The organism is Azospirillum sp. TSH20 (assembly GCF_003115935.1).
Classification (GTDB): domain Bacteria; phylum Pseudomonadota; class Alphaproteobacteria; order Azospirillales; family Azospirillaceae; genus Azospirillum.
Genome location: NZ_LGQU01000018.1, coordinates 1 through 42,292, shown reverse-complemented (window position 1 = coordinate 42,292; position 42,292 = coordinate 1). Strand labels below are relative to the sequence as shown.

Sequence of the window (42,292 nt, the reverse complement as noted above, 5' to 3'; positions counted from 1 at the left end):
CGCGGGCCGGCGACGCCGGGCGCGGCTTCGCCGTGGTGGCGCAGGAGGTGCGGCAGCTCGCCCAGCGCTCCGCCCAGGCGTCGAAGGAAATCAAGGGCCTGATCCTGGACAGCGACGCCCAGGTGAAGGACGGCGTCGATCTGGTCAGCAAGGCCGGCGACGCGCTGCAGGGCATCGTGTCCGGCGTGCAGCAGGTGGCGACCCTGATCGCCGAGATGGCGTCGGCCTCGGCCGAGCAGGCGACGGCGCTGGACGAGATCAACTCGACCGTCGCCAACATGGACGAGATGACGCAGAAGAACGCCGCCCTGGTGGAGGAGACCACCGCCGCCGCCCAGGCGATGAGCGGTCAGGCCGGCGACCTGAAGTCGCTGGTCGGCTTCTTCAAGTTCGAACAGGCGGCCGGCTTCGGTTACGCCGCGGCTCCGCGCGCGCCGGTCGCCGTCCATGCCGCTGCCCACACCGCCCAAGCGGCCGCCACCACGCGCCGCGCCGCCGCGGCCCCGTCCCGCACCGCCGCCAAGCCCACGGCGAAGCCTGCCGCCCGCGGCAACGGCACGGCCCACGCGGTCGCGACGACCAAGCCGTCCGCCCGCACCGACTCCCCCGCGCGCGGCACCGCTGCGGTCCCGGTCCTGAAGCACAGCACCAGCGACGACGACGACTGGAAGGAGTTCTGAGAGTTCACGAGGTTTGATGCTCACGTCATGAGCATCTCTCGGCCGTCATTCCCGCGAAGGCGGGAATCCAGAGGTTCCAAAGGTTTAGAAGCGAATCAGCCTGGATCCCCGCCTCCGCGGGGATGACGGCCGATAATGGTCTCTCAGCGAACCAACTCATCTCCAAACGGAAAAGGCGTCGGGCCATTGGCCCGACGCCTTTTTCAGTCCGGCGGCGTTCCGCCTATTGCATGAACCAGCCATGGCTGACGACCAGGGACTGGCCGGTCAGCGCGTTCGATCCGAAGGACGCGAAGAACAGGGCGGCCTGGGCGACGTCCTCGACCGTGGTGAACTCGCCGTCGACGGTCTCCTTCAGCATCACGGTCTTGACCACCTCCTCCTCGGAGATGCCCAGCTCCTTGGCCTGTTCGGGGATCTGCTTCTCGACCAGCGGGGTGCGGACGAAGCCGGGGCAGATCACGTTGGCGCGCACGCCATGCGCCGCCCCTTCCTTGGCGACCACCTTGGCGAGGCCGATCAGCCCGTGCTTGGCGGTGACATAGGGCGCCTTCAGCGGCGACGCCTCCTTGGAGTGGACCGACCCCATATAGATGATGCTGCCGCTTCCCTGCTTGTACATCGTCCGCAGGGCGGCGCGCGTGGTCAGGAAGGCGCCGTCCAGATGGATGGACAGAAGCTGCTTCCACTTGGCGAACTCGAACTGTTCGACCGGCGCCACCGTCTGGATGCCGGCGTTGCTGACCAGGATGTCGATGCGGCCGAAGGCGGCGACGGCGCGGTCCATGCCGGCCTCGACCTGGGCCTCGTCGGTCACGTCCATGGCGACGCCCAGCGCCCGCTTGCCGGTGGGATCGAGGCTGGCCGCCGCGGCGTCGGCACCGGCTTGGTTGAGGTCGGCGATGACGACCAGCGCGCCCTCGCCGGCGAATGTCCGGGCGATTTCCAGCCCGATTCCGCTCGCCGCCCCGGTGATGACGGCGACTTTGTCCTGCAAACGCATGGGTCCGCTCCTTCGTTCAATCTGCATCGGTTGGCATTTCGGTGAGGGCCGGGCGCCGCAAATCGTGCGTGACGGGACCGTCCAGCCGCGACGGCATCGCCAGCCATTCCGGATGGGCGAGCGTGGCGAGGGTGTCGGCAAGGCCGCTCTCCCAATGCTCGCGCATGCCGGCGTTGGAAAACTCGTAGTCCTTGCTGTCGCGCTCGTAGCTTTTGCGGCGGTAGATCAGGTGGATGATGTTGATCGCCGCCCCGCAGGCGGCGCGCCGCAGCGCCCTGGCCTCCGGCGTGTCGCGAAGATCGCCGGGCAGCCGGTCGAGCAGCGTGACCAGCTGGTTGCGCAGGGTCTGCTCGTAGGTGACCTTGTCGGTGTTGAAGCGGGTGCGGCTGGAATAGGTGATGTCCTTCTGCCGCTCCAGCACCTCCGACATGCCGCGCGGCACCTGACCGCTGGCGCTCCACAGGTCGACCTGGAAGACCAGCGTGTCGCGGCGCGGCTGGTCCTCCAGCACATGGTCGAGCGGCGTGTTGGAGACCAGCCCGCCGTCCCAATAGAACTCGCCGTCGATCTCCACGGGGGCGAAGCCGGGCGGCAGGGCGCCGCTGGCCATCACATGCTCCGGGCCGATCCGGTGGGTCTCGGTGTCGAAATAGATGGAGTTGCCGGTCCGCACATTGACGGCGCCCAGCGACAACCGGACATCGCCCCGGTTGATCCTGTCGAAGTCGATCAGGTCCTCCAGCGTGCTTTTCAGCGGCGCGGTGTCATAGACGCTGGTCGGCCCGGCGAAGGGGCCGGCCGCCGCCCATTCCACCGCCGGCCGCGGCCGGAAGAAGCCCGGCTGCCCGGACAGCGCCGTCCGCCACGCGCTCCATTGGTTGAGGATGGAAATCGACGGGCCGTCGGGATCGAGCCGCCGCCACAGCGCCTCCGCATGCTCCCAGGGCGAGGGCGGGGCGACGCGGGCCCAGAACTCCGCCAGCGCGGCGCAGCGCCGCTCCGGCGGATTGCCGGCGATCAGCACCGCGTTGACCGCGCCGATCGACACGCCGGCCACCCAGGTTGGATGGATGTCGTGCTTGAACAGCCCCTCGACGACGCCCGCCTGATAGGCCCCCAGCGCTCCGCCGCCTTGCAGGACGAGAGCCACCCGGTCGTAGGGGGCGGTGAGATCGGCAAAGGATCCGTCGCGCATCGGTGTCTTTCCCTACCAGTCGATTGCTCGCAGACGTCATTCGTCGCTCGGCAGGCCTGATATGGGGCCGGAAATGAACGCGGCCACGCAGAAACATTCCGCAAAGTCGGATGAATACTCATGGCAGCCATGCCGATTTCTTTTAAGTCCGCCCTATCTTTGCGGAAACCTATATCAAGGTATTACACCACTATTAATTACTTGTAATATTGAAGATCAGTGATCGCTTCTTCGCAGGACGGTAGATTTCACGGCTGTTGTGCCAAATGCCCGAATTAACCTTTCGGTGGGGATTGCGTGCTGCAATGCCCTCGGTTTCGTTCCAGCCCCTTGGTTTTCTGGAGGACAGCATGTCCCGCCGCCCCGCTTCCCGCCGCCGTCTCCCGCTCGCCGCCCTGTTGCTGCTGGGCGCTTCGCTGAGCGGCTGCGGTGCCGTCACCGGCGTGGCCAGCGGTGCGGCCAGCATCGCCGGCACCGCCGTGGATGTCGTCGGCACCGTGGCGGAAACCTCCGTCGACGTGGTGACGGCGCCGCTGCGGTAAGGGAGTCTTACCCCACCACCATCGCCGCCAGCGTTTCCAGCCGGTCGGCCTCGTGCGCCGGCTTGTCCCAGCGGATGCGGTGGATGCGGGGGAAGCGCATGGCGAGCCCGCTCTTGTGCCGGTTGGAGGGGTGCACGCTGTCGAAGGCGACCTCCAGCACCAGCCCGGCCTCGACCTCGCGCACTGGGCCGTAACGGCGGGTGGTGTGGTTGCGCACCCAGCGGTCCAGCTCTATCAGCTCGGCGTCGGTGAAGCCGGAATAGGCCTTGCCGACCGGCACCAGCTCCTCCCCTCGCCAGACGCCGAAGGTGTAGTCGGAATAATAGCTCGACCGCTTCCCGTGGCCGCGCTGGGCGTACATCATCACGGTGTCGAGCGTCAGCGCCCCGCGCTTCCATTTGAACCACGGCCCCTTCGGCCGCCCGGCCAGATAGGCGCTGTCGCGCCGTTTCAGCATCAGCCCCTCGATGCCGTTCTCCCGCGCGCCCTCGCGCAACGCCACCAGCTCGTCCCAGGCCGTGAAGGGCACCATCGGCGACAAATCCATCCGCCGCGGCTGCACCGCCTCGAACCAGCGCTCCAGCCGGGCGCGCCGCTCGACGAAGGACAGGCCGCGCAAATCCTCCTCGCCGTCGAACAGGATGTCGTAGAGCCGCACCCAGGCCGGCCCGTCGCGCAGCATCTGCGCCGTCACCGTCTTGCGGTTGAGGCGCTGCTGCAGATCGTTGAAGGGCGCCACCACCCCGTCGCGCGCCACCAGCAGCTCGCCGTCCAGCACGGCGTCGAAGCTCATATGGTCGACGATGTCCGGAAAGGCGCCCGACACGTCGTCGCCGGTGCGGCTGTAGAGCCGCCGCTCGCCGCCGCGCGCCACCATCTGCACGCGGATGCCGTCCCATTTCCATTCGGCGGCATAGGCGGCGGGGTCGAGCCCGGCGCGGTCCTCCTCCTCCAGCGGGTGGGACAGCATCATCGGGCGGAAGCCGGCACCGGAGCCGGTGGCCGGCTGCTCGGCCCGCCCCTCCAGCCAGGCGAACAGCTCCGCATAGGGGGCGGTCAGCCCGTGCCAGACCTCCTCCACGTCATCGACGCTGACCTCCGGCCGCGCCGCTTTTCCCCACTCCGCCAGCGCCGTCTTGGCCAGCCGCGCCGACACGCCGATGCGCAGCGCCCCGGTGATGAGCTTCAGCAACGCAAACCGCCCCGACGAGTCGAGCGTGTCGAGCCAGCCCTCCACCAGCCCGATCACCTGCCCGCGCTTGGCGGCCCGCAGCCCCTCCACCACCTCGTCCAGGCTGGGCGGCAGACTGTTCGCGCGTTCAGCACGCTCCGGCCAGATCAGCGCCACCGTCTCCGCCAGATCGCCGACATAGTCGTAGGACAGCGCCAGCAATTGCGGATCGACCCGGCTCGCCGCCAGTTCGCGGATCGCCGCCGGCTTGGCCTCGCGGAAGCTCAGAGCCCCGGTCAGCGCCGCCAGCGCCCAGCCGCGCTCGGGGTCCGGCGCGGTGGCGAAATGCTCGACCAGCAGGCGGATCTTGCCGTTGCGCGACGGCATGAAGACCAGCGCGTCGATCAGCGCGGCAAAGCGGTTCACGACGCCTCCCCTTCCCCGGCCTTCTCCGAAATCCCTTCCGAATCCTCATCCTCGAAGCCGATCAGCGCCAGCGCGCGGGCGCGGATGCCGCGGCTGGTGGCGTAATGGACCAGCGCCTCCTCGCGGCCATGGGTCACCCAGACCTCCGGCGCACCGACATCCTCCAGCGTCTGGCAAAGCTCGTCCCAATCGGCATGGTCGGAGATCACCAGCGGCAGCTCCACCCCGCGCTGGCGGGCACGCTGGCGCACCCGCATCCATCCCGACGCAACCGCCACCACCGGATCGGCCAGCCGCCGCGCCCAGCGGTCGGCCACCGCCGCCGGCGGGGCCAGCACCAGCGCGCCCTTCAGATCCTCCTTCGCCGCCACCGTCGCCGGCCGCAGATCCCCCAACTCCACCCCCAGACTGCTGTAGAGCCGGCACAGCGGCTCCAGCGCGCCATGCAGCCAGATCGGCCGGTCGTACCCCGCCGCCCGCAGCAAGGTGATCAGCCGCTGGCATTTGCCGAGCGCATAGACGCCGACGACATGGCTGCGCTCCGGGAACAGCGCCATCGAATGCAGCAGTTTCTGCACCTCCCCCAGGTCGGGCGGGTGGCGGAACACCGGCAGGCCGAAGGTCGCCTCGGTCACGAAGACGTCGCAGGGCACCGGCTCGAACGGCGCACAGGTGCGGTCGAGCCGCCGTTTGTAGTCGCCCGACACCACCACGCGCGACCCGGCATGCTCCAGCACCACCTGCGCGCTGCCCAGCACATGGCCGGCCGGAACCAGCCGCACCGCCACGTCGCCGATGCGCAAGCTCTCGCCATACTCCAGCGGCTGCAGGTTTCCCCCCACCCCCTCGCCCATCCGCTGGCGCATGATGGCGAGCGTGCCGGGAGTCGCCAGCACATGGCGGTTGCCGGGCCTTGCGTGGTCGGAATGGCCGTGGGTGACGACCGCGCGCTCCACCGGGCGCACCGGGTCGATGTAGAAGCCTCCCGGCTCGACATAGAGCCCCTCGGGCAGGACCCTGATCCATTTGTCAGGATGCGGGCGATCGGGTTTGGACCCAGCCTGATTGGATTGTTGTGCAGCGGACATGCGTCCTAATATAGGGCGCGACAACCGGAGACCCAGCGCATGCACCCAATCCTGCTGCCGACCCCCGAGATTGCCGACGCGCTTGCCACGAGCCGCCCGGTGGTGGCGCTGGAATCGACCGTGATCTCCCACGGCATGCCCTATCCGCAGAATCTGGAGACCGCCCGCGCGCTGGAGGCGGAGGTGCGGGCCGCCGGCGCCATCCCCGCCACCATCGCGGTGATGGACGGCCGCATCCGCATCGGGCTGGACGACACGGCGCTGGAACGGCTGGCCATCGCCGGCCACAAGGCGCGCAAGCTGAGCCGCCGCGATCTGCCCATCGCGCTCGCCGGCGGCGGCATCGGCGCCACCACGGTGGCGGCGACGATGATCGGGGCGCGGCTGGCCGGCATCTCCGTCTTCGCCACCGGCGGCATCGGCGGCGTCCATCGCGGGGCGGAGAGCAGCTTCGACATCTCCGCCGACCTCGACGAGCTGGCCCGCACCTCCGTCTGCGTGGTCTGCGCCGGCGCCAAGTCGATTCTCGACCTGCCCAAGACGCTGGAGGTGCTGGAAACCCGCGGAGTCCCGGTGCTGGGCTTCGGCACGGACGAATTTCCCGCCTTCTACAGCCGCCGCAGCGGCCTGCCCGTCGATCATCGCTGTGACAACGTGCGACAGGTGGCAGACATCCTGCGGGCGAAATGGCAGCTTGGCCTGGAAGGCGGCGTGCTGCTCGCCAACCCCATCCCACCGGCCGACGAGCTGGACGCCGACCTGATGGAAGCCGCGGTCACCCAGGCGCTGGCCGATGGTGAAGCCAACAATATCAAGGGGAAGGACATCACCCCCCACCTGCTGGCGGCGCTGGAGCGCATCACCGGCGGGCGCAGCCTGACCGCCAACATCGCGCTGATCCGCAACAACGCGCGGGTCGCGGCAGGGGTCGCCGCCGCCCTTGCCGCCCCCTAGAACCGAACGGATAAGCCTACTCCTGCGGGGGTAAGGCTTTAGCCCCGGTACCGGCTTAAGACCCCGTTAACCGCCTGCGCGCAAATCTGTCGTCATCGAACGAGCGGAGGCTTCAATGCGCGCACCCAGCAGCACCTCGACCCTGGTTTCCCGGATGATCGCGATGGCCGGCCAAGGCGACGAGGCGCCGGGCGTCGCAGAGATGAAGGAGCCGGCGCACGTCAAGCGCATCGTCTGGGCCTCCCAGGCGGCCAAGCTGCGCGTGTCGCTGTCGTCCCGCTCCATCCACGAGATCGAAGCCGCCGTCACCGCCGACCTGGACAGCATGGAACTGCCGGAAGTGTTCTTCACCTCCGTCGAGGTGGGCGGCCATGTGGTGACCTGCGACCTCGACGCCTCCGGCACCGCCTCCATCTTCGGGCTGATCGAGGCCCACGAATATGACGACCTGGTGGAAGAGGCCGGCGACGACGCCCTGTTCGGCGTCGATTGGGACGGCGTCTACATCACCCCGGCCCGCACGCGGCACTGAGCGCGACCTCTCCGGTCCGACAAGCCCAGCCTCCGAAAGCGCCCCGCAGTCCGCCTGCGGGGCGTTTTGCGTTTACGGCCCTTCCCCAAATCATGACACCGGCGACGGCGGCCGGGTCGCCGCGGCGCAGGGCATGCCGACCACCACATCATCGCCGTCGATCAGCGGCAAGCCGGCCCGCCGCTCCTCCCAGGCCGCCAGGAAGGCGTCGATGCGGTCGGCCGGCAGCGGCCGGCTGATGAAATAGCCCTGGATCAGGTCGCAGCCCATCTGCGCAAGCACCTCCCACTGGGCCGCCTCCTCCACCCCTTCGGCCACCACGCTGCGGCTCAGGTCGTGGGCGATGCGCGAGATGGACGACACCATGCTGCGCGCGTCGGGGCGGCGGTGGACGTCGTCGATGAAGGCCTTGTCCAGCTTCAGCGTGTTGATCGGCAGCGTCCGCAGATAGGTCAGCGACGAATAGCCGGTGCCGAAATCGTCCAGCGCGATGTGGATGCCGGCCTGCCGCAGCGCGTTCAGCTTGCCGATGGCGGCGTCGAGCGAGCCGATCATCTGCGACTCGGTGATCTCCAGCTCCAGCCGGTGCGGCGGCAATCCGGTGCGGGCCAGGATCTCCAGCACCCGCGGCACGAAATCATGCTGGGCCAGCTGGACCGCCGACATGTTGATGCTCATCGTCACGTCGCCGGCCCTGCGGCAGGCCAGCCCGACCGCCTCGACGCAGGCGGTCTCCAGCACCCACAGCCCGAGCGGTACGATCAGGCCCGAATCCTCGCACACCGGAATGAAGCGGTCCGGCGACACCGGCCCCAGTTCCGAATCGGTCCAGCGGACCAGCGCCTCGAAGCCGCGGACCCGGCCGTCGGCCGTCGCGACCTGCGGCTGGTAATGCAGGCTGAAGGACTGGCGGTCGAAGGCCAGCCGGGCGCGGCTGAGCAGCTGCATGCGCTCCACCACGTTCAGGTTCATGTCGGCGGTGAAGGTGCAGATGCTTCCGCGCCCATTGTCCTTGGCCCGGTACATGGCGGTGTCGGCATTCTGCAGCAGATCGTCGAAACAGCGGCCGTCCCAGGGATAGCGCGCGATGCCGATGCTGCAGGAAACGTAGAAATGCTGCCCTTCGACCAGGAAGGGCGCGGCCAGAGCCTGCTCCACCCGCCGCGCCACCTCCGCCGGGGCACCGGCGTCGCCGCCCTGGACGACCACCACGAACTCGTCGCCGCCCAGCCGCGCGATGAACAGCCCCTCGCCCGCTCCCTCGCTGATGCGCCGGCCCATCATCGCCAGCAGCTCGTCGCCCGCCTTGTGGCCGAACCCGTCGTTGATGAACTTGAAATTGTCCATGTCGAGGAACAGCAGCGCCAGCGACCCGGCCTTGCCGCACGCCCTGTTGTCGGCGATCAGCCGGTCGACATGCCGTTCCAGCATCAGCCGGTTGGGCAGCCCGGTCAGCGAATCATAATGGGCCAGATGGTCCAGCCGCGCCTGCTGCTGCTTCTGGGCGGTGATGTCGGTGTAGGAGCCGCCCATCATCGTCGGATGCCCCTGCTCGTCGAACAGGGCCTTGCCGGTGGCGTACAGCCACAGGTAACTGCCGTCGCGGTGACGGACGCGGTATTCCACCCGGTATTCCGGCAGTTCGCCCGACAGGTGGCGGCACAGCTCCTCTTCCGCATGCGCGCGGTCATCCGGGTGGACGCGGTCGAACCAGGCCGCCAGCGAATTGATGCTGACGGCATCCACCCCCAGCAGTTCCTCGACCCGACCGGACAGGACCCGGCGGTCCTTGACGACGTCCCAGGTCCAGATGATGTCGCGCGACGCCTCGGCCACCAGCCGCATCCACCGCTCACGCCCGCGCAACGCCTCCTTGCTGGCGGTCAGCTCCTCCACCTTGGCCTGCAGCTCCCGGCGCGAGTCGCTGAGCGCATCGTTGCTCACCCGCAGCGCCGCCTCGGCCATCCGGCGTTCGCGCAGCGCGAAGGACAGCACCAGCACCATGCCGAACAGCAGCAGCAGCACGCCGCCGACCGTCACCACCAGCCAGCGGTAGGTCTCCATGAAGGAGAAGGGCTTGTTGATCAGCCGGTCGAGCGGCCCGAACGACATGGCGTCGATGCCATACCGCTCCGCCTGCCGGTAATCCGCCGCGCGTGAAACGGAGCGGTTCGCCTCCGCCGGCAGATCGGACACCCCGTCCCCGTTCAACATCCTGGCGGCCAGCCTTCCCACCGCCCGGCCGTGCTCCTGTGCGCTCAGCAGGCTGCCGCCGACGATGCCGTGGCCGAGCAGGAAGTCCTGCAGGCCATAGATCGGCGCTCTGCTCCGCTCGCTCATCAGGTCCAGGAACTCCTCGGGCGGCAGAACCACCCCGTCGGCATCGGAAGCATAGCTCCCGAGCAGCACGGCGCTGTTGGGCGGAAGGGTCGCCAGCCGATCCTCCAGCCGGGCGAAGGGCAGGTCGGGCAGCACATGCCGCTCCAGCCCGGCGGGAAGACGGCCGGCCGCCGCCAGCGCCTCGACCTCGACATCCAGGGCAAGTCCCGATTCGGTCTGGTCGCGCAGAAGGAACAGGTGGCGCAGCTTCGGGTTGGCCGCAGCCGCCATGCGGACGGTTCCTTCGATGTCCTTGCCCTCGTCCACCCCGACCACATTGCGCTCGCCTGCGGTCAGCTTGCGTGCCGTTGCCGCGATCACGCCGCCATGCACCAGCGGCACCGGCCCATACAATTCCCGCCGCAGGTCGAGAGCGAATTCCAATGCCGCATCGTCGGTGGTGATGATGGCATCGACGGTGCCCTGAGGATGGCGAAAGGCGATCAGTGCCCGCAGAAGCTCCAGGCCGCTCCGGTCCGGAAAGCGCTTCCAGTCCAGGTAATAGGCAATCACGATCGCGGTCGGCGCCTCCACCTCCAACAGCTTGGTGATACCGTCGGCCTGACCATGCGTCCACTCGTAGCCCTGGTGGTAGGAATGCAGGACCAGCACCGTCCGGTTCGCCGCCGACGGCCGTCCGGCGGCGGAGGACGCCATCGCCGCCAGCAGAAGTCCCAGCAGCAGGACGCAGCCGCGCACCCACCTGATGGGACGTATCGCAGGCCAGCTGGTCATGGAGCATCCTTCGGTCGCCGATCCGGCCGGACTTTTCGAACTCCGCAAAGTGATCGAAAATCTCCGACCCTCCCACCTTGAAGGATAAGCAGGCAAGGCACCTCAGCGCCACAGACTTCTTATAAGGGATCTTCCAATACTCTTGGTTAATTTCCATAGAAGATTGGAATACTCCCAAACCACACCCGCATGGGTCGTGCTTGATTATTTGTAATCCCGCCTCTTTTTGTGCAGTGCGAACAGCAAAGGCGGATGCCAGGCCTGGTCATTAACCTCCGCCGGCTCCGGCGAATCGTTGCGGAACGGACGACACAATCCGGCTGTTGTCCCGGCTGCACCCCGCCCCTTCCCCAATCCGGAGCCGGCCCCTTGTCCGCTGCCTTTTCCCAGCCCACTGCCAAGCCCCTGCCCTACGCCCCGTCGGTCGAAAATCCCGGTCCCGACGAAGCCCGAATCTTCGAGGAACTGGCCGAAACGCTGCTGTCGATCAGCGCCAAGACCTTCGAGGACAGCGGCCATGCGAACCGCAGCGTCCATGCCAAGAGCCACGGGCTGCTGATCGGCCGGCTGGACGTGCTGGACGATCTGCCGGCGGAACTGGCCCAGGGCCTGTTCGCGCGGCCGGAGAGCTATCCGGCGATCCTGCGGCTGTCGACCACGCCGGGCGACATCCTGCCCGACAGCGTATCGACCCCGCGTGGTCTGGCGGTGAAGGTGCTGGGCGTGTCCGGCGACCGGATGCCGGGATCGGAGGACGAGGCCACGCAGGATTTCGTCATGGCCAACGCCCCGGTCTTCTCGGCCCCCGACGCCAAGCAGTTCCTGAAGACGCTGAAGCTGCTGGCCGCCACCACCGACCGGGCGGAGACGGCGAAGACGGTGCTGTCGGCCGGCCTGCGTGCCGCCGAACGGGTGGTGGAGGCCTTCGGCGGCGAGAGCGCCACGCTGAAGACGCTGGGCGGCCACCCGGAAACCCACATTCTGGGCGAAACATTCTACAGCCAGGCCGCATTGCGCTTCGGCGACCATATCGCCAAGCTGCAGATCGTTCCGGTGTCTCCGGAACTGACCGCGCTGGCCGGCGCGGCGCTGACCGTCAACGGCAAGCCGAACGGTCTGCGCGAAGCGGTGGTGGAGTTCTTCCGCGACAACGAAGCCGTCTGGGAACTGCGCGCCCAGCTGCGCACCGACGAGGAGCGCATGCCGGTGGAGGATGCCAGCGTGCTGTGGCCGGAGGAGCTGAGCCCCTACCGCACCGTCGCCCGCCTCACCGTGCCGGCGCAGACGGCGTGGAGCGAGGAACGGTCGCGAGCCGGCGACGACCGGCTGTCCTTCAGCCCCTGGCACGGGCTGGCGGCGCACCGGCCGCTGGGTTCGATCATGCGCGCCCGCCGCCTCGCCTACGACCGCTCCGCCGAATTCCGCATGGACCGCAACGGCTGCCCGATGCACGAACCGGCTGCGGGCTACCGCCTGCCGGGGTAAGGCGTCAGCGCTCCCTCTCCCGCCCCGGGAGAGGGAAGGGGCCCATGCGGAGCATGGGAAGGGTGAGGGGTGAGGCGAGGATCAGAAATCCATGTCCGGATAGCCCCTCACCCTCCCCACGCCTGCGGCGCGGGTCCCCTCCCTCTCCCGGGGCGGGAGAGGGCGTTTAGCATCCCCCTCACTGCAGGCTGCGCTGCATCTCCTCGAAGGTGCGGGAAAACCCGTTCAGCGGAAAGTCGATGTCGCGCTTGCCCATGCGGGGGGAGTTGACGCGGACCAGGATGGACGAGCCGTTGCGGAACTGGTCGGCGACGCGGCCGGACACGAAGTTCGGGAACATGCACATGTTCAGCGTCGCCACATGCGATTCGATGCGCGGCTGGCGGTCGACGCGGATGGCGCAGCGGTCGATCAGGCCCTGGCTGGTGGTCAGGAACAGGTGGAAGTCGTTGCCGGTCGGAATGATGCTGAGCGCGATGAAGCCGACATCCTTCCCGTCGTCGAACAGGCGGTAGATCATCAGCCGGCAGGTCTTGCTGTCGGTCATCCGGTCGATGTCGCACTGGTTGGTCCAGGCGCCCTCGGGCCCGAAATCGGCGGCGGCCTTGGAGAAGTCCACGGCGGCGGCCGGCTTGGCGGAGAAAAGTCCCCCGGCAAGCGTCAGAGCCAGCAGTGCCGCAGCCGCAGCCGCCCTGAAGCCGCCCATCAGACCCTTTGCTCGCATCGCCCCGGCTCCCCGCCATCGTTGGTGTTAATACGGAATGCGCCATGATAACCGGGGACGGCGGGGGTGCAAGGCACGAGATGCCGCGTGGGGCAGACCATGAGGACCGGCCCCGCGCAGCATCGGGCGATCAGATGCGCCCTTCCTCGAAGTCGCGGAAGGCCTGCATCACCTCCTCCCGCGTGTTCATGACGAAGGGACCGCCCCAGGCGATCGGCTCGCCGATCGGCTTGCCGGCCAGCAGCAGGAAGCGGGCGCCGTCCGGCCCGGCCACCGCCTCCACCCGCTCGCCGTCGCCCAGCACGATCACCCGCGGCCCCGACAAAGCTCCCTCCCCGCCCACATCCAGCGTGCCTTCGAACAGCACCAGGAAGGCGGTGTGGCCGGCCGGCAGCGGTTCGGCGAAGGACACCGACGGCGGCAGCGTCACGTCGAAATAGCGGGCGTCGGTCGCCTCGGCCCGCACAGGCCCGGCCGTGCCGCGGGCGGTGTCGCCGGCGATGACGGTGACGGTCGCCCCACCCTCGCGCCGCTCCACCGGAATGGAAGCGGCCGGGAACTCCTGATAGCGCGGGTCGGTCATCTTCAGCCGGGCCGGCAGGTTGATCCACAGCTGGAAGCCGCGCATCAGCCCTTCGGTCTGCTCCGGCATCTCCGAATGGATCAGGCCGCGGCCGGCGGTCATCCATTGCACGCCGCCGGTCTCGATCACGCCCTCATGCCCATGGTTGTCGGCATGGCGCATGCGGCCGGCCAGCATGTAGGTCACCGTCTCGAACCCGCGGTGAGGATGGTCGGGGAAGCCGGCGAGATAGTCGGTCGGCTGGTCCGAGCCGAACAGGTCAAGCATCAGGAAGGGGTCGAGCGTGCGCAGGCGGGGCGTGCCCAGCATGCGGGTCATGCTGACCCCGGCCCCGTCGGAGGTGGCCATGCCCTCCACGGCGGCGAGCACCGGACGGACACCGGGGGTGGCGGGCTTGGTAGACATGGCGGCAACTCCTGGCAAAGCACAATGACGTTGCACCAGAGGTAGTCCGCCCCGGCCCCGCCGTGAAGCCGGCCCGCCCGCGCCACAGCGTTTCCGCCCGTGCAACAATCCAAACGAAAAAGGCCGCCGGAGAACCGGCGGCCTTCTCGAAGAGACCCGTGGGAAAGGGATTTGTCTTAGTGGATGCTCTCGCCATGCAGGGCGAGGTCGAGACCGTCGCGCTCCACATCCTCCTCGACGCGCAGGCCCATCACCACGTCGACGACCTTCAGCAGGACGAAGGTGGCGACGGCGCACCACACCATGGTGTAGAGCACGCCCTGGACCTGGATCCACACGGCGGCGGCGTTGCCTTCCAGCAGGCCCAGCGTGGCGTTGGGGTCGGCCTGCAGGACGGAGGCGAAGCCGCCTTCGCTGTTGGACACCGACATCTTGGCGAACACGCCGGTCAGGATGGCGCCGATCAGGCCGCCGACACCGTGCACGCCGAAGGCGTCCAGGCTGTCGTCATAGCCCAGCATGTGCTTCAGGCTGGTGGCCGACCAGAAGCAGACCACGCCGGCGACGATGCCGATGATGATGGCGCCCGTCGGGTCGACGAAGCCGGCGGCCGGGGTCACCGCGACCAGACCGGCGACGGCGCCGGAGATGATGCCGAGGATCGACGGCTTGCCCTTGACGATCCACTCCGCGAACAGCCAGCCCATGGCGGCACCGGCGGTGGCGATGTGCGTGGCGGCCAGCGCCATGCCGGCGCGCGGACCGGCGGTCAGGGCCGAACCGGCGTTGAAGCCGAACCAGCCGACCCACAGCAGCGAGGCGCCGATCAGCGACAGCACCAGGTTGTGCGGCATGAAGGCTTCCTTCGGGTAGCCCTTGCGCTTGCCGATCACCAGCGCGGCGACCAGACCGGCGACACCCGCGTTGATGTGCACGACCGTGCCGCCGGCGAAGTCCAGCACGCCCAGGCCGAACAGGAAGCCCGACGGATACCAGACCCAGTGAGCGATCGGCGCATAGACCACGATCGACCACAGGGCGGTGAAGACCAGCAGCGAGGAGAACTTCATGCGGTCGGCGAAGGCGCCGGTGATCAGGGCCGGGGTGATGATCGCGAAGGTCATCTGGAACATCATGAAGACCGGCTCGGGGATCGTCGTCGCGACACCCGACCCCGTCGCCTCGCCCAGCACGAAGGCCTTCGAGAAGTCGAGCCCGTTCAGGAAGAGCCGGTCGAGCCCGCCGACATAGGCGCCGGTGCCGGTGAAGGCCAGGCTGTAGCCGATCACGTACCACAGGACGCTGATCAGGCAGGTGATGGCGAAGCTCTGCATCACCGTCGACAGCACGTTCATCTTGCGGACCATGCCGCCGTAGAACAGCGCCAGGCCGGGGATGGTCATCATCAGCACCAGCGCGGTGGAGATCAGCATCCAGGCGGTGTCGCCGCCATTCAGCGCCGGAGCCGCCGGCGCGGCAGCAGCGGCGGCCGCGGCCGCATCTTGGGCAAGGGCTGCGGCCGGCATGCCGACCGTGCCCAGAGCAACCGCCATCATCGGTGCGGCCAGAAGGAACAGACGGTTCATCGAGGCTCCTCTTTCTCCAAAATCGCTCCCGCCCCGATACGGCCGGCGCGGCACCGGAGGTGTTCCGCGCGCTGGGCACCGCACTGGGGCGACCCCGTCCCGGTCGCCCCGTCCCCGGCAAAGACGGGGCGGCGGACGGGACCAAGGACGCCTCCAGCGTTACAAGAAGCGTGCCAGTCGAAAACGGCTTGGAATCGTCAGGGTTGTCCCAGGACCGGACCCCCGAACGGGCAGCCCCGGACGAGTCGCACCCGGTGTCTGCACAGAAAACAGGCAGGCTCCGGAACCCTCATTCTGCTGCAATTTTCGGGCTTTCGACCGATCGGCAGGACCGGACTCCCTGATCTGGCCCGGCATTCTGGCTGCCATTCCGGCAGATGATGAAAATTTAGGCAGAGATCGGCCCGCGCGGCGGTCACTGGAGCGGCATCGGGGGCGCGACATCGGGCAGCACCCTACCCCGTCCATCCAGTCCTTTCGGCTTGCCCCGCATTCTCCACCGCTTTCCTCCTAGGACCGCGGGTTGAAGATCCGGCGGGTAAGCCGAGGCAAACCCGACGCCGGGCCTATTGGACATGGCGGCGAGATGTGGCACCGTCAACGCCTCCAATTGGATTGGCCGCTCGCCCGCGGCCGCAAGAATAAGGCAAAGGGGGTAACGGCCATGCTCGACAAACGCGATCTGCGCCTCGCACCGCGACGTGCGGTGGCGCTGGTGCTGGCCGGGGGACGCGGAAGCCGTCTGAAGCAACTGACCGACCGGCGGGCCAAGCCGGCCACCTATTTCGGCGGCAAGTACCGCATCATCGACTTCGCGCTGTCCAACTGCGTCAATTCCGGCTTCCGCCGCATCGGCGTGCTGACGCAGTACAAGTCGCACAGCCTTCTGCGCCATCTCCAGCGCGGCTGGAACGTCTTCCGCGGCGAGATGAACGAGTTCTGCGACCTGCTGCCGGCCCAGCAGCGCGTCAGCGAGACGGAGTGGTACCAGGGCACCGCCGACGCCGTGTACCAGAACCTGGACATCCTGCGCGACCACGAGCCGGAATATGTCCTGATCCTGGCCGGCGACCACATCTACAAGATGGATTACGGCGCGCTGCTGCTCGACCACATCGACCGGCAGGCCGACGTCACCGTTCCCTGCATCGCCGTTCCCCGCGAACAGGCGAGCGGCTTCGGCGTGATGCACATCGACAACGACCGCCGCATCATCGACTTCGTGGAAAAGCCGGCCGATCCGCCGCCGATGCCCGGCCGCCCCGATCTGGCGCTGGCCAGCATGGGCATCTACGTCTTCAACGCCCAGTTCCTCTACGACCAGCTGGAGCGCGACGTCGCCACCCCCGGCTCCAGCCGCGATTTCGGCAAGGACATCATCCCGCATCTGGTGAAGACCGGCGCCAGGATCATCGCCCACGACTATGCCGACAGCGCCATCATCGACGCGCCCGACGACGCCCCCTACTGGCGCGACGTCGGCACCATCGACGCCTATTGGGAAGCCAACCTGGACCTCTGCCACGTCACGCCGCAGCTGAACCTGTACAACCGCGACTGGCCGATCTTCACCTATCAGGAACAGCTGCCCCCGGCGAAGTTCGTCTTCGACGACGAGAACCGCCGCGGCATGGCGGTGGACAGCCTGGTGTCGGGCGGCTGCATCATCTCCGGCTCCACCGTGCGGCGGTCGCTGCTGTTCAGCTCAGTCCGCGTCAACTCCTACAGCGAGCTGCACGAGGCGGTGGTCCTGCCGGAATGCGACATCGGCCGTCATTGCCGCCTGAAGAAGGTGGTGATCGACCGCGGCGTCAGCATCCCCAACGGCCTCGTCGTCGGCGAGGACGCGGAGCTGGACGCCAAGCGCTTCCACCGCAGCGAGGGCGGCGTCGTCCTCATCACCCGCGAGATGATCGAGAAGCTGCCGAAGGAGTAGGAAGCCTCCTCCCCCTCCGAGCGAAGCCGACCCCTCACCCCTGCGGCCGTCATTCCCGCGAAGGCGGGAATCCAGTTCCCGAAGCCGATCTTCGGAACAGCCTGGATCCCCGCCTTCGCGGGGATGACGGCCAAGTGAGCTACAGGCCAGCCTTCCCCCGCCTTTCGCCCCTCCCGCCTTTCACCCGAGTGCCTTCCCGATGCGCGTCCTTTACGTCACGTCCGAATGCTACCCGATGGTCAAGACGGGGGGGCTGGCGGACGTGTCCGCCGCCCTGCCGCCGGCCCTGAACGCCGCCGGCGCCGATGTCCGCCTGCTGCTGCCGGGATATCCCGCCGTTCTCAACAGCCTGCAGAACCTGCACGAGGTCGGCGACCTGATCACCGACCTGCCCGGCTGCGACCGCGCCCAGCTGTGCATCGGCCGCACCGCCGACGGGGTCCTCGCCTATGCGCTGAACGCGCCGTCGCTGTACGATCGTCCCGGCAACCCCTATCTCGGTCCGGACGGCAAGGATTGGGCCGACAACGCCCTGCGTTTCGCCGCGCTCGCCTGGGTCGCCGCCGGCTTCGCGTCGGAGGTTTCCTACGATCCCTGGTGGCGGCCCGACATCCTGCACGGCCATGACTGGCAGGCCGGGCTGATCCCCGCCTATCTGACCCTGCGCCCCGACCGCTTCGCCGCCCCCTTCCGGCCGGGCACCGTGCTGACCATCCACAACATCGCCTATCAGGGCGTCTTCGGCCCCTGGATGATGGGCGACATCGGCCTGCCCTCCTCCAGCTTCCGCATCGACGGCGTCGAGTATTACGGCAACATCAGTTTCCTGAAGGCCGGTTGCTTCTACGCCGACCGCCTGACCACGGTCAGCCCGACCTACGCCAACGAGATCCAGACGGCGGAACACGGCACCGGCCTGCAGGGCCTGCTCGCCACCCGGTCCGACGTGCTGACCGGCATCCTGAACGGCGTCGATTACGCCGTGTGGGACCCGGCGACCGACCCGCACCTCCCCGCCCGCTACACCCCCGACGACCTGGGCGGCAAGGACGCCTGCAAGGCCGACCTGCAATCCGCCTTCGGCCTCGACCGCCGCCCCGACGCCCCGCTCGCCGCCGTGGTCAGCCGCCTGACCTGGCACAAGGGCCTGGACTTGGTTCTGGAGGCCGCCAGCCAATGGGTGTCCTGGGGCGGCCAGCTGGTGGTTCTCGGCAGCGGCGACGCCTCCAGCGAGGCCGGTTTCCGCCACCTCGCCCAATGGCACCCGCACTCCATCGGCGTCCGCGTCGGCTATGACGAGCCGCTGTCCCACCGCATCCAGGCCGGTTCCGACCTGTTCCTGGTGCCGTCCCGCTCTGAGCCCTGCGGCCTGACCCAGCTCTACGCCCTGAAATACGGCACCCTGCCGCTGGTCCGCCGCACCGGCGGCCTAGCCGACACGGTGATCGACGCCAACCCCGCCGCCAGTGCCGACGGCAGCGCCACCGGCTTCCAGTTCGTCAACGCCACCGGCCAGGAACTGGTCTGGGCCCTGCGCCGGGCGCTGACCGTCTACCGCAAGCCGGAGCGCTGGCACGCGATGCAACGCCGCGCCATGACGCGGGACTTCGGCTGGCACGGGCCGGCGGAGGAGTACATGGAGCTGTACCGGGGGATCGCTGGGCGGTGAGGCCCCGGCGAGGCCCCCCTGGGGCTTCGCATCCGCCCGCCCCACCACACCATCATTGCGCCCATCCCCCGTCCGCCCTATGTTCCCGGCAAACTATCGCTTGTCCGGGCCCCGATGACTGACCTCTCGCACATCCGCAATTTCTCGATCATCGCCCACATCGATCATGGCAAGTCCACCCTTGCCGACCGGTTGATCCAGCAGTGCGGCGGCCTCGACGCGCGCGAGATGCGCGAACAGGTGCTCGACAGCATGGACATCGAGCGCGAGCGCGGCATCACCATCAAGGCCCAGACCGTCCGCCTGCTCTACAAGGCGGAGGACGGCAAGCAGTACACGCTGAACCTGATGGACACCCCCGGCCACGTCGACTTCGCCTATGAGGTCAGCCGGTCCCTGGCCGCCTGCGAGGGCTCGATCCTGGTGGTCGACGCCTCCCAGGGCGTGGAGGCGCAGACGCTCGCCAACGTCTATCAGGCGATCGACAACAACCACGAGATCATCCCGGTCCTCAACAAGATCGACCTGCCCGCCGCCGAGCCGGAGCGGATCAAGCAGCAGATCGAGGACGTGATCGGCCTCGACGCCTCCGACGCGGTGGAGATCTCGGCCAAGTCCGGCCTCAACATCGGCGCGGTGCTGGAGGCGGTGGTCAAGCGGCTGCCGCCGCCCAAGGGCGATGCCGACGCGCCGCTGAAGGCCCTGCTGGTCGATTCCTGGTACGACCCCTATCTCGGCGTCGTCATTCTGGTGCGCGTGGTCGACGGCGTGTTGAAGGTCGGGCAGAAGGTGCGCTTCATGGCCGCCGGCTCGGCCCATGACGTCGACCGCGTCGGCGTCTTCACGCCGAAGGCGCTGCTGACCGGTGAGCTGCGGCCGGGCGAGATGGGCTTCATCACCGCCGCGATCAAGGACATCACCCAGACCAAGGTCGGCGACACCATCACCGACGAGCGCAAGCCGGCGACCGAGGCTCTGGCCGGCTTCAAGCCGTCCATCCCCGTGGTGTGGTGCGGCCTGTTCCCGGTCGACGCCGCCGATTTCGAGCGGCTGCGCGACAGCTTGGGCAAGCTGAAGCTGAACGACGCCAGCTTCCATTACGAGGCGGAGACATCGGCGGCGCTGGGCTTCGGCTTCCGCTGCGGCTTCCTCGGCCTCTTGCATCTGGAGATCATCCAGGAGCGGCTGGAGCGCGAGTTCAACCTCGACCTGATCACCACCGCGCCGTCGGTGGTCTACAAGCTGACGATGACCGACGGGACGGTGCGGGACCTGCACAACCCGGCCGACATGCCCGACGTGATGCGGATCGACCACATCGACGAGCCGTGGATCAAGGCCACCATCATGCTGCCCGACGAGTATCTCGGCGGCGTCCTGCAGCTTTGCACCGAGCGGCGTGGCCAGCAGATCGAGCTGACCTACGCCGGCTCCCGCGCCATGCTGGTCTACCGCCTGCCGCTGAACGAGGTGGTGTTCGACTTCTACGACCGGCTGAAGTCGATCAGCCGCGGCTATGCCAGCTTCGACTACCAGATGGACAGCTATGAGGAAGGCGACCTCGTGAAGCTGTCGATCCTGGTGAATGCCGAGCCGGTGGACGCCCTGTCGATGATCGTCCACCGCAGCCAGTCCGAACGCCGCGGCCGTCAGCTGTGCGAACGCCTGAAGGAGCTGATCCCGCGCCAGCTCTTCAAGATCGCCGTCCAGGCTGCCATCGGCGGCAAGATCATTGCCCGCGAGAGCATCAGCGCCATGCGCAAGGACGTGACCGCCAAGTGCTACGGCGGCGACATCAGCCGCAAGCGCAAGCTGCTGGACAAGCAGAAGGAAGGCAAGAAGCGCATGCGCCAGTTCGGCCAGGTCGAAATCCCGCAGAGCGCCTTCATCGCGGCGCTCAAGATGGGCGACGAGTAAGGATACGGAAAGGCGGGCTTCGGCCCGCCTTTTTTATCTTATCGAATATGTTAGGCGGCCCCCTGGCCAATGCCCGGAATTTTGACGCTCAGATCGACGGCGGCAACATGACCGGTATCGGGGCCTAGTTTTTCGACAGGAGGTTCGTCACTGTCTGACCGCTGCCTTGCCTTGTCGTTCTCCTTGACCGACTGCCACCAATTCGCCAAGCACTCTATTGTCTCTTTGTAGTTTGGTGGAAGCGTTCTCAACTGAGGATCAGCGTCTGTTACAATAAACGGGTAAAGCATATAGTCTTCATTTCTTCTAATGAAGATATTGCAGAAATTTCTTACACTGCTTTTTTCAGAACGGACTTGTCTCTTTACGTCGTCTTCTGCCCTGGAAAAAGAATCGCCCTTCAGCGTATCTATCCAGAACAACGGGTAAGGATTGCCCCCCAATACCCCTTTTAGAGACTCGCTGCCGTCAAAATGAATGTCTATGTCGTCATGTCCCAGTGGATCGTTTACGCTTGCTATGAGAAGAGCCAGTTCCGCAGAGATCATGAATTTTCGCGACGTCGATCTGGCTGCAATCCGGAATCCCGTATCCATGGACGGACCTATAAAATCCCTGACAAGACCGACCCTTTCTTCTGGACAATTGTGCCAAGTATCGAGGAGATGAAAATGAACATATTCCGGAAGGGAATATACACCGTCTAGCGCATCGCTTTTTTCCAGAGACTGAAAAATGACTTCCGTGTTTGAAATTGGAAACCCAGCCGTCCAGGCAGCAAGCTTGACATCAAGCTTTTGCTTTTTTTCCCGCAATTGGTTCCTGTAATCGCGCGCCACTTTCAGCCAGCAGCTGATTGTTGCAAAACACTCTATCGAATCCACCAAGTCCTTAACGTAAACAAGCTCATCCCCGTTGCTTTTCCAAAGCTGGGGCGGCTCACCTTTCTTCCAATCGATTCCGGCCGACAGGCTATCGCAGTAGCTGTCCCAATGCGTCGCAAACTTTTCCTGAATATCCTTGTAAAATCCTGATACAGCCGGAAGCCATCGGACATTGACGTCCTCAATCCCGGCGTCATGCTTCGGTTTTTGGATAGGAAAAACACCTCCCTGCTTGAAAGCAGTGGAGCCAACCAAATCGATGCTTAAAAACAACCTCAACTTGGGGCGAAGAAACTCTGGAACATCTTCAAAGCTCATAGCAAGTCTCAAACCTTCGAGAGCCCAAGCGCCTCCGCACGGACCTCAGCGGCCTTCAGGGATACACCGAATTTTTCGGATATCTTGTGAAGATTCCCCTGCACTTCACGATGATATTCAGAAAAACTTTCCGCCGGCATCAGGAAGGCCGCTGCAAACCAATTCGCCTCCCATTCGGACCGGTCAGAGCCATAACGGGCTGCAACCATTTTGTCCGGCACGGTCTGGCCGTTCTGACGCCGCCAGAGGTAATGCAGGACGTAATGACCGATCTCATGGGCGATGGTGAAACGGTCACGAGCAAGGCTGGTATTGATGGACAGGTTGATCTCGAAGTTTCCGTCGCCATAGACATGCAGGGAACCCGAGTCGCTCTCGCCCAGCCCGGAGAACTGGCGATAGGCCAGACGGCCGCCCATCCGCTGCAGAACCTTGGACAGATCGCCACCCGGCTCGAACTCCAGCATCCGGGCGACTTGCTCGGCAAGCTGGTGAACGGCATTTTTCGGCAGATTGCTGGGCTCGGCCGCTGCAAAGCCACTGTCCGACATCATTCGCTCCAACCCATAGAACGCCAGCGCCTACTACGGAAATTCATAGTCATAGAATCAGCGCACGCTCGCATTCTCAACAGTTTTTCGCAAGAAGGGATACTCTCCACCCTGAATTTCCTTGACTGCCCAAAAACCGCTCACTCGTCCGATCCGCCAAAATTTCACGCAGATCACCCACGCAAATGGTGCGGAGCCAGCGGGGCCAATTTTTCGAGGTTACGGATGAAGGCATGGAGTTCGACATATAGATCTATGGACATGTCCTGGCCCGCACCGGGGGTCTGCAGCAACTCCCAATAAAGCGGTTTCACGCTGACGGCGATGCTCATGCGGTCGAGCGGGTGCATCGTCGGCCCATGGCTGACGATCATTGTAGCCCTATGGTGACGCGCACTTGAGGATTAGAAAATTGTGTATGAGCATGCAGAAGCGCCGATTTCCTGCTCTCCTCCGGAAACAAATCCGGCGCTTGCGTGTCATCACTCTGGGATAAGGGCGCCGCGTCTGCGCGGCGCCTCCCCTGTTGTGGTTCAATTCCGGGAGGATGACATGCGCAAGTTTCTCGCCGCCGCGGTTCCGGCCCTGATGCTGATGGCCGTTGCCGCGCCGGGCCATGCCCAGACCAGCGGGTCGGCAAGGTCCAATGCGGTCGCCAACGGCACGATGGACAGCGGCGCCCGCGACGTCCAGGCCAGCCGGGCCATGATCGGCAAGCGGGTGGTCCACCGCCATGGCGGGCCGGTCGCCGGCACCGTCCAGAATGTGACCACCGATGCCCAGGGCCAGACGATGGTCGAGCTGAAGCTCGCCAAGTCCGGCCAGACCGTCATGCTGCCGCCGGCCTCGTTCGAACGGCGGGGCAAGCAGATCATCGTCATGCAGGACGCCAGCGAACTGCAGCAGCTCGCCCAGTACAGCAATCAGGCCAACACCGGCTACGGCAGCTCGACGGGTGGAGCGGGCGGCCAGATGGGCGGCTCCATGGGCGGTATGGGGTCTGGCGCCATGAATCGCGGGTCGATGGACAGCGATTCGATGAACAGGGGCTCCATGGGCACCGGCACCATGAACCGCGGGTCGATGAACCAAGGCTCCATGAATCAGGGCACTATGGGCAACGGCACGATGAACCGCGGCACCATGTCGCCGAACCAGCCCGGCATGGGCCAGTAACCGTCTGCCGGAGGCGGAGGGTCCAACCGACGCCCCCGCCTCCGGACAACAACTCTCAATCCCCGATCACCGTCAGTTCGCCCGCCTGCGGCACCGGCATCGCCGCCTTGACTGCCTCGGCGTCCAAACCGCCGGCCAGCAAACAGACCAGCTTGGCGTAGCTCGCCTCCGGCGTCATGTCATAGGCGCCGATCGCACCGACGGCGCCCAACCCGGTGGCATAGGCGCCGGGCAGCACCGCGCCGCGCTGCACCTGGGTGTTGTCCATCAGCACGACCCCGGCCGTCACCGCCGCCGACAGGGCGCCGAGGAACTCCGGATCGGTCGGGCCGTTGCCCTCGCCGAAGGCCAGCAGCACCGCCCCCTTCGCCGCCGGGCTGGTGGCGGTCAGCATCGCCGACACCGTGCTCGCCCGAATGCCGGGGTACAGCCACAGCATGACGACGGAGAACCCCGCCAGCGCCGCCGGCAGGGCGTCCAACGTTGCCAGCCGCTTGGCCCGGTTGTCCGGCTCGGCCAGTGAAACGCTCTTGTCCGGCATCGGCAGCCAATGGGGCTCGTTGCGGGCGACCACGCTGCCGACGCTGGCGAGTGGCGGGAAGTTCGGCGAATCGAAGCCGGCGAAGCGGTTGGCGTCGACCTTGGACGAGCGGTTGCCGCGCAGCAGCTTGGTGTCGAAATAGACGCAGACCTCCGGCACCGGCAGGGTTCCCGCCACCACGATGGCGCCGACCAGATTGGCCGGCGCGTCGCTCAGCGTGAAGGACAGCGGCACCTGCGACCCGCTGAACACCACCGGCTTCGACAGGCCGGGCAGCAGGAAGGACAGGGCCGACGCGCTGTAGGCCATGCTGTCGGTGCCGTGCAGCACGACGAAACCGTCATACCGGTCATAGACCGACAGCAGCCGCCGGGCGATGGCGACCCAGTCCGCCGGCGTCATGTTGGAGCTGTCGAGCGTGCGGTCGAACCAGTCCATGGTCCAGTTCAGGTCCGGGTAATCCTGCACCCGGTGGCCCGACAGGCCGGGCACCGCCAGCACCAGCTTCTCGAACTCCGCGCCCGGCACCGGGGCCAGCGCCCCGTCGGGATTGGTCACGCACCCGATGGTGCCCCCGGTATACAGCACATAGACCCGCGACATCGCCCGTTCCTCCCGGCTTTCTTGTCGGCGGCAGGATAGGCTGGCGCCCGCCTATTTCTCAAGCCGCAGCCGGTCCCGGACTGCCAGCGGCGAGCGCACCGACGACGGCGCCTGTTCCGCCATCAGGCGATGGCCGAACACGGGAAGGGCCGACGGCACCGGGTTGTAGGCAAGGCGGAAGCGCCGCGGCTCCGGCACCGCGGGCTCCGGCATGACAGGCAACTCCATGCGGGCGGCCCCGAGAACCGCACCGGTCCAGGCGGCGAACAGCGACATGATCGGACACTCCAAAGGGTTCGGAGACCGACAATGGGGCGGGCGCCATTCCCTTGGAAACGAATAGGCATTATGCCGTCATCACGATTCGTAATGACCGCCCCGTTGCGGACGGCCGGGCGCTCTGCTTGAATAAGCGGCAACTTCCGGTTCCCCGCCATGCCCGCCAATCTCGATACCGACCTGCTGCGCGCCTTCGTCGCCGTCGCCGACAGCGCCAGCTTCACCCGTGCCGGCGAAAGGCTGGGCCGCACCCAGGCGGCGGTCAGCCAGCAGGTGCGCCGGCTGGAGGACACGGTGGGCAAGCGCGTGTTCGAACGCGACACCCACGGCGTGCGCATGACCCGCGACGGCGAGGTGCTGCTGGCCTATGCCCGGCGCATGCTGACCCTGAACGACGAGGTGCTGGCCCTGATGCACCGCAGCCCGACGGTTGCCAGCGTCCGCATCGGCACGCCCGACGATTACGCCACCATGCTGCTGCCGGAAATTCTGGCCCGCTTCAACGCCGCCTATCCCGAGGTGATGGTCGAGGTCATCTGCGACAACAGCCCCGATCTGGTGGCGGAGATCGACAAGGGCCGCTACGACCTCGCGCTCGTCACCCGCAAGGCCGGCGAGGCCGGCGGCGAGCTGGTGCGGCAGGAGCCGGTGGCCTGGGTCGCCCCGCCGCTCGACCCCGTATCGCCGCCGGGACATCGCCCGGTGGAAAGCCTGGACCCGCTGCCGCTGGCGCTGTTCCCCAAGGGCTGCGTCGTGCGCGACCTCGCGGTCGCCGCGCTCGACGGCATCGGCCGCGACTGGCGCGTCGCCTTCACCAGCAAGAGCGTCGTCGCCGTCCATGGCGCAGTGATGGGCGGGCTGGGGGTGACGGCGATGGAATGTTGCACCGTTCCGCCCAGCCTGCGCCGCATCGGCGCCGCGGAGGGGTTTCCCGGCCTGCCGGACGTCGACATCGCCCTGCACCGCGCCCGCGGCACGGCGCCCAAGCCGGTGCGGCTGCTGGCCGACGCCATCCACGACCTTGTCGGCCATGACTTGCTTGGCCGGCGGGAACCGGGCCTTGCTTCACCGGTGTCCGCGAAGGAAGTTGCCACATGAAAGCCGTGCCGACCCGCCGCCTGCTGCCGGCGCTCGCCGTCGCCCTCGCTTGTGTCGGGTTCATCGCCGCCGCCCCGCCGGCGCGGGCGCAGAGCCCCGTCGCCATCGGCGCCCCGCTGACCGGAGAGGTGGTGCTGAACCGCGACATCGAGGTGCGGATCGGCCCCAGCGAAGATGCGCGCATCGTCATGACGCTGAAGCAGGGCAAGGCGCTGAACGCGCTCGGCACCCCGCGCGGCACCTATTGGACGGAGGTCGCCATCGGCGGCCAGCCCATCGGCTATGTTCCCGCCGATTCGCTGGACCCGGCGCTGATGGTCACCGGCCGGCCGGCCATCGGCGGCGAGGGACCACGGGCGCACAAGCCTGCCGACCCGGCGAAACCCGGCTCCGGCAAGCCGGCGGCGGACGCTCCCCTGCCCCACCGCAGCGCCGCCGTCGTGCCGCGCGCGGCCTGGGACAAGGCGGCGCAGACCCCGGCGGAAGGCTATGTCGTCGCCGCCGGCCCGATCTCCGCCACCGAGATCCTGAGCAACCGCAAGCGGCGCCCCTTCACCCTGCGCCAGGGCGACGTGGTGGCGCTGATCAGTGCGGCGAACGGCGAGGCCACTCTGGCCCTGCCCGCCGGCACCCGCGCGCTGGCGCCGGTCCAGGGGCTGGTCGGAGTGGTGGCGCCCTACCCGCTGCCGGGCATGCCGCCGGTGGAGCCGGGCATGCTCTACGGCATCAAGCTGGGCGAATATGTCAGCTACGCCGAGGGCCTGCGCGCCTGGAAGGAGTTCACCGCCGGACCGGGCAGCACCTATCGCGACCTGCCGCCGATGGTCTGGCCGGTGTTCCGCAAGGGCCGCCTGCTGTACGAGGTCGGGGTGGCCCCCTTCACCCGGCTGCAGGTCGACACCGCCTGCGGCACGTTGGCGCAACGCGGACTCGATTGTACGGTGATCGAGTTGGATACGTTCTGATAGTTTGCACCAATGGGCCGGCCACGCCCACCCTCATGACGCTTTCACGATCGAAGAGCCATGACCGACGCCGACCCGACTGGACCAGAGGACGAGGCCCGAACCGATCCGGCACCGGAAAGCGGTGACGAGGATCTGGTGTTCCTCGACGATGCCGCCCCGGACGGGGATGCATCAGGCGGGGGCGCGGAGGAGCAGCCCGGCAGCCGCTGGACCATGCTGATCGTCGACGACGAGCCGGAGGTCCATGCGATCACCAAGCTCGTCCTGTCCGACTTCGCCTACAAGGGGCGCAAGGCGCGCTTCCTGTCCGCCCATTCGGCGGCGGAGGCGCGGCGCATCCTGGCGCGGGAAAGCGACATCGCGCTGATCCTGCTCGACGTGGTGATGGAGACGGAGGATGCCGGCCTGCGGCTGGTCCACCACATCCGCGAGGAGCTGCGCAACCGCAACGTCCGCATCATCCTGCGCACCGGCCAGCCGGGACAGGCGCCGGAACGGGCGGTGATCCTCGATTACGACATCAACGACTACAAGGCGAAGACCCAGCTGACCGCCCAGCAGCTGTTCACCACCACCGTCGCGGCCCTGCGCTCCTACGAGGACATCGTAACGATCGACGCCAACCGCCGCGGCCTGGAGAAGATCATCGAGGCGTCATCGTCGCTGTTCCGCGCCCGCTCGATGAAGCTGTTCGCGGCGGGCGTGCTGACCCAGCTGTCGGGCCTGCTGGGGGTGGGGCCGGACGCCATCCTCTGCATGCAGCGCGGCGGTGCCGGCGCGGCGGGCTGCACCCCGTCGGGATGCGCCCCATCGGGATGTCCCACCAGCCTCTATGTGCTGGCCGGGTCGGGCCGGTTTGAGGCGCTGATCAACGAGCCCGCCGCCGGCCATGTCGACCCGGCCGTGCTGGACGCGGTGACCGCCTGCCTGGAAAGACAGGCGCATGGCTATGCCGGCGACCATTGCACGCTCTACATACGCACGCCGAACGACCGCGAGACGGTGGTTTATCTGCGCTCCAACCGGCCGCTGTCCGAACTCGACCGCAAGCTGATCGAGGTGTTCTGCGGCAAAATCTCCGTCGGCTTCGACAATCTGCACCATTACGAGCAGCTCTACCGCGCCCAGCAGGGCACGCTGGCGGCGCTGGCCGATCTGGCCGAACGCGGCCGCGGCGCGCTGGGCACGGACGGCGCGGCAGCGGAGAAGGCGGCGGAGAAGACGGCCGATATGGCGGCCGAAATAACTGGGGACAGCCGCTTCAGCCGCTCGCTGCGCATCGCCGCGATCACCGAACGGATCGCCCGCCGCCTGCATGCCGACGGCCTGTTCCCCGAGTCGCTGGACGAGTCGACGCTGGAGATCATCGGGCTCGCCGCCATCCTGCACGACATCGGCAATGCCGCGGTCGATCCGGACATCCTGTCGAAGCCGGGCCCGCTCGATCCGACGGAACGCAGCGCCATGCAGACCCACACGGTGGCCGGCGCCGCCCTGCTGCACCATGCCAGCCATCTGGCCGACGGTCCGACCCATCTGCATCTGGGGGCGGCGGTTGCGCGCTGGCATCACGAGAATTGGGACGGCACCGGCTATCCCGACGGCCGCACCGGGGCGGCGATCCCGCTGTGCGCCCGCATCGTCGCCGTCGCCGACGCCTATGACGCGATGACGCGCGACCGTCCCTATCGTCCGGCGCTGGACCGTGCTCACGCCGTGGAGGAAATCCGGCGGCTGGCCGGCCTGCGCTTCGATCCGGCGGTGGTCGATGCCTTCCTCGCCGTGCTGCCGGAGATCGACCGGCCCGGTTCCGGGGCAGGTCCTGCAACCTGACGGGCGGCCAGACAGGCGGGATGCCGCACCCCTACCCCCGCCCCCTTTCCCTTCGTCCTATCGGCTGCAAAGGGCCTCGACCGCCTCGCGCAGCGGCCCGACCTGCACCGGCTTCAGCAGCAGCTGGCAGCCCAGAAGTTCGGCCTCGTCACGCCGCTCGGGCGTGCTGTCGCCGGTCAGGATGATCGCCGGGATCTGCTGCCCGGTTTCGGCGCGGACGCGCTCCACCACCTCCCGCCCGGTACGGCCGGCCGGCAGGTAATGGTCGGCGATGATCAGGTTCGGCGCCCGGCCCAGACCGCCGAGTTGAGCCTCCAGCGCGGCGGCGCTCAGCGCCTTCACCACCTCGTACCCCCAGCCGTCCAACAGGATCGCCAGCCCCTCGACAATCGAGCGGTCATCGTCGACCACCAGGATCAGCGGCCTGACGGACTCCGGTTTGGTTGCCTGACTGCCTGTAGGATCAGCCATTGATTTCTCCCGGTCTGTCGCTTGCATCGAATTGGACATCGGGCATGCCAAGGCAATGCAAGCGCCGCCTGTGGCCTAACCGTGACATCGGACACATCATAGGCTTACGACGGGCAAACAATCCCAGGGGCCGATCTTCCCACAAAACATTGCATAGCCGTCTAACACTGAATTGCAACAATCGGCATCAGGTTTTTCCCTTAGCGAATGCACTCAAGACTCTTCAATCAGCGATTCAGCATATGATTGGGCAGTCGGCGGTTTGAAAGGACTCTTTCGCGACGCCTTCGGCGAGGACAAAAAAAGAGCCCCCGTCGGAACGGAGGCTCTTTTCTTGAACAGCAGAGACTTCAACCTTTGGGTGACAGTCTCAGGCGCGGAGATTTCCACCGGTCGCCTTGACCACCGCCGCGACGATTTTCTGGCCGACCGCTTCGATCGCCTCATCGGTCAAGGTTGCGCTGGTCGGCTGGTAGGTGACCGACACGGCGACCGACTTGCGCCCCTCGCCCACGCCCGGCCCCTCATAGACGTCGAACACCGCGACATCCTTGACCAGCGCCTTGTCGGCACCCTTCACCGCGCGCAGGATCTTGTCGGCCTCGACCTTGCGGTCGACGACGAAGGCGAAATCGCGCTCCACCGGCTGGAAGGCGGAGAGCTGGACCATCGGCTTGGCGGTGCCGCCCTTCTTCTTGGGCAGCGGCACGGCGTCCAGTATCACCTCGAATCCGACGACCGGACCCTTGACGCCCAGAGCCTCCAGCACCGACGGATGGATCTCGCCGAAGCGGGCCATCACGGTGGGGCCGAGTCGCAGCACGCCGGAGCGGCCGGGGTGGTACCAGCCCGGCGCGTCGGTGGTGACCTGCAGATTGCCGGCGGGGGCGCCGACCGACTCCAGGACCGCCAGCGCGTCGGCCTTGGCGTCGAACACATCGACGCCGCGCGCCTTCTCCGCCCAATGGCGCGGCACCGCCGCCCCGGCGCGGATGCCGGCGGCGACGCTGTCCTGCCCGTCCGGCGCCGGGGTGCGGAAGGCCGCCCCGACCTCGAACAGGCGCACGTCGGCGAAGCCACGGTCGGCGTTGCGGCCGGCGGCCTGGATCAGGTTGGGCAGGATCGACGGGCGCATGACGTCCAGGTCGCTGCTGATCGGGTTGACCAGCCGCAGGCCGGGCTGGCCGCCGCCGAACAGCTCGGCGACCGGACCGGACAGGAAGGACCAGGTCACCGCCTCCGACAAACCGCGGGCGGCCAGCGTCCGCTTGGCCAGCGCAACCCGGCGCTGCTTCAGCGTCAGGGCCGGACGGGTCAGCACCGTCTCGCGCGGCAGCGGCGTCGCCGGGATGGCGTCGAAGCCGTGGACGCGCAGCACCTCCTCGACCAGATCGGCCTCGCCATGGACGTCGGCGCGCCAGGACGGAATGCCGACGCGCAGCCGGCCCTCCTCATCCTCGCCTTCCAGGGTGAAGCCCAGATCGGTGAGAATCCGCTCCTGACGCTCGCGCGGCAGGTCGACGCCGCCCAGCGCCGCGACTCGGCCGGCGCGCAGGGTCAGGCTGCGCTTCCAGTCCGGCTCGGCCCCGGCGACCACCAGTTCCGACGGCTCGCCGCCGCACAGTTCCAGGATCAGGCGGGTGGCGCGTTCCATGCCGGCAAACACCGCGGCCGGATCGACGCCGCGCTCGAAGCGATAGCGCGCATCCGAATCGATGCCCAGCCGGCGGCCGGTCTGCGCCGTGCGCACCGGGTCGAACAGCGCGGCCTCGACGAAGACGTTGACGGTCTGCTCGGTGCAGCCGGTCGGCTCACCGCCGACGATGCCGGCCAGAGCCTCCGCCCGCTCGTCGTCGGCCACCACGGTCATGGCGCCGTCCAGCGCGTATTCCTTGCCGTTCAGCGCCGCCAGCGTCTCGCCCTCGCGGCCCATGCGGACGGTGATGTTGCCCTTCACCGTGTCGGCGTCGAAGACGTGCAGCGGACGGGCGGCGTCGAAGGTCAGGTAGTTGGTGATGTCGACCAGCGCCGAGATCGGGCGCAGGCCGATGGACACCAGCTTGTCCTGCAGCCATTTCGGCGACGGGCCGTTCTTGACGCCGCGGATATAGCGGCCGACGAACAGCGGGCAGGCCTCGGGCGCGGCGATGCTGACGCCGATCGGGCTGGCGAAGCGGCCTTCCACCGGGGTGGTGTCGAGATGCCCGGCGGTCAGCGGCTTCAGCGTGCCCATGCCGGATGCTGCGAGGTCGCGGGCGATGCCGCGCACGCCGGCGCAGTCGGCGCGGTCGGGCGTCAGGTTGATGTCGATGACCGGATCGTTCAGCCCGGCATAATCGGCGAAGGCGGAGCCGACGGGGGCGTCGTCCGGCAGCTCGATGATGCCCTCATGCTCGTCCGACAGCTTCAGCTCGCGCTTGGAGCACATCATGCCGTTCGACTCGACGCCGCGGATGACGCCCTTCTTCAGCGTGATGTCGGAACCCGGGACATAGGTCCCCTCCGGCGCGAAGACGCCCTTCATCCCGGCGCGCGCATTCGGGGCGCCGCAGACGACCTGCAGGGTGCCGGCGCCGGTATCGACCATCAGCACGCGCAGCTTGTCGGCGTCCGGGTGCTTCTCGGCCGAGACGACATGGGCGACGCGGAAGGGCGCCAGCTCCTTCGACCGGTCATGGACGCCTTCCACCTCCAGCCCGAGGGCGGTCAGCTTCTCCGTGATCTGGTCGAGCGAGGCGTCGGTCTCCAGATGGTCCTTCAGCCAGGACAGCGTGAACTTCATGGGAGCGGGTCCGTGATGCGATGATTGTCTGGCGGGCAGAGAGGGGCGACCGGAAAAAGGCGAGATTCACTCGGCCGCGGCGGAATGGGCGAAGGGGTTGTCGGTCGGGTGGGCTTCGAACCACAGGGCGTCGGCGTCCAGGTCCAGTTCACCCGGCCAGGTCAGAGACCGGCCGCGCGGACCGACCGTGACGGCGGCGAACAGGGCCGGGTCGGACAGCGCCGCGAACACGCCGCCGCGGGCGATCAGGGGGGCCATGTCGACGCTGGTTTCGGCACCGCCGACCCAGCGCAACGACACCCGCCGCCCGTCCGGGAGCGGGGTGGCGCTTTCGATGCGGTTCTTCAGCAAACCCGGCATGCTTCCCTCCAAACGCGGCCCGTCACAGACGGTCCTGTCACAGGCGATCCGGCGCCACATGGCTGCGGCACTTGACCCAGTTCAGCGCCAGATCGGCCTGCCTCGTCCGCGCCCATTCGGTGACGCGGCGCAGGATCCGGCCCGGCACATCCCCTTCGATCAACGCCAGATCCGCAACGCGGATCAGCGCTTCGCAATCACCGTATTCGACATGGAAATGGGGCGGATCATGATCCTGATAATACATCAGGATCTTGATCCCGTCGAATTCGGCAATGGTTGGCATCGGCTCAGCGCGTCAGCCCGTGGGCGATGTTGGGAATGTCGAGGGGCACGAAGCCGTAATGCTTCAGCCAGCGCAGGTCGGCTTCGAAGAAGGTGCGCAGGTCGGGGATGCCGTATTTCAGCATGGCGACGCGCTCCACCCCCATGCCGAAGGCGAAGCCCTGGTAACGGGTGCTGTCGATGCCGCAGGCTTCCAGCACGTTCGGGTGGACCATGCCGCAGCCGAGGATCTCCAGCCAGTCGCCGTAATTGCCCAGCTTCAGCTCGCCGCCCTTGCGCGAGCAGCCGATATCGACCTCCGCCGACGGTTCGGTGAAGGGGAAGAAGCTGGGGCGGAAGCGCAGCGGCAGGTCGTCCACGTCGAAGAAGGCGCGGCAGAACTCCACGAGGCAGCCCTTCAGGTGCCCCATGTTGGTCGCCTCGTCGATGACCAGCCCCTCGATCTGGTGGAACATCGGGGTGTGGGTCATGTCGTAGTCGGAGCGGTAGGTCCGCCCCGGCGCGATGATGCGGATCGGCGGCTTGTTGTTCAGCATGGTGCGAACCTGCACCGGGCTGGTGTGGGTGCGCAGCAGCATCTTCTTATCGCCGGCATCCGGCAGATAGAAGGTGTCGTGCATGTCGCGCGCCGGGTGGCCGGGCGGGAAGTTCAGGGCGGTGAAGTTGTGGAAATCATCCTCGATGTCCGGCCCTTCGGCGACCGAGAAGCCCATCTCGGCGAAGATGGCGATCATCTCGTCCATCGTCTGGCTGATCGGGTGAATACGCCCTTCCGTCTCCGGGCGCACCGGCAGGGTCACGTCGACCCGTTCGGCCTCCAGCCGCGCCTTCAGGTGGGCGGCGGCGAGGTCGGCCTTGCGCGCGTCGATGGCGGCGGCGATCTCGTCCTTCAGCGCGTTCAGCGCTTGGCCGCGCTCCTTGCGCTCGTCGGGGGTGAGGTTCCCCAGCTCCTTCATGAAGCCGGTGATGCGCCCCTTCTTGCCGAGCGCGGAGACCCGCACCTCGTCCAGCGCCGAAAGGTCGGCGGCGGCGTTGACCTGCGACAGAAGTTCGTCTTTCAGCGCGTCGAGCATGGCGGTTCCCGGCAAGCGTGGGGAAAAATCGGTGCAAACAGAAAAAGGGAGCCGGCCCAGCGGCCCGGCTCCCTTCTCTTACAACTGACGCCGTGACGGCAAGCGTTCCCTGGGACGGGAAGCGCTGGGCGTTACGCGGCGGCCTTGGAGGCGAGCGCGGCCTGGGCCTTGTCCACCAGGGTCTTAAAGGCCTCCGGCTCGCGCGCGGCCAGATCGGACAGGACCTTGCGGTCGATCTCGATGCCGGCCAGCTTGATGCCGTTGATGAAGCGCGAGTAGGTCAGGCCGTACTGACGGACACCGGCGTTGATGCGCTGGATCCACAGGCCGCGGAAATCGCGCTTCTTATTGCGGCGGTCGCGGTAGGCGTAACGAAGCGCCTTTTCGACCTTCTCGATCGCAATACGGAAATTCTTGGAATTGCGACCCCGGTAGCCCTTGGCGAGCTTCAGGATCTTGCGGTGACGGGCGTGCGTCGTGACGCCGCGCTTAACACGAGCCATGGTTCAGGTCCTTCCGAATTCTACAATGTGCCGAGATCAGGCGTTGCGCAGCCAGTTCTTCAGCACCGTGCGGGCGTTGGAGTCGCACAGGGTCATCATGCCGCGCGCGTTGCGCTTCATGTTCGGGGACTTCTGTTCCAGGCAGTGGCGCTTGTAGGCGGCCTGAGCGCGGACCTTACCCGTGGCGGTCACCTTGAAGCGCTTCTTGGCGCCGCTCTTCGTCTTCAGCTTGGGCATTTTCGTTTCCTAGAGGGAAATGAGGCGGAATTCCATCGGACGGTTGGGCATGCCCTGAGCCATACGGCCCAGCCTCGCCGCCCGTGGAAGGATGGGCTTATACGCGCGGGGACGGCGGGATGCAAGGGGGATGTGGCGGCAAGGCTTTCTGCAACGCCCTGGACCCGAAGCTCCTCTTCGGCCGTCATTCCCGCGAAGGCGGGAATCCAGTCGTTCCAACTTCCGCCTCCCCCGCCCCCACCCGCCCTACGCCATTCGCCGCAGCGTCTTCCGCATCGCACGCCCCCGCTGGCGCATGGCCCCTGCCCGCGCTATGTTCCCGGCCATGAGCGACCGCACCCCCCCATCCTCCGCCGACCCGCAAAAGCCCGTCTCCGGTGCCGAAGGCAACTGGTTCGGCTTCACCCCCGTCGATCCGTCCGCCAAGTCCGGGCTGGTCCGCGCCGTCTTCGACAGCGTGGCGACCAACTACGACCTGATGAACGACCTGATGTCGGGCGGCATCCATCGGCTGTGGAAGGACACGCTGATGGAGTTGGTGGCGCCCAAGCCGGACATGACCCTGCTGGACGTGGCGGGTGGCACCGGCGACATCGCCTTCCGCTTCCTGAAGAAGGGCGGTGGCGCGGCGGTGGTCTGCGACATCACCGAGGCGATGGTCCGGGTCGGCCGCGACCGCGCCATCGACCGCAACATCCTGTCCGGCGTGCAATGGACGGTCGGCGACGCGGAACGGCTGCCCATCGCCTCGCGCTCGGTCGACGCCTACACCATCGCCTTCGGCCTGCGCAACGTCACCCGCATCGACGAGGCGATCAAGGAGGCCCACCGCGTCCTGAAGCCCGGCGGCAAGTTCTATTGCCTGGAGTTCAGCCACGTCGTCCTGCCGGTGCTGCGCGAGCTGTACGACGTCTATTCCTTCCAGGTGCTGCCCTTCATGGGCCGCGTCGTGGCGAAGGACGAGGCGAGCTACCGCTATCTGGCCGAGAGCATCCGCCGCTTCCCGCAGCAGGCCGATCTGGCGAAGCGGATCGAGGCGGCCGGATTCGGCGCCGTGCGCGTGCGCAACCTGTCGGGCGGAATCGCCGCCATCCATTCCGGCTGGCGGATCTAGGCTCCCGTGTTCCGCATCCTGCGCAACCTGATCCGGATGGCCGTGATCGGCCGGACGGTCGCCCGTCACGATGCCCTGCCCACCAGCCTGCTCGGCACCGCCCCCGGCCTGCTCTGGCTGTGGCGCCGGGTCGCCCGCAAGGGCGTGCCCGGCCGCGAGGGCGAGCGGCTGGCCCGCGCGCTGGCCGAACTCGGCCCCACCTACATCAAGCTGGGACAGCTGCTCTCCACCCGCTCCGATCTGGTCGGCGAACGGATGGCCGTCGATCTGGCCGAGTTGCAGGACAAGCTGCCGCCCTTCCCCGCCCATCAGGCCCGCGCCATCATCGAGGCGGAGTTCGGCCAGCCGGTCCATGCCCTGTTCCAGAGCTTCGACGACAAGCCGGTCGCCGCCGCCTCCATCGCCCAGGTGCATTTCGCCGTCACCGCCGACGGGCAGGAGGTGGCGGTCAAGGTGCTGCGTCCGGGGATCGAGCAGGCCTTCGAACGCGACATCGACCTGTTCTACCGGCTGGCGAACCTTGCCGAATGGGTGCTGCCCCGGCTGAAGCGGCTGCGGCTTGTCGAGGTCGTCGACACCTTCGCCCGCACCTCCCGCCTGGAGATGGACCTGCGGATGGAGGCGGCCGCCGCGTCGGAGCTGGCGTCGAACTTCAAGGACGATGAAACCTTCAACGTGCCGAAGGTCGATTGGGAGCGCACCGCCGGCCGCGTGCTGACGCTGGAGCGCATCCGCGGCTTCAAGGTGGACGAGCCCGCCCGCATCTCCGCCGCCGGCTTCGACCGCGACGAGATCCTGGCGATGGCGTCGGCCAGCTTCTTCAATCAGGTCTTCCGCGACGGCTTCTTCCACGCCGACCTGCATCCCGGCAACCTGTTCATCAACGAACAGGGCACCATCACCGCCGTCGATTTCGGCATCATGGGCCGGTTGGACCGCGAGACGCGCTATTACCTCGCCGACATGCTGATCGGCTTCCTGACCGGCGACTACCGCCGCGTCGCCATCGTGCATTTCGAGGCCGGCTACGTCCCGCGCCACCAGTCGATCGAGATCTTCACCCAGGCCTGCCGCGCCATCGGCGAGCCGTTGCAGAACAAGCCGCTGGCCGACATCTCGGTCGGCCGTCTGCTGGCCCAGCTGTTCGCCGTCACCGAACAGTTCGAGATGGAAACCCAGCCGCAGTTGCTTCTCCTTCAGAAAAGCATGCTGACGGCGGAGGGAGTCGGCCGGCTGCTGAACCCCAACATCAACATGTGGGAACTGGCCCGTCCGCTGATCGAGGAGTGGATGCGCGAGAATCGCGGGCCGGAGGCGCAGTTCATCAACGATGCCGGCGCCATCCTGTCCACCGTCCGCCGCATCCCCGCCCTGGTCAGCGAAGCGGAACGGGTGACCCGCGACATGGCGGAGGGCGGCGTGCGCCTGCATCCCCAGACCGTCCGCCAGATGCTGAACGGCTGGGAAACCCGCCGCCGCTCGGACCGCATTGCCCTTTGGGTGATCGCGGCCCTGCTGGCGGTGATCGCGGTTCAGATGCTGTAAGGGCCGCGACCGCGCTGAAATCCCAAAAGCACTTTCGTTGGTCGTCATTCCCGCGAAGGCGGGAATCCAGACTTTCCAAGTGTCTGAGCCGGAAGCCTGGATCCCCGCCTTCGCCGGGATGACGGCCGAGAGAGGCTTTCTTCTCAGTAGCCCCGGCTGCGGTCCACCAGATTGGGCAGCGGCCGGCCGTCACGCAGGGCCTTCACCGCGTCGGCCACCTGCACGGCGCAACGCGATGGGTGGGTGATTCCGGCGACATGGGGGGTGATGCGGACCTGCGGATGGCGCCAGAGCGCATGGTCGGCCGGCAGCGGCTCCGTCGCGAAGACGTCCAGGCTGGCGCCGTGCAGATGCCCGCTCTCCAGCGCGTCGAGCAGGTCCGACTCGACCAGATGCCCGCCGCGGGCGGCGTTGATGACCACCGCCCCCTTGGGCAAGGCGGCGAACAGCGACGCATTCATGATGCCGCGGGTCTCGTCGGTCAGCGGCAGCAGGCAGACGAGAAAATCGCACTGCGGCAGCATCGCCGCCAGCCCGTCGGGACCGGAGAAGCTCTCCACCCCCTCGATGCTCTTGGGGCTGCGGCTCCAGCCCATCAGGCGGTAGTCCAGGGTCCGCAGGGTGCGGGCCGACGCCGCCCCCAGCTCGCCCAGCCCCAGGAAGCCGACGGTCACCTCGGAGGCCGGGCGATGGTCCCTCTGCTCCCACCGCGCCTCGGCCTGGAGGGCGGCATAGCCATCCATCAGCCGGTGCCAATACAGCACTTGGAAGGCCACATAGCCGGCCATGTCGACCGTCAGCCCGTCCGCCACCATGCGGACCAGCGGCACGTCGGGCAGGGTTGGATCCTGCAGGATCGGCTCCACCCCGGCGCCCAGCGAGACGATCAGCTTCAGGTTGGGCAGCGTCGCCAGCATGCCGGCCGGCGGCTTCCACACCACCGCCACCTCGATGTCGGCGACGTCGCCGGTCTCGGGCCAGACGCGCATCTCCACGCCGGGAAGATGACGGGCGATTTCCCGGCGCCAATCCTCGGCGCTGTCGCTGGCGGAGCAGAACAGAAGCGTCACGGCCGAACCCCTGCTATCAAGAGATCATGTTGGGGTGCGAACGATAGCGCCTTTCCCGAACCGCGCAAGGAAGCAAGCCCGTGCCGCGCCTGATCCTGCTGAACAAGCCCTATGGCGTGCTGCCGCAATTCACCGACGACCAGGGCCGCCCGACCCTGGCGGAGCTGGTGCCGGTGAAGGGCGTCTATGCCGCCGGCCGGCTCGACCGCGACAGCGAGGGGCTGCTGGCGCTGAGCGACGACGGCCCGCTGATCGCCCGCATCGCCTCGCCGGCCAACAAGATGCCGAAGACCTATTGGGTGCAGGTGGAGGGTATCCCGACCGACGAGGCGCTGGAGGCGCTGCGCCGCGGCGTCACTCTGAAGGACGGTCCCACCTTGCCCGCCGAGGTGCGGCGGATGGAAGAGCCCGAGTCGCTGTGGCCGCGCGATCCGCCGGTGCGCTACCGCGCCGCCATCCCCACCAGCTGGATTGCGCTCACCATACGCGAAGGGCGCAACCGGCAGGTCCGCCGCATGACCGCGGCGGTCGGCTTTCCCACCCTGCGGCTGATCCGCTGGTCGATCGGCGATTGGACATTGGATGGGTTGGCGCCGGGGCAGTGGCGGGAGGTCCCCCAACCGCCCGCGACACCCGGCAAAGGGCCAAAGGCCCCGGCACCAACCGGTCAGCGCGCCCCCGTCAAGCCGCGCCGAACAGCTGCTCCTCGCTCAGCGCCATCACGCTCGCGGAGCCGTTGACGACGGTCGCCCGCAGCGCCGCCGCCTTCGGCAGCACATGGGTGGCGAAGAAATGGGCGGTCAGCGGCTTGGACGAGAGGAAAGCGGTGTCGGCATCGCCCGCCGCCAGCCGTTCCACCGCCACCTTGGCGGCGCGGGCAAGCTGCCAGCCGCCGGCGACCACGCCCATCAGCTCCAGCAGGGTCACCGACGCGGCGGCCGGCAGGCGCGGGTCCTGCTTCGCCACGCTCAGCACCCAGGCCACCGCCTGCTTGGCCTCCAGCACGGCGGCGGCCAGCTCGGCGCCGGTGACGCGCAATGCTTCATCGGCATGACCGGACAGCTCGCCGCCCAGCGCCGCGATCTCGTCGAGCAGCCCGTTGGCCGTCGCCCCGCCGTCGCGCAGGATCTTGCGGTTGATCAGGTCGTTGGCCTGGATGGCGGTCGTGCCTTCGTAGATCGTGGTGATGCGGGCGTCGCGCAGATGCTGGGCAGCGCCGGTCTCCTCGATGAAGCCCATGCCGCCATGGATCTGCACACCGTCCGACGCCAGCTGCTGGCCGGTCTCGGTGCACCAGCCCTTGGCGATGGGGGTCAGCAGATCGACCAGCAGGGCGGCCCGGCCGCGCGCCGCCTCGTCGGCATGATGGTGCGCCACGTCGACCGCGGCGGCGGCGGTGTAAAGGATGCCGCGCATCGCCTCGATCCGCGCCTTCATGCCCATCAGCAGGCGGCGGACGTCGGGGTGGTTGACGATGCCCTTCGACTGGCCCTCGGCCCAGCCCAGCGGCTTGCCCTGCACGCGGTCGCGGGCATAGGCCAAAGCCTGCTGATATGCGCGCTCGGCGATCGACAGGCCCTGCATGGCGACGTTCAGCCGGGCGTGGTTCATCATGGTGAACATGTATTCCAGGCCACGGTTCGGCTCGCCCACCAGGAAGCCGGTCGCCCCGCCCTCGTCGCCGAAGGACAGCACGGCGGTCGGGCTGCCGTGGATGCCCAGCTTGTGCTCCAGCGACACGCACTTCACCTGATTGCGGGCGCCCAGGCTGCCGTCGGGGTTGACCAGGAACTTCGGCACGACGAACAGGCTGATGCCCTTGACGCCCGGAGGCGCGTCGGGCAGGCGGGCCAGCACCAGATGGACGATGTTCTCCGTCAGGTCATGGTCGCCATAGGTGATGAAGATCTTCTGGCCGCTGACGAGGTAATGGTCGCCGTTCGGCACCGCGCGCGACCGCGTGGCGGCGAGGTCGGAGCCCGCCTGCGGCTCCGTGATGTTCATGGTGCCGGTCCACTCGCCCGAGATCATCTTGGGCAGGTAGATGTCCTTCAGGGCGTCGGAGCCGTAGAGCTGCACCGCATTCACCGCCCCCTGCGTCAGCATCGGGCAGAGCGCGAAGGCCATGTTGGCGGAATGCCACATCTCCTGCACGGCTGTGTTCAGCAGGTTGGGCAGCCCCATGCCGCCGCGCGTCGGGTCGAAGGGCAGCCCGTTCCAGCCGCCCTCAACCAGCGCCTGCCAAGCCGCCCCCCAGCCTTCCGCCGTGCGGGCGATGCCGTCGGCGCCGAGCTTGGCACCCTGGACGTCGCCGATGCGGTTCAGCGGAGCCAGGACATTCTCGGCGATCTTCGCCGCCTCGCCCAGGATGCTGTCCACCATGTCGGGGCTGGCATCCTCGAAGCCCGGCAGAGCCGCCACGTCGGCCATGCCGGCGAGGTGGTCGAGGACGAAGCGGATCTCTTTCAGCGGCGGGGTGTAGGGGATCGCGGCGGCGGTCATGGGGGACCTCTTCGGGTAACGGAGGAAATGAACGGGATCAGACGGCCTGCTGCAGCTCCGGCAGCGCCTTGAACAGATCGGCGACGAGGCCGTAGTCGGCGACCTGGAAGATCGGCGCCTCTTCATCCTTGTTGATCGCGACGATGACCTTGCTGTCCTTCATGCCGGCGAGGTGCTGAATGGCGCCCGAGATGCCGACGGCGACGTACAGCTCCGGCGCCACGATCTTGCCGGTCTGGCCGACCTGATAGTCGTTCGGCACGAAGCCCGCGTCCACGGCGGCCCGGCTGGCGCCGACCGCGGCACCCAGCTTGTCGGCGATGGCTTCCAGCAGGTGGAAGTTGTCGCCCGACTGCATGCCGCGCCCGCCGGAAATGACGATGCGGGCGGCGGTCAGCTCCGGACGTTCCGACTTGGTCAGTTCGGCCGAGACGAAGCTCGACACGGCCGGATCGGCCACGGCGGCGACGCTCTCGACCGGGGCGTTGTTGGTGGCGGCGGCCGCCTCGAAGGCGGTGGTGCGGACGGTGATCACCTTCACCGCATCGGCCGACTGCACGGTGGCGATGGCGTTGCCGGCATAGACCGGCCGCTCGAACGTGTCGGCGGAGACCACGGCGGTGATCTCGGAGATCATGGCGACGTCGAGCAGCGCCGCGACGCGCGGCAGCACGTTCTTGCCGACGGAAGTGGCGGCGGCGAGGACGTGGCTGTAGCCGGCGGCGAGCGAGACCAGCAGGGCCGCGACCGGCTCGGCCAGCGCATGCTCGTAGGCGGCATCGTCGGCGAGCAGCACCTTGGCGACGCCGGCCAGCTTGGCGGCCTGCTCCGCGGCCGGGGCGGCGTTGCGGCCGGCGACGAGGACGTGGACGTCGCTGCCGAGCTTGGCGGCGGCGGTCACCGCGTGGGCGGTGGCGGGCTTGAGGATGACGTTGTCGTGGTCGGCGAGGATCAGGATGGGCATGGCGGATTCCTCTGGCGGGCGGGGGGTGGCGAGTGCGGACACTTGCCCCCACCCCGACCCTCCCCCGCTCTCGGCGGACCGAAGGTCCGTCCGACGTGGGGGAGGGGGAAAGTGCTGATGCGGGA

Annotated in this window: 38 protein-coding genes; 15 read left to right on the top strand and 23 right to left on the bottom strand. The window is 67.6% G+C overall.

The window, feature by feature from the left end:
- Positions 1-680 (top strand): methyl-accepting chemotaxis protein (locus TSH20_RS04980; protein WP_247874434.1); only part of this gene is annotated, 680 nt, incomplete at its 5' end.
- Between the two features lie 223 nt (positions 681-903).
- Here the strand turns inward: TSH20_RS04980 and TSH20_RS04975 are convergent.
- Complete coding sequence (locus TSH20_RS04975) at positions 904-1,683, bottom strand: 3-hydroxybutyrate dehydrogenase (RefSeq protein ID WP_109073700.1); 780 nt, start codon at positions 1,681-1,683, stop codon at positions 904-906.
- A gap of 16 nt (positions 1,684-1,699) precedes the next feature.
- Positions 1,700-2,878 (bottom strand): patatin-like phospholipase family protein, encoded by a 1,179-nt coding sequence (locus tag TSH20_RS04970; protein WP_109073699.1) that lies wholly within the window; start codon positions 2,876-2,878, stop codon positions 1,700-1,702.
- Positions 2,879-3,228: 350 nt separating this feature from the next.
- Here TSH20_RS04970 and TSH20_RS04965 point away from each other — a divergent pair, with 350 nt between their 5' ends.
- Complete coding sequence (locus TSH20_RS04965; RefSeq protein ID WP_085087561.1) at positions 3,229-3,420, top strand: hypothetical protein; 192 nt, start codon at positions 3,229-3,231, stop codon at positions 3,418-3,420.
- Between the two features lie 7 nt (positions 3,421-3,427).
- Here TSH20_RS04965 and TSH20_RS04960 read toward each other — a convergent pair whose 3' ends face one another.
- Positions 3,428-5,017: a cisplatin damage response ATP-dependent DNA ligase gene (locus tag TSH20_RS04960; protein WP_109073698.1), complete on the bottom strand. Its 1,590-nt coding sequence runs from the start codon at positions 5,015-5,017 to the stop codon at positions 3,428-3,430.
- A complete protein-coding gene (locus TSH20_RS04955; RefSeq protein ID WP_109073697.1) occupies positions 5,014-6,105 on the bottom strand; it encodes a ligase-associated DNA damage response exonuclease in 1,092 nt (363 codons plus the stop codon). The genes TSH20_RS04960 and TSH20_RS04955 overlap by 4 nt, the downstream gene beginning before the upstream one ends.
- Before the next feature lie 39 nt (positions 6,106-6,144).
- On the opposite strand from TSH20_RS04955, the gene TSH20_RS04950 reads away from it, so the two are divergent.
- A complete protein-coding gene (locus tag TSH20_RS04950) occupies positions 6,145-7,059 on the top strand; it encodes a pseudouridine-5'-phosphate glycosidase (protein ID WP_109073696.1) in 915 nt (304 codons plus the stop codon).
- 115 nt (positions 7,060-7,174) lie between these two features.
- The gene (locus TSH20_RS04945; protein WP_109073695.1) at positions 7,175-7,591 is read left to right on the top strand and encodes a hypothetical protein; all 417 of its coding nucleotides are present in this window, start codon (positions 7,175-7,177) and stop codon (positions 7,589-7,591) included.
- A 90-nt stretch (positions 7,592-7,681) separates the two neighbouring features.
- Here TSH20_RS04945 and TSH20_RS04940 read toward each other — a convergent pair whose 3' ends face one another.
- On the bottom strand, positions 7,682-10,705 hold the full coding sequence (locus TSH20_RS04940; protein WP_109073694.1) for an EAL domain-containing protein: 3,024 nt from the start codon (positions 10,703-10,705) through the stop codon (positions 7,682-7,684).
- 369 nt (positions 10,706-11,074) lie between these two features.
- Between TSH20_RS04940 and TSH20_RS04935 the strand changes: the two genes are divergently transcribed.
- Complete coding sequence (locus tag TSH20_RS04935; RefSeq protein ID WP_247871685.1) at positions 11,075-12,190, top strand: catalase family protein; 1,116 nt, start codon at positions 11,075-11,077, stop codon at positions 12,188-12,190.
- A gap of 178 nt (positions 12,191-12,368) precedes the next feature.
- Here TSH20_RS04935 and TSH20_RS04930 read toward each other — a convergent pair whose 3' ends face one another.
- From TSH20_RS04930 to TSH20_RS04920, 3 genes are all read right to left on the bottom strand, one after another.
- On the bottom strand, positions 12,369-12,914 hold the full coding sequence (locus tag TSH20_RS04930) for a hypothetical protein (protein ID WP_109073692.1): 546 nt from the start codon (positions 12,912-12,914) through the stop codon (positions 12,369-12,371).
- Positions 12,915-13,044: 130 nt separating this feature from the next.
- Complete coding sequence (locus TSH20_RS04925) at positions 13,045-13,902, bottom strand: pirin family protein (RefSeq protein WP_109073691.1); 858 nt, start codon at positions 13,900-13,902, stop codon at positions 13,045-13,047.
- A gap of 176 nt (positions 13,903-14,078) precedes the next feature.
- Complete coding sequence (locus TSH20_RS04920; RefSeq protein WP_109073690.1) at positions 14,079-15,488, bottom strand: ammonium transporter; 1,410 nt, start codon at positions 15,486-15,488, stop codon at positions 14,079-14,081.
- Between the two features lie 664 nt (positions 15,489-16,152).
- Here TSH20_RS04920 and glgC point away from each other — a divergent pair.
- From glgC to lepA, 3 genes are all read left to right on the top strand, one after another.
- Positions 16,153-17,424 carry a glucose-1-phosphate adenylyltransferase gene (gene glgC / locus TSH20_RS04915; protein ID WP_109073689.1) on the top strand — a complete coding sequence of 424 codons (1,272 nt, stop codon included), beginning with the start codon at positions 16,153-16,155 and terminating at the stop codon, positions 17,422-17,424.
- 199 nt (positions 17,425-17,623) lie between these two features.
- Positions 17,624-19,093 carry a glycogen synthase GlgA gene (glgA, locus tag TSH20_RS04910; RefSeq protein WP_109073688.1) on the top strand — a complete coding sequence of 490 codons (1,470 nt, stop codon included), beginning with the start codon at positions 17,624-17,626 and terminating at the stop codon, positions 19,091-19,093.
- Positions 19,094-19,207: 114 nt separating this feature from the next.
- Entirely contained in the window at positions 19,208-21,010 is a 1,803-nt protein-coding gene (gene lepA / locus TSH20_RS04905; RefSeq protein WP_109073687.1) for a translation elongation factor 4, read from the top strand.
- Positions 21,011-21,060: 50 nt separating this feature from the next.
- On the opposite strand, the gene TSH20_RS34575 is transcribed toward lepA, so the two are convergent.
- The 3 genes from TSH20_RS34575 to TSH20_RS04895 all read right to left on the bottom strand — a co-directional run bounded on the left by TSH20_RS34575 (position 21,061) and on the right by TSH20_RS04895 (position 23,137).
- On the bottom strand, positions 21,061-22,212 hold the full coding sequence (locus tag TSH20_RS34575) for a hypothetical protein (RefSeq protein WP_146205477.1): 1,152 nt from the start codon (positions 22,210-22,212) through the stop codon (positions 21,061-21,063).
- Positions 22,213-22,220: 8 nt separating this feature from the next.
- On the bottom strand, positions 22,221-22,766 hold the full coding sequence (locus tag TSH20_RS04900) for an ImmA/IrrE family metallo-endopeptidase (RefSeq protein WP_199232147.1): 546 nt from the start codon (positions 22,764-22,766) through the stop codon (positions 22,221-22,223).
- 170 nt (positions 22,767-22,936) lie between these two features.
- Positions 22,937-23,137: a hypothetical protein gene (locus tag TSH20_RS04895; protein WP_109073686.1), complete on the bottom strand. Its 201-nt coding sequence runs from the start codon at positions 23,135-23,137 to the stop codon at positions 22,937-22,939.
- 178 nt (positions 23,138-23,315) lie between these two features.
- Here TSH20_RS04895 and TSH20_RS04890 point away from each other — a divergent pair, with 178 nt between their 5' ends.
- Complete coding sequence (locus TSH20_RS04890; protein WP_109073685.1) at positions 23,316-23,939, top strand: hypothetical protein; 624 nt, start codon at positions 23,316-23,318, stop codon at positions 23,937-23,939.
- A 55-nt stretch (positions 23,940-23,994) separates the two neighbouring features.
- Here TSH20_RS04890 and TSH20_RS04885 read toward each other — a convergent pair whose 3' ends face one another.
- Positions 23,995-25,083 carry an asparaginase gene (locus TSH20_RS04885; protein WP_109073684.1) on the bottom strand — a complete coding sequence of 363 codons (1,089 nt, stop codon included), beginning with the start codon at positions 25,081-25,083 and terminating at the stop codon, positions 23,995-23,997.
- Between the two features lie 51 nt (positions 25,084-25,134).
- Positions 25,135-25,359 (bottom strand): hypothetical protein, encoded by a 225-nt coding sequence (locus TSH20_RS04880; RefSeq protein WP_109073683.1) that lies wholly within the window; start codon positions 25,357-25,359, stop codon positions 25,135-25,137.
- Between the two features lie 159 nt (positions 25,360-25,518).
- Here TSH20_RS04880 and TSH20_RS04875 point away from each other — a divergent pair, with 159 nt between their 5' ends.
- Genes TSH20_RS04875 through TSH20_RS04865 form a run of 3 tightly spaced genes read left to right on the top strand, consistent with a single transcriptional unit; the run spans position 25,519 to position 29,261 of the window.
- On the top strand, positions 25,519-26,460 hold the full coding sequence (locus tag TSH20_RS04875) for a LysR substrate-binding domain-containing protein (protein WP_109073682.1): 942 nt from the start codon (positions 25,519-25,521) through the stop codon (positions 26,458-26,460).
- On the top strand, positions 26,457-27,425 hold the full coding sequence (locus tag TSH20_RS04870) for an SH3 domain-containing protein (RefSeq protein WP_109073681.1): 969 nt from the start codon (positions 26,457-26,459) through the stop codon (positions 27,423-27,425). Before TSH20_RS04875 ends, TSH20_RS04870 begins: the two co-directional genes overlap by 4 nt.
- A 60-nt stretch (positions 27,426-27,485) precedes the next feature.
- Positions 27,486-29,261: a DUF3369 domain-containing protein gene (locus tag TSH20_RS04865; RefSeq protein ID WP_109073680.1), complete on the top strand. Its 1,776-nt coding sequence runs from the start codon at positions 27,486-27,488 to the stop codon at positions 29,259-29,261.
- 57 nt (positions 29,262-29,318) lie between these two features.
- Here TSH20_RS04865 and TSH20_RS04860 read toward each other — a convergent pair whose 3' ends face one another.
- The 7 genes from TSH20_RS04860 to rpmI all read right to left on the bottom strand — a co-directional run bounded on the left by TSH20_RS04860 (position 29,319) and on the right by rpmI (position 34,972).
- Positions 29,319-29,732 (bottom strand): response regulator, encoded by a 414-nt coding sequence (locus tag TSH20_RS04860; protein WP_109073679.1) that lies wholly within the window; start codon positions 29,730-29,732, stop codon positions 29,319-29,321.
- Between the two features lie 370 nt (positions 29,733-30,102).
- On the bottom strand, positions 30,103-32,514 hold the full coding sequence (gene pheT / locus TSH20_RS04855; RefSeq protein WP_109073678.1) for a phenylalanine--tRNA ligase subunit beta: 2,412 nt from the start codon (positions 32,512-32,514) through the stop codon (positions 30,103-30,105).
- 66 nt (positions 32,515-32,580) lie between these two features.
- Positions 32,581-32,874: a DUF2442 domain-containing protein gene (locus TSH20_RS04850; RefSeq protein ID WP_109073677.1), complete on the bottom strand. Its 294-nt coding sequence runs from the start codon at positions 32,872-32,874 to the stop codon at positions 32,581-32,583.
- 37 nt (positions 32,875-32,911) lie between these two features.
- Positions 32,912-33,160 (bottom strand): DUF4160 domain-containing protein, encoded by a 249-nt coding sequence (locus TSH20_RS04845; protein WP_109073676.1) that lies wholly within the window; start codon positions 33,158-33,160, stop codon positions 32,912-32,914.
- A 4-nt stretch (positions 33,161-33,164) separates the two neighbouring features.
- The gene (pheS, locus tag TSH20_RS04840; protein ID WP_109073675.1) at positions 33,165-34,232 is read right to left on the bottom strand and encodes a phenylalanine--tRNA ligase subunit alpha; all 1,068 of its coding nucleotides are present in this window, start codon (positions 34,230-34,232) and stop codon (positions 33,165-33,167) included.
- Between the two features lie 131 nt (positions 34,233-34,363).
- Positions 34,364-34,735: a 50S ribosomal protein L20 gene (gene rplT / locus TSH20_RS04835; RefSeq protein ID WP_012975157.1), complete on the bottom strand. Its 372-nt coding sequence runs from the start codon at positions 34,733-34,735 to the stop codon at positions 34,364-34,366.
- A gap of 36 nt (positions 34,736-34,771) precedes the next feature.
- The gene (gene rpmI / locus TSH20_RS04830) at positions 34,772-34,972 is read right to left on the bottom strand and encodes a 50S ribosomal protein L35 (RefSeq protein WP_012975158.1); all 201 of its coding nucleotides are present in this window, start codon (positions 34,970-34,972) and stop codon (positions 34,772-34,774) included.
- A gap of 325 nt (positions 34,973-35,297) precedes the next feature.
- Between rpmI and TSH20_RS04825 the strand changes: the two genes are divergently transcribed.
- Together TSH20_RS04825 and ubiB are read left to right on the top strand one after the other, a co-directional pair.
- Positions 35,298-36,086 carry a class I SAM-dependent methyltransferase gene (locus TSH20_RS04825; protein ID WP_247871570.1) on the top strand — a complete coding sequence of 263 codons (789 nt, stop codon included), beginning with the start codon at positions 35,298-35,300 and terminating at the stop codon, positions 36,084-36,086.
- Between the two features lie 6 nt (positions 36,087-36,092).
- Entirely contained in the window at positions 36,093-37,631 is a 1,539-nt protein-coding gene (ubiB, locus tag TSH20_RS04820; protein ID WP_109073673.1) for a 2-polyprenylphenol 6-hydroxylase, read from the top strand.
- Positions 37,632-37,774: 143 nt separating this feature from the next.
- On the opposite strand, the gene TSH20_RS04815 is transcribed toward ubiB, so the two are convergent.
- Positions 37,775-38,701 (bottom strand): glyoxylate/hydroxypyruvate reductase A, encoded by a 927-nt coding sequence (locus tag TSH20_RS04815; RefSeq protein ID WP_109073672.1) that lies wholly within the window; start codon positions 38,699-38,701, stop codon positions 37,775-37,777.
- Positions 38,702-38,781: 80 nt separating this feature from the next.
- On the opposite strand from TSH20_RS04815, the gene TSH20_RS04810 reads away from it, so the two are divergent.
- Positions 38,782-39,441, top strand: a complete 660-nt coding sequence (locus TSH20_RS04810; RefSeq protein WP_109073671.1) for a pseudouridine synthase — start codon at positions 38,782-38,784, stop codon at positions 39,439-39,441.
- Here TSH20_RS04810 and TSH20_RS04805 read toward each other — a convergent pair.
- On the bottom strand, positions 39,383-41,203 hold the full coding sequence (locus TSH20_RS04805) for an acyl-CoA dehydrogenase C-terminal domain-containing protein (RefSeq protein ID WP_109073670.1): 1,821 nt from the start codon (positions 41,201-41,203) through the stop codon (positions 39,383-39,385). The two genes, TSH20_RS04810 and TSH20_RS04805, sit on opposite strands and share 59 nt — an antisense overlap.
- A gap of 37 nt (positions 41,204-41,240) precedes the next feature.
- Positions 41,241-42,167 carry an FAD-binding protein gene (locus TSH20_RS04800; RefSeq protein WP_109073669.1) on the bottom strand — a complete coding sequence of 309 codons (927 nt, stop codon included), beginning with the start codon at positions 42,165-42,167 and terminating at the stop codon, positions 41,241-41,243.
- Positions 42,168-42,292: the final 125 nt, after the last annotated feature.

Bases quoted from the DNA above. Each gene is read 5' to 3' on its own strand.
- TSH20_RS04975 (WP_109073700.1), bottom strand. From the start codon at position 1,683: ATGCGTTTGCAGGACAAAGTCGCCGTCATCACCGGGGCGGCGAGCGGA.
- TSH20_RS04970 (WP_109073699.1), bottom strand. From the start codon at position 2,878: ATGCGCGACGGATCCTTTGCCGATCTCACCGCCCCCTACGACCGGGTG.
- TSH20_RS04965 (WP_085087561.1), top strand. From the start codon at position 3,229: ATGTCCCGCCGCCCCGCTTCCCGCCGCCGTCTCCCGCTCGCCGCCCTG.
- TSH20_RS04955 (WP_109073697.1), bottom strand. From the start codon at position 6,105: ATGTCCGCTGCACAACAATCCAATCAGGCTGGGTCCAAACCCGATCGC.
- TSH20_RS04950 (WP_109073696.1), top strand. From the start codon at position 6,145: ATGCACCCAATCCTGCTGCCGACCCCCGAGATTGCCGACGCGCTTGCC.
- TSH20_RS04945 (WP_109073695.1), top strand. From the start codon at position 7,175: ATGCGCGCACCCAGCAGCACCTCGACCCTGGTTTCCCGGATGATCGCG.
- TSH20_RS04940 (WP_109073694.1), bottom strand. From the start codon at position 10,705: ATGACCAGCTGGCCTGCGATACGTCCCATCAGGTGGGTGCGCGGCTGC.
- TSH20_RS04930 (WP_109073692.1), bottom strand. From the start codon at position 12,914: ATGCGAGCAAAGGGTCTGATGGGCGGCTTCAGGGCGGCTGCGGCTGCG.
- TSH20_RS04925 (WP_109073691.1), bottom strand. From the start codon at position 13,902: ATGTCTACCAAGCCCGCCACCCCCGGTGTCCGTCCGGTGCTCGCCGCC.
- TSH20_RS04920 (WP_109073690.1), bottom strand. From the start codon at position 15,488: ATGAACCGTCTGTTCCTTCTGGCCGCACCGATGATGGCGGTTGCTCTG.
- glgC (WP_109073689.1), top strand. From the start codon at position 16,153: ATGCTCGACAAACGCGATCTGCGCCTCGCACCGCGACGTGCGGTGGCG.
- glgA (WP_109073688.1), top strand. From the start codon at position 17,624: ATGCGCGTCCTTTACGTCACGTCCGAATGCTACCCGATGGTCAAGACG.
- lepA (WP_109073687.1), top strand. From the start codon at position 19,208: ATGACTGACCTCTCGCACATCCGCAATTTCTCGATCATCGCCCACATC.
- TSH20_RS34575 (WP_146205477.1), bottom strand. From the start codon at position 22,212: ATGAGCTTTGAAGATGTTCCAGAGTTTCTTCGCCCCAAGTTGAGGTTG.
- TSH20_RS04900 (WP_199232147.1), bottom strand. From the start codon at position 22,766: ATGATGTCGGACAGTGGCTTTGCAGCGGCCGAGCCCAGCAATCTGCCG.
- TSH20_RS04895 (WP_109073686.1), bottom strand. From the start codon at position 23,137: ATGATCGTCAGCCATGGGCCGACGATGCACCCGCTCGACCGCATGAGC.
- TSH20_RS04890 (WP_109073685.1), top strand. From the start codon at position 23,316: ATGCGCAAGTTTCTCGCCGCCGCGGTTCCGGCCCTGATGCTGATGGCC.
- TSH20_RS04885 (WP_109073684.1), bottom strand. From the start codon at position 25,083: ATGTCGCGGGTCTATGTGCTGTATACCGGGGGCACCATCGGGTGCGTG.
- TSH20_RS04880 (WP_109073683.1), bottom strand. From the start codon at position 25,359: ATGTCGCTGTTCGCCGCCTGGACCGGTGCGGTTCTCGGGGCCGCCCGC.
- TSH20_RS04875 (WP_109073682.1), top strand. From the start codon at position 25,519: ATGCCCGCCAATCTCGATACCGACCTGCTGCGCGCCTTCGTCGCCGTC.
- TSH20_RS04870 (WP_109073681.1), top strand. From the start codon at position 26,457: ATGAAAGCCGTGCCGACCCGCCGCCTGCTGCCGGCGCTCGCCGTCGCC.
- TSH20_RS04865 (WP_109073680.1), top strand. From the start codon at position 27,486: ATGACCGACGCCGACCCGACTGGACCAGAGGACGAGGCCCGAACCGAT.
- TSH20_RS04860 (WP_109073679.1), bottom strand. From the start codon at position 29,732: ATGGCTGATCCTACAGGCAGTCAGGCAACCAAACCGGAGTCCGTCAGG.
- pheT (WP_109073678.1), bottom strand. From the start codon at position 32,514: ATGAAGTTCACGCTGTCCTGGCTGAAGGACCATCTGGAGACCGACGCC.
- TSH20_RS04850 (WP_109073677.1), bottom strand. From the start codon at position 32,874: ATGCCGGGTTTGCTGAAGAACCGCATCGAAAGCGCCACCCCGCTCCCG.
- TSH20_RS04845 (WP_109073676.1), bottom strand. From the start codon at position 33,160: ATGCCAACCATTGCCGAATTCGACGGGATCAAGATCCTGATGTATTAT.
- pheS (WP_109073675.1), bottom strand. From the start codon at position 34,232: ATGCTCGACGCGCTGAAAGACGAACTTCTGTCGCAGGTCAACGCCGCC.
- rplT (WP_012975157.1), bottom strand. From the start codon at position 34,735: ATGGCTCGTGTTAAGCGCGGCGTCACGACGCACGCCCGTCACCGCAAG.
- rpmI (WP_012975158.1), bottom strand. From the start codon at position 34,972: ATGCCCAAGCTGAAGACGAAGAGCGGCGCCAAGAAGCGCTTCAAGGTG.
- TSH20_RS04825 (WP_247871570.1), top strand. From the start codon at position 35,298: ATGAGCGACCGCACCCCCCCATCCTCCGCCGACCCGCAAAAGCCCGTC.
- TSH20_RS04805 (WP_109073670.1), bottom strand. From the start codon at position 41,203: ATGACCGCCGCCGCGATCCCCTACACCCCGCCGCTGAAAGAGATCCGC.
- TSH20_RS04800 (WP_109073669.1), bottom strand. From the start codon at position 42,167: ATGCCCATCCTGATCCTCGCCGACCACGACAACGTCATCCTCAAGCCC.